Annotated in this window: 58 protein-coding genes and 1 tRNA gene (2 of these 59 cut by a window edge); 14 read left to right on the top strand and 45 right to left on the bottom strand. The window is 36.9% G+C overall.

Features of this window, described 5'->3' with window-relative positions; genetic code table 11:
• From ABH942_RS00540 to ABH942_RS00495, 10 genes are all read right to left on the bottom strand, one after another.
• Positions 1–921, bottom strand: the 5' portion of a protein-coding gene (locus ABH942_RS00540) for a translocation/assembly module TamB domain-containing protein (protein ID WP_370028929.1). It extends 4,161 nt beyond the left edge of the window; only the first 921 of its 5,082 coding nucleotides appear in the window; it begins with the start codon at positions 919–921; the stop codon falls past the left edge of the window.
• A gap of 277 nt (positions 922–1,198) precedes the next feature.
• A complete protein-coding gene (locus tag ABH942_RS00535) occupies positions 1,199–1,501 on the bottom strand; it encodes a hypothetical protein (protein ID WP_370028928.1) in 303 nt (100 codons plus the stop codon).
• Between the two features lie 94 nt (positions 1,502–1,595).
• Positions 1,596–2,360 carry a tryptophan synthase subunit alpha gene (gene trpA, locus ABH942_RS00530; protein ID WP_370028926.1) on the bottom strand — a complete coding sequence of 255 codons (765 nt, stop codon included), beginning with the start codon at positions 2,358–2,360 and terminating at the stop codon, positions 1,596–1,598.
• Between the two features lie 2 nt (positions 2,361–2,362).
• Positions 2,363–3,550, bottom strand: a complete 1,188-nt coding sequence (gene trpB, locus ABH942_RS00525; RefSeq protein WP_370028924.1) for a tryptophan synthase subunit beta — start codon at positions 3,548–3,550, stop codon at positions 2,363–2,365.
• Entirely contained in the window at positions 3,547–4,155 is a 609-nt protein-coding gene (locus ABH942_RS00520; protein ID WP_370028922.1) for a phosphoribosylanthranilate isomerase, read from the bottom strand. Before ABH942_RS00520 ends, trpB begins: the two co-directional genes overlap by 4 nt.
• Before the next feature lie 40 nt (positions 4,156–4,195).
• A complete protein-coding gene (gene trpC, locus ABH942_RS00515) occupies positions 4,196–4,987 on the bottom strand; it encodes an indole-3-glycerol phosphate synthase TrpC (RefSeq protein WP_370028920.1) in 792 nt (263 codons plus the stop codon).
• A 2-nt stretch (positions 4,988–4,989) separates the two neighbouring features.
• Positions 4,990–5,982 (bottom strand): anthranilate phosphoribosyltransferase, encoded by a 993-nt coding sequence (gene trpD, locus ABH942_RS00510; protein ID WP_370028918.1) that lies wholly within the window; start codon positions 5,980–5,982, stop codon positions 4,990–4,992.
• A 40-nt stretch (positions 5,983–6,022) separates the two neighbouring features.
• Positions 6,023–6,589: an aminodeoxychorismate/anthranilate synthase component II gene (locus ABH942_RS00505; RefSeq protein WP_370028917.1), complete on the bottom strand. Its 567-nt coding sequence runs from the start codon at positions 6,587–6,589 to the stop codon at positions 6,023–6,025.
• A 12-nt stretch (positions 6,590–6,601) separates the two neighbouring features.
• Entirely contained in the window at positions 6,602–8,002 is a 1,401-nt protein-coding gene (locus ABH942_RS00500) for an anthranilate synthase component I family protein (RefSeq protein ID WP_370028915.1), read from the bottom strand.
• Between the two features lie 248 nt (positions 8,003–8,250).
• On the bottom strand, positions 8,251–8,766 hold the full coding sequence (locus tag ABH942_RS00495) for a hypothetical protein (RefSeq protein ID WP_370028913.1): 516 nt from the start codon (positions 8,764–8,766) through the stop codon (positions 8,251–8,253).
• Between the two features lie 295 nt (positions 8,767–9,061).
• On the opposite strand from ABH942_RS00495, the gene ABH942_RS00490 reads away from it, so the two are divergent.
• Together ABH942_RS00490 and ABH942_RS00485 are read left to right on the top strand one after the other, a co-directional pair.
• The gene (locus tag ABH942_RS00490) at positions 9,062–9,736 is read left to right on the top strand and encodes an SRPBCC family protein (protein ID WP_370028912.1); all 675 of its coding nucleotides are present in this window, start codon (positions 9,062–9,064) and stop codon (positions 9,734–9,736) included.
• A gap of 292 nt (positions 9,737–10,028) precedes the next feature.
• Entirely contained in the window at positions 10,029–10,463 is a 435-nt protein-coding gene (locus tag ABH942_RS00485) for a hypothetical protein (protein ID WP_370028910.1), read from the top strand.
• Between the two features lie 124 nt (positions 10,464–10,587).
• Here the strand turns inward: ABH942_RS00485 and ABH942_RS00480 are convergent, their stop codons facing one another.
• From ABH942_RS00480 to ABH942_RS00465, 4 genes are read right to left on the bottom strand one after another with little or no spacing between them, the layout of a single operon-like run.
• A complete protein-coding gene (locus ABH942_RS00480) occupies positions 10,588–10,992 on the bottom strand; it encodes a VOC family protein (protein ID WP_370028908.1) in 405 nt (134 codons plus the stop codon).
• A 19-nt stretch (positions 10,993–11,011) separates the two neighbouring features.
• Positions 11,012–11,434: a VOC family protein gene (locus ABH942_RS00475; RefSeq protein ID WP_370028907.1), complete on the bottom strand. Its 423-nt coding sequence runs from the start codon at positions 11,432–11,434 to the stop codon at positions 11,012–11,014.
• A 42-nt stretch (positions 11,435–11,476) separates the two neighbouring features.
• On the bottom strand, positions 11,477–11,857 hold the full coding sequence (locus ABH942_RS00470) for a VOC family protein (protein ID WP_370028905.1): 381 nt from the start codon (positions 11,855–11,857) through the stop codon (positions 11,477–11,479).
• Positions 11,858–11,874: 17 nt separating this feature from the next.
• On the bottom strand, positions 11,875–12,378 hold the full coding sequence (locus ABH942_RS00465) for a DinB family protein (protein WP_370028904.1): 504 nt from the start codon (positions 12,376–12,378) through the stop codon (positions 11,875–11,877).
• A 160-nt stretch (positions 12,379–12,538) separates the two neighbouring features.
• Here ABH942_RS00465 and ABH942_RS00460 point away from each other — a divergent pair, with 160 nt between their 5' ends.
• Positions 12,539–13,501 carry a GlxA family transcriptional regulator gene (locus ABH942_RS00460; RefSeq protein WP_370028902.1) on the top strand — a complete coding sequence of 321 codons (963 nt, stop codon included), beginning with the start codon at positions 12,539–12,541 and terminating at the stop codon, positions 13,499–13,501.
• On the opposite strand, the gene ABH942_RS00455 is transcribed toward ABH942_RS00460, so the two are convergent.
• Positions 13,502–15,505, bottom strand: coding sequence for an ATP-binding protein (locus ABH942_RS00455; protein WP_370028900.1), 2,004 nt, complete (start codon positions 15,503–15,505; stop codon positions 13,502–13,504).
• Positions 15,506–15,646: 141 nt separating this feature from the next.
• Between ABH942_RS00455 and ABH942_RS00450 the strand changes: the two genes are divergently transcribed.
• Positions 15,647–16,549, top strand: a complete 903-nt coding sequence (locus ABH942_RS00450; RefSeq protein WP_370028899.1) for a CorA family divalent cation transporter — start codon at positions 15,647–15,649, stop codon at positions 16,547–16,549.
• A gap of 45 nt (positions 16,550–16,594) precedes the next feature.
• Here ABH942_RS00450 and ABH942_RS00445 read toward each other — a convergent pair whose 3' ends face one another.
• From ABH942_RS00445 to ABH942_RS00410, 8 genes are all read right to left on the bottom strand, one after another.
• Complete coding sequence (locus tag ABH942_RS00445; protein ID WP_370028897.1) at positions 16,595–16,786, bottom strand: hypothetical protein; 192 nt, start codon at positions 16,784–16,786, stop codon at positions 16,595–16,597.
• Between the two features lie 66 nt (positions 16,787–16,852).
• Entirely contained in the window at positions 16,853–17,347 is a 495-nt protein-coding gene (locus ABH942_RS00440) for a DinB family protein (protein WP_370028895.1), read from the bottom strand.
• A gap of 82 nt (positions 17,348–17,429) precedes the next feature.
• Complete coding sequence (locus ABH942_RS00435) at positions 17,430–19,259, bottom strand: T9SS type A sorting domain-containing protein (RefSeq protein WP_370028893.1); 1,830 nt, start codon at positions 19,257–19,259, stop codon at positions 17,430–17,432.
• 17 nt (positions 19,260–19,276) lie between these two features.
• On the bottom strand, positions 19,277–20,794 hold the full coding sequence (locus ABH942_RS00430) for a hypothetical protein (RefSeq protein ID WP_370028891.1): 1,518 nt from the start codon (positions 20,792–20,794) through the stop codon (positions 19,277–19,279).
• A gap of 225 nt (positions 20,795–21,019) precedes the next feature.
• Entirely contained in the window at positions 21,020–22,120 is a 1,101-nt protein-coding gene (locus tag ABH942_RS00425) for a DNA alkylation repair protein (RefSeq protein WP_370028889.1), read from the bottom strand.
• A gap of 13 nt (positions 22,121–22,133) precedes the next feature.
• Complete coding sequence (locus ABH942_RS00420) at positions 22,134–22,658, bottom strand: DUF1772 domain-containing protein (protein WP_370028887.1); 525 nt, start codon at positions 22,656–22,658, stop codon at positions 22,134–22,136.
• Positions 22,659–22,669: 11 nt separating this feature from the next.
• The gene (locus ABH942_RS00415; protein ID WP_370028886.1) at positions 22,670–22,966 is read right to left on the bottom strand and encodes a cytochrome c; all 297 of its coding nucleotides are present in this window, start codon (positions 22,964–22,966) and stop codon (positions 22,670–22,672) included.
• 46 nt (positions 22,967–23,012) lie between these two features.
• The gene (locus tag ABH942_RS00410) at positions 23,013–23,825 is read right to left on the bottom strand and encodes a DUF6597 domain-containing transcriptional factor (RefSeq protein WP_370028884.1); all 813 of its coding nucleotides are present in this window, start codon (positions 23,823–23,825) and stop codon (positions 23,013–23,015) included.
• A 229-nt stretch (positions 23,826–24,054) separates the two neighbouring features.
• On the opposite strand from ABH942_RS00410, the gene ABH942_RS00405 reads away from it, so the two are divergent.
• Positions 24,055–25,692, top strand: coding sequence for an NADP-dependent glyceraldehyde-3-phosphate dehydrogenase (locus ABH942_RS00405; RefSeq protein ID WP_370028882.1), 1,638 nt, complete (start codon positions 24,055–24,057; stop codon positions 25,690–25,692).
• A 74-nt stretch (positions 25,693–25,766) separates the two neighbouring features.
• Here ABH942_RS00405 and ABH942_RS00400 read toward each other — a convergent pair whose 3' ends face one another.
• Both ABH942_RS00400 and ABH942_RS00395 read right to left on the bottom strand, forming a co-directional pair.
• The gene (locus ABH942_RS00400) at positions 25,767–26,795 is read right to left on the bottom strand and encodes a cytochrome d ubiquinol oxidase subunit II (protein WP_370028880.1); all 1,029 of its coding nucleotides are present in this window, start codon (positions 26,793–26,795) and stop codon (positions 25,767–25,769) included.
• Positions 26,796–26,800: 5 nt separating this feature from the next.
• Complete coding sequence (locus ABH942_RS00395) at positions 26,801–28,102, bottom strand: cytochrome ubiquinol oxidase subunit I (protein WP_370028878.1); 1,302 nt, start codon at positions 28,100–28,102, stop codon at positions 26,801–26,803.
• 322 nt (positions 28,103–28,424) lie between these two features.
• On the opposite strand from ABH942_RS00395, the gene ABH942_RS00390 reads away from it, so the two are divergent.
• Complete coding sequence (locus ABH942_RS00390; protein WP_370028876.1) at positions 28,425–29,915, top strand: aminotransferase class V-fold PLP-dependent enzyme; 1,491 nt, start codon at positions 28,425–28,427, stop codon at positions 29,913–29,915.
• On the opposite strand, the gene ABH942_RS00385 is transcribed toward ABH942_RS00390, so the two are convergent.
• Positions 29,908–30,789: a lysophospholipid acyltransferase family protein gene (locus ABH942_RS00385; protein WP_370028874.1), complete on the bottom strand. Its 882-nt coding sequence runs from the start codon at positions 30,787–30,789 to the stop codon at positions 29,908–29,910. The genes ABH942_RS00390 and ABH942_RS00385 overlap by 8 nt on opposite strands.
• A 105-nt stretch (positions 30,790–30,894) precedes the next feature.
• Between ABH942_RS00385 and ABH942_RS00380 the strand changes: the two genes are divergently transcribed.
• On the top strand, positions 30,895–31,518 hold the full coding sequence (locus tag ABH942_RS00380) for a rhomboid family intramembrane serine protease (RefSeq protein WP_370028872.1): 624 nt from the start codon (positions 30,895–30,897) through the stop codon (positions 31,516–31,518).
• A gap of 196 nt (positions 31,519–31,714) precedes the next feature.
• On the opposite strand, the gene ABH942_RS00375 is transcribed toward ABH942_RS00380, so the two are convergent.
• Positions 31,715–32,119: a hypothetical protein gene (locus tag ABH942_RS00375; protein WP_370028871.1), complete on the bottom strand. Its 405-nt coding sequence runs from the start codon at positions 32,117–32,119 to the stop codon at positions 31,715–31,717.
• 633 nt (positions 32,120–32,752) lie between these two features.
• Between ABH942_RS00375 and ABH942_RS00370 the strand changes: the two genes are divergently transcribed.
• The gene (locus ABH942_RS00370) at positions 32,753–33,439 is read left to right on the top strand and encodes an SIMPL domain-containing protein (RefSeq protein WP_370028869.1); all 687 of its coding nucleotides are present in this window, start codon (positions 32,753–32,755) and stop codon (positions 33,437–33,439) included.
• 150 nt (positions 33,440–33,589) lie between these two features.
• Here ABH942_RS00370 and ABH942_RS00365 read toward each other — a convergent pair whose 3' ends face one another.
• The 7 genes from ABH942_RS00365 to ABH942_RS00335 all read right to left on the bottom strand — a co-directional run bounded on the left by ABH942_RS00365 (position 33,590) and on the right by ABH942_RS00335 (position 40,634).
• Complete coding sequence (locus tag ABH942_RS00365) at positions 33,590–36,148, bottom strand: hypothetical protein (RefSeq protein ID WP_370028867.1); 2,559 nt, start codon at positions 36,146–36,148, stop codon at positions 33,590–33,592.
• 305 nt (positions 36,149–36,453) lie between these two features.
• Entirely contained in the window at positions 36,454–36,753 is a 300-nt protein-coding gene (locus tag ABH942_RS00360; RefSeq protein ID WP_370028865.1) for a DUF1905 domain-containing protein, read from the bottom strand.
• A gap of 48 nt (positions 36,754–36,801) precedes the next feature.
• A complete protein-coding gene (locus ABH942_RS00355; RefSeq protein ID WP_370028863.1) occupies positions 36,802–37,272 on the bottom strand; it encodes a GNAT family N-acetyltransferase in 471 nt (156 codons plus the stop codon).
• Between the two features lie 136 nt (positions 37,273–37,408).
• Positions 37,409–37,489, bottom strand: a tRNA-Tyr gene (locus ABH942_RS00350).
• Between the two features lie 155 nt (positions 37,490–37,644).
• Complete coding sequence (locus ABH942_RS00345) at positions 37,645–38,793, bottom strand: redoxin domain-containing protein (protein WP_370028862.1); 1,149 nt, start codon at positions 38,791–38,793, stop codon at positions 37,645–37,647.
• An 82-nt stretch (positions 38,794–38,875) separates the two neighbouring features.
• The gene (locus tag ABH942_RS00340; protein ID WP_370028861.1) at positions 38,876–40,288 is read right to left on the bottom strand and encodes a rhodanese-like domain-containing protein; all 1,413 of its coding nucleotides are present in this window, start codon (positions 40,286–40,288) and stop codon (positions 38,876–38,878) included.
• Between the two features lie 19 nt (positions 40,289–40,307).
• Complete coding sequence (locus tag ABH942_RS00335) at positions 40,308–40,634, bottom strand: TSUP family transporter (RefSeq protein WP_370028859.1); 327 nt, start codon at positions 40,632–40,634, stop codon at positions 40,308–40,310.
• Positions 40,635–40,825: 191 nt separating this feature from the next.
• On the opposite strand from ABH942_RS00335, the gene ABH942_RS00330 reads away from it, so the two are divergent.
• On the top strand, positions 40,826–42,793 hold the full coding sequence (locus ABH942_RS00330; protein WP_370028857.1) for an endonuclease: 1,968 nt from the start codon (positions 40,826–40,828) through the stop codon (positions 42,791–42,793).
• Positions 42,794–42,832: 39 nt separating this feature from the next.
• Here ABH942_RS00330 and ABH942_RS00325 read toward each other — a convergent pair whose 3' ends face one another.
• From ABH942_RS00325 to ABH942_RS00300, 6 genes are all read right to left on the bottom strand, one after another.
• Positions 42,833–43,222 carry a response regulator transcription factor gene (locus ABH942_RS00325; RefSeq protein ID WP_370028856.1) on the bottom strand — a complete coding sequence of 130 codons (390 nt, stop codon included), beginning with the start codon at positions 43,220–43,222 and terminating at the stop codon, positions 42,833–42,835.
• Complete coding sequence (locus tag ABH942_RS00320) at positions 43,219–45,903, bottom strand: PAS domain S-box protein (RefSeq protein WP_370028854.1); 2,685 nt, start codon at positions 45,901–45,903, stop codon at positions 43,219–43,221. Before ABH942_RS00320 ends, ABH942_RS00325 begins: the two co-directional genes overlap by 4 nt.
• 308 nt (positions 45,904–46,211) lie before the next feature.
• Positions 46,212–46,595: a DUF3037 domain-containing protein gene (locus tag ABH942_RS00315; RefSeq protein ID WP_370028852.1), complete on the bottom strand. Its 384-nt coding sequence runs from the start codon at positions 46,593–46,595 to the stop codon at positions 46,212–46,214.
• Positions 46,573–47,367 (bottom strand): HipA family kinase, encoded by a 795-nt coding sequence (locus ABH942_RS00310; protein ID WP_370028850.1) that lies wholly within the window; start codon positions 47,365–47,367, stop codon positions 46,573–46,575. The genes ABH942_RS00315 and ABH942_RS00310 overlap by 23 nt, the downstream gene beginning before the upstream one ends.
• A gap of 101 nt (positions 47,368–47,468) precedes the next feature.
• On the bottom strand, positions 47,469–47,837 hold the full coding sequence (locus ABH942_RS00305) for a DoxX family protein (RefSeq protein WP_370028849.1): 369 nt from the start codon (positions 47,835–47,837) through the stop codon (positions 47,469–47,471).
• 23 nt (positions 47,838–47,860) lie between these two features.
• A complete protein-coding gene (locus ABH942_RS00300; RefSeq protein ID WP_370028847.1) occupies positions 47,861–48,382 on the bottom strand; it encodes a DinB family protein in 522 nt (173 codons plus the stop codon).
• Between the two features lie 149 nt (positions 48,383–48,531).
• Between ABH942_RS00300 and ABH942_RS00295 the strand changes: the two genes are divergently transcribed.
• Together ABH942_RS00295 and ABH942_RS00290 are read left to right on the top strand one after the other, a co-directional pair.
• Positions 48,532–48,903 (top strand): hypothetical protein, encoded by a 372-nt coding sequence (locus tag ABH942_RS00295; RefSeq protein WP_370028845.1) that lies wholly within the window; start codon positions 48,532–48,534, stop codon positions 48,901–48,903.
• 1 nt (position 48,904) lies between these two features.
• The gene (locus ABH942_RS00290) at positions 48,905–49,291 is read left to right on the top strand and encodes a YchJ family protein (RefSeq protein WP_370028844.1); all 387 of its coding nucleotides are present in this window, start codon (positions 48,905–48,907) and stop codon (positions 49,289–49,291) included.
• Positions 49,292–49,587: 296 nt separating this feature from the next.
• Here ABH942_RS00290 and ABH942_RS00285 read toward each other — a convergent pair whose 3' ends face one another.
• Complete coding sequence (locus ABH942_RS00285; RefSeq protein ID WP_370028842.1) at positions 49,588–50,019, bottom strand: hypothetical protein; 432 nt, start codon at positions 50,017–50,019, stop codon at positions 49,588–49,590.
• A gap of 167 nt (positions 50,020–50,186) precedes the next feature.
• Between ABH942_RS00285 and ABH942_RS00280 the strand changes: the two genes are divergently transcribed.
• Together ABH942_RS00280 and ABH942_RS00275 are read left to right on the top strand one after the other, a co-directional pair.
• Positions 50,187–52,190: a sensor histidine kinase gene (locus ABH942_RS00280; protein ID WP_370028840.1), complete on the top strand. Its 2,004-nt coding sequence runs from the start codon at positions 50,187–50,189 to the stop codon at positions 52,188–52,190.
• A gap of 12 nt (positions 52,191–52,202) precedes the next feature.
• Positions 52,203–52,832, top strand: coding sequence for a response regulator (locus ABH942_RS00275; protein ID WP_370028838.1), 630 nt, complete (start codon positions 52,203–52,205; stop codon positions 52,830–52,832).
• Here ABH942_RS00275 and ABH942_RS00270 read toward each other — a convergent pair whose 3' ends face one another.
• On the bottom strand, positions 52,833–54,254 hold the full coding sequence (locus tag ABH942_RS00270) for an MFS transporter (RefSeq protein WP_370028836.1): 1,422 nt from the start codon (positions 54,252–54,254) through the stop codon (positions 52,833–52,835). It abuts the gene before it with no gap.
• An 82-nt stretch (positions 54,255–54,336) separates the two neighbouring features.
• On the opposite strand from ABH942_RS00270, the gene ABH942_RS00265 reads away from it, so the two are divergent.
• Positions 54,337–54,714 (top strand): winged helix-turn-helix transcriptional regulator, encoded by a 378-nt coding sequence (locus ABH942_RS00265; protein ID WP_370028834.1) that lies wholly within the window; start codon positions 54,337–54,339, stop codon positions 54,712–54,714.
• Between the two features lie 105 nt (positions 54,715–54,819).
• On the opposite strand, the gene ABH942_RS00260 is transcribed toward ABH942_RS00265, so the two are convergent.
• The 3 genes from ABH942_RS00260 to ABH942_RS00250 form a co-directional block, all read right to left on the bottom strand.
• Positions 54,820–55,839 (bottom strand): hypothetical protein, encoded by a 1,020-nt coding sequence (locus ABH942_RS00260; RefSeq protein ID WP_370028832.1) that lies wholly within the window; start codon positions 55,837–55,839, stop codon positions 54,820–54,822.
• A 1-nt stretch (position 55,840) separates the two neighbouring features.
• A complete protein-coding gene (locus tag ABH942_RS00255) occupies positions 55,841–57,115 on the bottom strand; it encodes a glutamate decarboxylase (protein WP_370028830.1) in 1,275 nt (424 codons plus the stop codon).
• Positions 57,116–57,177: 62 nt separating this feature from the next.
• A protein-coding gene (locus ABH942_RS00250; protein WP_370028829.1) for a hypothetical protein crosses the window boundary here: on the bottom strand, positions 57,178–57,671 show its final stretch. 577 nt of this gene lie beyond the right edge of the window; the window shows 494 of its 1,071 coding nt (coding positions 578–1,071); its start codon lies beyond the right edge, outside the window; the stop codon is at positions 57,178–57,180.

The raw sequence follows: 57,671 nt of genomic DNA, 5'->3' as shown, positions 1-57,671 counted from the left end.
AGGTGCCTTGACTGTAATTTTCTTGTCGAGCTTCCCAAATGTTAGTCCGCCCTTTATGCCATCAATTTCAAAATTTTTAAGGTCGATGTATTGTTTTTTGAGATCTATCGAATTGAATTCAACAAGCAGTTTTTTCAAATTTACGCCAGTATTCAGGCGTGTTCCTGCATTATCAAATCCGATATTGATATTGGCCAGATTGATTTCTCCCAGTTTAAGATTGAGTTCGGGGCTTCGTACGGCTTCATCTGCAACTTCAACCGTATTTTGTGCCACTTCTTCAATGATTTCGCCTTGTTTCAGCATAAGGGTAAAGCCGTCAAGATTGATTTTTGGCACCTCAAAATCCATTTTTTCGAGATCGAACTTTGTAATTTTGGTATCGAAATGTTGCAAGTAGGCAGTCAGGTCGTTTTTTGAAATCTTATCATCAAAACGAACTTTTATTTTATCAAGGTTTACTTTTTTTATGGAGAACTGCATCGGTTCAGAATCTTCTTTTTTAGGTTCTTCGGATGCAAATGCTTTAATGATATAATCGAAATTAAATACAGAATCTTTGTCTCTTTTTATGGTTGTCGTGATTCCCTGAAGGTCAATCGAATTGACTTCTACTTTATTTCGCAATAATTTAAAAAGGCTGATATCTATTTTCAGCTTTTCGCCTGCCAAAAGAGTATCACCTTCCTGACTTTCGAAATAAATACCTTCGACAATTACTGTTTTAGGAAATCCGATTTCGATTCTTTTGATTTCAACCGGAGTTTTGATTTTTTCTTCGAGATAGGAAACAGCCTTGTCTTTAATAAGATTCTGGAAATAAGGAATTTGTATTAAAATTATGATGAGTAGAAGCAGACCTAGGATTGATCCTAGAGTCCAACCTATAATTTTAAGTCCTTTTTTGACGTACTTATTCAAGCGGATTTTGTTTTTATTCACTCTAAATTTAAGAATTTAAAAGTTTACTTTTACTAATTACTTCCCAAAATTGACAGAAAATAACTTACAAATTATGTTGGAATTATTGTATCATTTGATTGGTGAATGACTTTGTCAAATGATTATTGGTTTGATTTATAGATTGATACTGTTATATCATGTCCAAATTGAAATTGTTTTTTTCAAAAAAATACAACTTAGGAATTTCTAAAATAAAAACGGAGGCTTTTGCCTCCGTCATTAGTAGGAATTATGGTTATTTAGGGTTGGTGTTAGTTCCGGTGCGTTTCTGATTGCGCTTTGTTTTTTGAGGATCTTCATCGTAATCTTCATCATCGGTTAGAGAATCGTCGTCGTCATCAAAACCATCATCCAGAAAATCGTCGTTGTCCTCCTCATCGTCAAAGTTCCTGTCTTTGTCATGTGGATTGTTATTATCCCTGTTCAGGTTTGGATTGTCAATGTCTCTTTTGTCATATCCCATTCTCAGACTATTTGGATTTGGGCTGCCCTGATCGAGATATAAATTTTCTTCAAAGTTGTTGTATGTCGGTTCCATAAGATTAAATTTTAAATTGATTTATTCCAAAGTTCTAACATAAACAGGCGTTTTTAATTACATAATAGATTGAAAAAATTATATCATTTTTTAGTTATTGCCTAATATCATCAAAAAACGGCTTGATGTTATATGAACCATGCTTTTGAAGATAGTTTATAAAATGACTGCCTATTATAGCGCCTTTCTGAAACTTTGTTGCTTGCTTAAAAGTTGTTTTATTACTGATCCCGAAACCTATGATTTGTGGATTTTTTAGTTTCATGGAGGCTATTTTTTCAAAATAAGCCTGTTGCTTTTCGTCAAATTCTTTTTTGCTTCCGGTAACGCTGGAACTGCTGACCATATAAATAAACGTATCTGTATTGTCATCAATCTGCCTGATTTTCTCTTCTGATGTTTGTGGCGTAATCAGGAAAATAGTGGCCAATTGGTATTTTTTAAAAATAGGCTCGTATTCGGAAAGGTAGATTTCTAAAGGAAGATCGGGTATGATTAATCCGTCTATTCCTGTTTCATGACATTTTTTGCAGAAATTTTCAACGCCAAACTGTAGTATAGGATTGAAATATCCCATGATAAGCAATGGAATTTCTACCGTTTTGCGAATGTCTTTTAGTTGCTGGAAAAGCAAATCAGATGTCATGCCGTTTTCAAGAGCTTTGGTAGAGCTGGCCTGGATTGTAGGTCCATCAGCTAAAGGGTCGCTAAAAGGAAGTCCAATTTCTATCATATCAACACCTGAACTTTCCAAATTCTGAATAATGTTTTTTGTGTCTTCCAGTTTTGGAAAACCTGCCGTAAAGTAAATGGAAAGCAGCTTTTTGTCTTCTTTTAATTTGTTCTGGATACGTTTCATTCCTAAAGTTTAAAATAATTGATATAAGTGTTCAGGTCTTTGTCACCACGCCCGGAAAGGTTGACGACAACAATGTCATTTGGCTCAAATTTTTTCTGATCTAATGCAGCCAGAGCATGCGCACTTTCAATAGCAGGTATTATTCCTTCAGATTGCGCCAGTTTCATTCCTGCCTGCATGGCTTCGTCATCAGTTATGGATAAAAATTGGGCACGTTTTGTATCGAAAAGATGAGCATGCAATGGGCCGATCCCCGGATAGTCTAATCCTGCCGAAATAGAGTAAGGTTCTGTAATCTGCCCATCTTTTGTTTGCATGAGAAGTGTTTTGCTGCCATGAATGATACCCGTTTTTCCTAATACAGAAGTGGCAGCACTTTCACCGGAATGAATTCCTTTTCCTGCAGCTTCTACGGCTAAAAGTTTTACATTTTCCCGATCCAGAAAATGATAGAAAGCACCAGCGGCATTGCTGCCACCGCCTACACAAGCAATGACATAATCAGGATCTTCCCGGTTTTCATGTTCTAAAAGCTGCATTTTTATTTCTTCAGAAATAACACTTTGGAAACGGGCAACCATATCAGGATAAGGATGCGGCCCCACGACAGAACCAATTATGTAAAAAGTATCTTCCGGGTTATTGATCCAATCTCTGATAGCTTCATTTGTAGCATCTTTTAATGTTTTTGAGCCTGAAGTGGCAGGACGAACTTCGGCGCCGAGCATTTTCATTCGGGCTACGTTTGGAGCTTGACGTTCAATGTCTATTTCGCCCATATAAACAATGCATTCAAGTCCCATTAAGGCGCAAACTGTTGCGGTTGCAACTCCATGTTGTCCGGCACCGGTTTCTGCAATAATTCGCTGTTTTCCTAATCGTTTTGCCAATAGAATCTGTCCAATTGTATTGTTGATTTTATGAGCTCCGGTGTGGCAGAGGTCTTCTCTTTTAAGGTAGATTTTCGCATTGTATCTGTCTGACAGTCTTTTGGCAAAATATAAAGGAGTTGGGCGTCCCACATATTCCTTGAGCAGTGACATGAATTCTTTTTTGAATTCGGGTTCCTGTGAAATTTCAAGATATTTTAATCGTAATTCTTCTACATTTGGGTAGAGCATTTCAGGAATATAGGCACCTCCAAATTGACCGTAAAAGCCTTTTTCGTCAACATTGTATTTTGAGTTCATAATTTTTGTTTTAGTAATTGCATAAATTCTTTGAGTTTACTGCTGTTTTTTAAACCGGGACTGTCTTCAAATTTGCTGTTCAGGTCGAGTGCAAAGCATTTTTCGGAATAGTCATTTTTTAAAAAGGCAGAGAGCTTTTCAGCTGCTTCCAGACTGACACCGCCACTTAAAAAGTATTCTTTAGGCAGTGTGTATTTTTTTAGAATACTCCAGTCGAAAGCTGTTCCGTTGCCACCAAAATACTGTCCTTTGGTATCAAATAAGAAATAAGAACAGCTGTTTCGGTAAGGTTCTAAAATGTTGAAATCAAAATTAGAATCCAGTGCAAAGGCTTTGATTACTTTGGCAGTAGTGTTGTTTTCAACCGCAGTACAGAATTCAGGAGTTTCATCTCCATGCAACTGTATGCAATCAAGAGCATATTGTTTGGATTTTTCCCGGATTTCTTCAAGAGAAGCGTTTACAAAAACACCAACTCTTTTTATATCGGGATTGATTTCAGGGATTGTTTCTTCAAAATACCGTGGTGATTTTTTATAGAAAATAAAACCTAAAAAATCAGGAGACAGTTGGATGATTTCTTTAGTGTTTTCTGAAAATTTCATACCGCAGATTTTAATCTGTATTTTTCGCATCGTCATAAGTTTAGAATGTATTCGGATTGATGGCAGCAATAAAATTTATCAGCGATAGTCCCGGATTATCCGTTTTCATAAAACTTTCGCCTATAAGAAAACCTTCGAAACCATACTTTTTAAGCTCATGAACATCTTTCGGGTCTTGGATACCGCTTTCAGAAATTTTGACAAAATCATCAGGAATGGTTTCGGATAGACCAAAACTGTTGGCTAAATCGACTTCAAAGGTTTTAAGATTCCTGTTGTTTACTCCAATAAGGTCAAGGCTCGACATTAATGATTTGTCCAGTTCTTCCTGATTGTGGATTTCCAGCAGGACTTCTAAAGAAAGTGATTGCGCAAAGTTTGAAAGTTCCCTGATTTCTTCCCTGGTTAGTACGGCGGCAATCAAAAGAATGGCATCTGCGCCATGAGATTTGGCCTCTAAAATTTGGTAAGGATCAACGATAAATTCTTTTCTTAAAACAGGAATTGAAACACTGGCCCTGGCGAATTGTAAATCTTCGATGGAACCGCCAAAGTATTTCGAGTCGGTTAAGATTGAAACCGCCGCCGCACCTCCAATTTCATAGCTTTTTGTTACTTCCTCAACAGTAAAGGTGTCGTTTATGATTTTTTTTGAAGGCGAACGCCGTTTGTGTTCCGCAATGATTCCAGCAGAATTTCTGATACTTTTTGAAAGAGAAATCACAGGTCGTTCAAACAGATCAGAACGTTCCAGTTGCTTGGTAGAAATAATACTTTTCTTTAATCTGATTTCACGTTTCTTATTTGCTATTATTTTGTCTAAAATTGTCATGGCTATCGGCTTAATTGTTGCAGTTTTTTTAATTTTTCCAAAGATTTTCCACTTTTTAAGCTGTATTCTGCTTTGCCGTATGCTTCTAAAAACGAATCTCCATTGACTGTTGCAATTGCCACAGCAGCATTGGCACATACTACTTGATTTTGTGCTTCCGTTCCTTGTCCGGAAATAATATCTAGAAAAAGTCGGGCTGCGGCTTCTGTGGTATTGCCGCCTTTTATCTCATCAGGACTTACTATGGGTAAGAGGAAGTCTTTAGGACTGATTATACTTTCGGAAGTTTTGGCGATTATTTTGGTTTCTCCTGTCAATGAAATTTCGTCATAACCTTCTAAGGAATGCAGGATAGTATAGTTGACTTTTGTGTTTTGGTAGAGATAGGCATACATTCTTGCCAGTTCCAGACTGAAAACACCGACAGTTTGATTTTTAGGAAATGATGGATTAACCATAGGGCCGAGCATGTTAAAGAAGGTTTTTACTCCCAGTTCTTTACGGATAGGGCCAACGTTTTTCATAGCGGGATGGAATAGAGGAGCGTGGAGTATTGAAATGTTCGCTTCATCAAGGCATCGTTTTAAGAAATCGGCATTATTGCTAAATTTTATACCGAGATTTTCCATTACATTACTGGAGCCGGAAATAGAGGAAACGCCATAATTCCCATGCTTTGCAACTTTGATTCCGGTTCCGGCTACTATGAAGGAAGCCAGAGTAGAAATATTGAAAGTGTCTTTACCGTCACCACCAGTGCCACATAAATCGACAGTGTTGTAATCTGAAAAATCGATGGGTATGCAAAGCTCCAGCAAGGCTTCCCTAAATCCGGACAATTCATCGATTGTTATGCTTCGCATCATAAATACGGTTAGGAAGGCCGAAATCTGGCTCGGATTGTATTGGCCGGAAGAGATGTTTACCAAAACTGATCTGGCTTCTTCCTGTGATAATGTTTCTTGGGCAATGAGCCTATTGAGTATGTTTTTCATTGTGATATTATTTTTTAAATTGACATGAAATGCTTTTAGTCTAGCTTTCGAGCCAATTTTTTAAAATGGTTTTACCATAAGGAGTGAGTATGCTTTCCGGATGGAATTGTACGCCTCTTATATCAAAAAAATGATGTCTGAGTGACATAATTTGCCCGTTTTCATCTACCGATGTTATTTCAAGATTTTCGGGGAAATTTTCTGTCGCCACTACCCAGGAATGGTACCTGCCAACTTCAAATTCTTCCGGCAAATTTTTAAACAGAGGCTCTTCTTTTGTTACAATTTTTACTTTAGATGAAATACCATGGAAAACCTTGTCCAGATTGATAAGGCTTCCACCATATACTTCGCCAATAGCTTGCTGTCCGAGACAAATTCCTAATATGCTTTTTGTTGGAGCATAGTGTTTTATGACTTCTTTTAAAAGTCCCGCTTCATCCGGAATTCCAGGACCGGGAGATAATAGAATCTTATCAAAAGCGGCCAGCTCTCCAATTACAAATTCATCATTACGGAATACGGTTACTTCACCTGATAATTCTTCCAGATAATGCACGAGGTTATAGGTAAAGCTATCGTAATTGTCAATAATTACTATTTTCATTTTTGTTGAGTTTTAGATGTTTTCAGCCAAGTCCAATGCTTTGGTCAAGGCTCCTAATTTGTTATATACTTCTTGCATTTCGCTTTCTTCGTCTGAGCTTTCTACAATTCCAGCACCGGCCTGATAATGGAGCTGATGATTCTTGCTTAAAAAAGTACGGATCATAATAGCGTGATTAAAATTGCCTGAGAAATCCATAAATCCGATAGCTCCGCCATAAAATCCGCGGTTTGTTTTTTCTATTGTTTCAATTAGCTGTAATGCTTTATGTTTTGGCGCGCCGCTTAAAGTACCTGCGGGAAAAGTACTGGCAACTACATTCATGGTAGTGGAGTTTTCTTTTAGATTTCCAGTTACTTTTGAAACCAAATGGATTACATGCGAAAAGAACTGTACTTCTTTATAAGTATCTACCTGAACACTGTTACAGTTTCGGCTGAGATCATTTCGGGCCAGATCAACCAGCATGACATGTTCGCTATTTTCTTTTTTGTCTTCAGAAAGCTTTTTGGCAAGAATGGTATCTTGTTCATCGTTTCCTGTTCGTTTGAAAGTCCCTGCAATTGGATGGATTTCTGCCTTGTTATTTTTGACAACTAATTGCGCTTCAGGCGAAGAGCCAAAGATTTTAAAATTGCCATAATCAAAGAAGAACAGGTAGGGAGAAGGGTTGATACTTCGCAAGGCTCTATACACGTTAAACTCATCACCCTTAAAGTCTTGTGTGAAACGTCTTGATAGAACGAGTTGGAACACATCGCCACGATGGCAGTGTTTTTTTGCAAGATTTACGTTTTCCATAAATTCAACATCTGTCAGGTTAGAAGAAGATGTTCCTTGTTTGGAGAAAGTATAGGAGGCAAAGTTTTTAGATAATAACAGCTGTTCAATTTGGGCTATATTGTCTTTGTTGTCTATGCTATGGCAAAAGATATAGGCCTCATTTTTGAAATGGTTGATCGCTATTATGTTTTGATAAACGGCATAATACAGATCAGGGATTTTCTGGCTGTCTTGTTTTTGCGAAATGGACGTCTTTTCAAAATAGCGTACTGCATCATAGGCAATATATCCAAACAGGCCATTGTTTATGAATTTGAAATTGTTTTTTTCTTCTTCGAACTGAGAAGCAAATTTTTGGATTGCCCCAATAACATCCGTTTCGTTTTGAATTTTGGTCTCTTGTGAATTTCCATCAGGATAAACGGTAATGATGGTTTCGTTTTCTATTTTGATTGAGGCAATAGGATTACAGCAAATGTAAGAGAAGCTGTTATCGCTTGCATGATAATCGCTGCTTTCAAGCAAAAGGCTGTTGGGAAATTTATCTCTTATTTTCAGATAGACACTTACTGGCGTTATCGTATCAGCCAGGATTTGTTTGTATTTTGAATGTAATTTATACGTTTTCATAAGTTCAGTTTTGGGAATAAAAAAAGGCTTGTCGTGATGACAAGCCTTATATATTTGGATTTAAAAAATACAGATAGCAGGATTCGCTCACGAAGTTCGACGTAAGTAATTCCACCACCAAGTATTGTTTAAAATGCAGTTCATGTAGATAATTATTGGGACAAATGTATAAATGTTTTTTTAATACAGCCCAATTTTAATATAAATTTAAAAAAAACTGCTTTCGTTTAGAAAGCAGTTTTTTAAGATTATTGTTTAGAAAATACTAGCGTGACACCACCAATTCTATTGTATGCAACTCCGTCGGCATTTCTGTCAGGATACGTTGTTAAGGCTGTGGTTTGGGTTAATGTCCTTCCATTGTTTGACCTCACAAAATTTAAGGTTACGTTCGTTCCACCTTCTTGTTGGTAAGTAGCGGTTATGGTATTATTTGTAGCCGTCCACGTACCAGTTACTGTATTTTCTGCACAAACAGCAACGCCGGTACTGGTATCAATCAGGATATAATCCATATCATAAGTGAAAGTATTATCAGAATTGAAATCGATTTTTCTTCCGTTATAACAACTACTTTCATTCATTTGATTTGTAGAGGCCGTTCCGTTTTGATCAAAATCCGTTGGTGTTCCTGTATTGAATTCTGTAAGATCATACACTCCTTCAATAGTTCCTGTGTTGTTGTTTGATGAATCGTCATCACTCGAACAAGCTCCGAAGCCGATGGCTAAAATTGCCAAGACTAAAATTTTTCCTTTTTTCATAACATTGTTTTTTAGGTTAGTGATTTGTACTAGTTTACTAGCGGTTTTTACAAATTTCAAAAGTAAAACCTGTTAATTCTTTATACTATTTTCAATGATGGTTATATAATTCTTTGTAAAAGTTAAAAACAGTTAATTTTTTAAGATATAATTATGAATAATTTAAAAAAGAAAAAAAATAATTGAGTTTTTGGTGAATGAAAATATAGGCGTTAAAACTTGGTTAAATGGCGACTGCCCATAAAATAAAACTGAATTTTTAGTCCTATATTTAATAGGAATTAAATTGTTGAAAATGAAAGTACAAGAAGCAATTTCCCGATTATCTGACCTGGAGGTCAATATTGGGAGTACGGAAAGATTACTTTCTGTTTTATCAGGTTCGGTACTGCTATATGATGCCTTAGCTAAAAAGCCGAAAAACCTACCGGGCGCATTGTTAGCCGGTTTTATGATTTTTAGAGGAACTAGCGGTCACTGTTTTGGTTATGCTTTATTAAAAGACAAACCAAAAGTCGAGAAAGCCCAAAACATTCTGGTTAAGGTACAGATGATAATCGACCAGCCGATTTCAACTGTATATCGTTTCTGGCGCAATTTTGAAAACCTGCCTTTGTTTATGAAACATTTGGAAAGTGTAGATGTTCTCGATGAAGAAACATCAGAATGGAGGATGAAAATTCCGGGAAATCTTGGAACTATTCCATGGAAAGCAGCCATTATTAAAGATGAAAAGGAAAAAGAAATTAGTTGGCGTTCCTACTCAGATTCTTTGATTCACAATATTGGAACTGTACAATTTTATGATAACGGTAAAGGCGGAACAAAGTTAAGTGTTATCATTGCTTACCATTTTCCTTTTGGAAATATTGGAGGAACAGTTGGAAAAGTATTGGCTCCGATTATGGAAAATACTGTTGAAGAAGATATTAGAAGATGCAAGTTGCATTTTGAAAGTGGATTATTATAAAATAAAAATCCCCATCGTTAGATGGGGATTTCAAACAAATAATAAACCTCAAAAATAAATACAAACTCAAGAGATCTTGAAATTGAAATTTTAGTTGTGATTTTTATTATCAGCTATTCTAATAGATTCTTCAATTTTACATATCAAAGTTACGACGGCAGATTCCAAGTCGATTATATAATTATGTTTAATTTTTATATTATTCGGGAAGCAGGAAGATTATAATTTTTCCTGTAAATTGTATAAGAGCAAAACCGATTTTAATTACAAACTTTAATACAAATCAATAGGTATGGAACTTGTAAAAATTTTTGTAGCTGCTTTTGTTGCAACCTATGTCATGACGGTTTTTAGCCGTTATGTATCAGAACGGTTTCAGCATATTTTTAAAGAACCGGTAGTATTGGGTTTGGTTTTATCAAAACTGGCCCATAACAAATCTCTCAATCATATATCAAGATGGGAGCAGGGTGTGCGTTATCTAGCCGGATTGTTTGTAGTTCTTTGCTATCACTATATCTGGACACATACCGATATTGATCCGACCTGGTTCTGTGGTCTTATTTTTGGTATTATTACCGGACTGGGAGCTATTTTTTACTGGTTTTTTCTTTTCAACTATTCTACAGCATCAAAAGCGCGTTTTAAGGATTATTATCTTCCTTTAATTGCTGCCTATGTTTTATTTGCACTGACAGTAATTGTAGTATACCGCCTTTTTAGTTGATAGTTTTTAGTTGATAGTTGGTAGTGGTAAGTGACTATTTCAATAACTTACTCTTTTATATATGAAAGTACACAACCTTAGCGCCTTAAAATAATAAAAAACACGACCGAAGTCGTGTTTTTTATTATTTAGGCATTGTGCTTATATCCATGTAAGCGACTTCCCAAAGATGTCCGTCCAGATCCTGGAAGCCATGTCCGTACATCCAGCCATGATCTTGCTTGTCAACTGGTGTAGTTGCGCCGGCGGCAACAGCTTTCTTGACCATTTCATCTACGGCATCGCGGCTTTCGGCAGAAAGACAAACGATACATTCTGTATATTTGGTTGTATCACAGAGTTCGTTTTTGGTGAAATTCAGGAATAAAGGTTCAACTACCAGCATCACGAAAATAGTATCGCTAATAATCATGCACGTTGCATTTTCATCTGTAAACTGAGGATTGAAGGTATATCCTAATTTTGTAAAAAATTCAATTGACCGGTTCAGGTTTTTTACGGGAAGATTTACAAAAATTTGTGTTGCCATAGTCGATTATTTTATTGTTTTATTTTTTTTCGTATTCGTAATTAAGCATCCATTGGATACCGAATTTGTCAGTGAACATGCCATATAAAGCCCCCCAGAACATAGTGTCTAATGGCATTTTAATGTTGCCTCCTTCCGAAAGTTTTGCAAACAGGTCTCTGGTTTGCTGTTCCGAATCGGTATTGACAGAAATGGATATGCTGGTTCCGTTTTTAACCTGTTCCATAGTTTCAGGAACATCGGTTCCCATTAGCATATTGCCACCAATTGGTAATGCGATATGCATGATTTTATTTTTTTCGGTTGCAGGCATTTCTTCGCATCCTGGAGTATCACCATATCGCATTATGACTGCAAATTCGCCGCCAAAAGCAGCTTTGTAAAAATTAAAAACTTCTTCAGTGTTACCATTAAAATTTAGGTAAGTGTTGATTGTTGCCATTTTGATTTAATTTAATTAATTGTCCGTATTTGAATTGATTTATTATTCTTGAAGTATAGAGAGAATGTTTCCTGCCGGATCTTTGAACCAGGCTATAAGCGGACCACCACCTCTAAAAATTCCTTTTTTGTCGGTTTTTATATTTCCACCATATTGTTCGAAAGTGATACCTCGTTTTGTAAGTTCGTCTACTGCCTGCTCAATATCCCTGACTGGAAAATTAAGGATAGTGAAAGTAGCAGGCTCATGGTTTTCTTTGGTATAGATGATTATTGAGTTTCCTCCGGCTAGTTTCAAGGTTAGTATACCTTCCATTTTCGGATCTTCTTCTATGTTTAGGCCCAATAGTTCTCCATAGAATTTTTTGGCTTTTTTGCTATCATTTGTAGAAAATCCGCTAAATGCTTTGCTATTGCTTAACATGGTTGTTTTTTTTTGATTTACATATCGTCATATCGTAAGGCTTCATAACCTAAAAGTCGTCTCCATAATGCTATTTGCCCGATGCAGTTCGCCTCTCGGTAAATAATAAATGTAATTAGCTCATAATAAGAAAGTGACATGCCAGGCATCATTTCAAATTTTTCATCCAGTTTTTGGTCGGTTATCTTTGCTAAAAGATCTTTTACTATTGGGCTGACCTTTTTCCAATCGTCCAAAAATTGCGATAAAGGCGGATATTTTACATTGTCTTGTATGCCTTTGCCTTCTTTAAACAATTCGACTGCTTTTTGTTCTTCAGTGTATCCAAGCAGGTTTGCGATTTCATAGCGCTGCTGAACCAAACTTCCGGAAAGCCATGCGACATGGTTGGCCTTTGTGTCTAATCTTTTATGGGCATCTTCATCAGAAATTTTATCCAAGGCTCTTTCAAAATAGAGCGTCTGCATATCGTATAAAACAAGCAGGGAAAACATTCTGTTACTTGCGGTTGTGATTTCCATATCTTTAAATTTTAGTATTAAAAATTGAATTAAATATTGTATTTTGTATTGTTTTGTAAAATTAATTCAAAAAATATGCATAAAGGGTGTGAGTTAAAGTCATTATAAGGGGGGATTTAAGACAAAATATTTTATATTTGTTTCTCCTAAAAAACTAGCTATGAAATTAGGTATTTTGCTTACACAAGAACACAGGCTTTTAAGCGTTGCAGCGATGCTCGACGTATTTGAAACCGTCAATAAGTTTTATATTGAAGAAGGGCAGGTTCCTTTTTTTGACATTACGCTTTTACACATGGATGAAGTGTCACAGACTTATTCCGAATACAATCTGATGCGGCCTGACTCGGAAAGAACTTATGATATTTTACTGATTCCTGCCTTTAAGCATGATATTGTGCCAAAAGCAATTTCGCTCAATATGCAATGGATTCAATGGCTACGACAGCAATATGAAAAAGGAGCTTCAGTTGCGAGTTTTTGTACGGGAGCTTTTCTTTTAGCTTCTACCGGGCTGCTTGACAACAAGCCGGCAACGACGCATATTAATGCAGAATATGCCTTTGCACATGCTTTTCCTGCCGTAAATTTAAAAGTTGATGCAGTGGTTACAGAAGAAGAGAGAGTATACACGAGCGGCGGAGCGACAAATAGTTTTCATTTGATGTTGCGCCTTATTGAAAATTTTTGCAGCAGGAGAATGGCTGTGAGAACGGCAAAAGTATTTTCTGTCGATTTGGATCGCAACCAGCAAACCTATTTTGGAACATTTGCTCCGGCCGAAGATCATGGTGATGATTTGGTCAAACAGACACAAGAAGTCATCAGGAAAAATTTCCGTGAAGCCAATACTATTGAAGAGATTATTACGGATGTTCCGGCAAGCAGAAGAAATCTGGTAAGACGCTTTAAACAGGTAACCGGAATTACACCGATAGAATATTTACAGAAAACCAGAATCGAAGCTGCGAAACAAATGCTTGAACACTCAAGACAGAGCGTAATGGAAGTGATGTTTGAGTCGGGTTATAATGACCTGAAATCTTTTCGAAGCCTATTCAAGAAAAATGTAGGGATGACTCCAACGGCTTACAGGGAAAAGTTCAATAATCTTGTTGCCTGATTATATTACAGGAAAATATACTGAAAATACAGAACCTACACCCGGAATGCCATACGCACGTATGAATCCGTCATGTTTCTGCACGATTTTTTTGCAGATGGCAAGACCAATACCCGTGCCTTCATAGTCGGATTTGCCATGAAGTCTTTTGAATAATTCAAAGATTTGCTGTTCGTATTCTTGCGGGAAACCAATTCCGTTATCGGCTATATCTAGTTTCCAGAACTTTTTTCCTACAAACTCTTCCGATGAAACGAGTTCGGCATTTATTTTTATAACCGGAGAAACATCTGCCTTGCTGTATTTTATGCCATTCGAAATCAGATTGGTAAGCAGCTGTTGGAATTGTATCGGAATAACCGAAAGGACAGGCAGTTTACCAACTTCAACACGGGCGTTCTTTTTTTCGAGAATATCCGTCATATTATTTTTTATGTCGTCGATTGCGGCATTGAGGTCAGTAGGCACAAAATAGATTTCTGAAGCATCCATACTGGAATAGTTGAGTAAGGATTCGATCAGATTCTGCATACGATTGGCAGCATTTGTAATGCTTTGGAAATAGGCAAGGGAAGAGTCGCTAAAGTTTGCTTTTTCTCTAAAAAGAATACGGCTGGCAAAGAGTTGTATTTTGCGAAGCGGCTCTTGCAGATCATGAGATGAAATATAGGCAAATGAAGCCAGTTCGACATTCTGTCTTTCAAGTTCCTTATTTTTCATTTCTAAAAGCTTTTCATTCTGCAAACGTTCAAACTCCATTTCACTTCTTTTTGCAGCGATTTTCAGTAAGGATTCTATATAAGCGATGTCATATATTTCGCTCTGGTGCAGTACGGCAATAAGCCCAATTACTTTTCCGGAAGAACCAATAAGCGGATAGGCAATATAACCTTCTATATCAAGGTCAGCAAGTGTCTTGCTCTCGGGAAAAAGTTTTTGACTGTCGCGTGGATGGCAGGTATAATTTCCTTTGATAACTTCATCGCACGGCCCGTCTTTTATCTGATATTTAAAATTGTCAGCAATCTTTCCAAAGGCTATTACAGAGATACTTTTGATGATTTCTTCTCCTAATTCATTTAACTGTACTTCACCTAAAAGCACATAATCCATTTTTGTTTTTTGTGCTATTTCGAGTAATAAAGAATTGAAAAAGGCTTCGCCACTGTCATATGAATAAAAGCTTTCAGAAAATTCCTCAAGCAGTTGTTGCTCCAGTTCTTTGTTTTTGTTTGATAATAATATATTAATGGCTTCAATTTCTAAGGCCGCTGTCTTTTCAGCCGTAATGTTTTTTGAAGTTACTGCCACGGCATTGCCCACTTTTTCTATTGTTGCGCTTAGCCACATTGTCTTATCGTTATGACTTACGGCAATTTCATAGCCATCTGGCCGGCCGGTTTCCATACATTTTACCATTTTTTCGAAAATCCCGTTTTTGAAAATTCCCAGATATACTTCACGGCAGGTTTTTCCAATAACATCTTTTGGTTCAAGTCCGAAATTTCTGGGAACTTCAGGATTGGTATAGGTAATCCTAAAATCGTTAATCACATCATTGTTGTTGTATATTGCCTCATAGCTGGCAATTCCGTAATTTGTAGAGTTCAAAACCGATTGCAAAAAAGATTGCAGCTGTTCTGTTTCTTTATAATCGTTAAAAGCTAAAAGCAAAAAAGTTTCGCCATTTATATCAATAGCTTCAATATTGAATGTAGTTTTATTGTTATGCGAATTTTTGGAATGGATTTCATAATCTTTTATGGTCTCTTTCATTTTCAAAACATTCAAAAAAAGATGTTTTAACGAAATCGTATCAAAAGATGAGTCTAAAATTTCAAGGAAATTCTGTTTTTTAGAAGAGGCAAACTCAGGCAGGCTGAATTTTGTTTGGAACGGGACATTTGCAGTTATAATAGTAAAAGATTTGTCTAACAGTGCCATAGGTTCGTTAGTCAAGGCAATAATCCTTTCAATAGCTGGGGGTGTCTTTGATGCGGACATGTTGGATGTGGTATTTAGGGTACTAACAAAGTTAATGAAATCTTAAAATATTGCTACCGGAATTGTAAAAATTTTACTATTCATTCAGAATATCTTGTCAAATATTCCCTTAAATTTGATAGAAATGTAAAGAATGATTCTATGGCTATAGAAACCTGCAAATTTTCAGATAGTGCTATCGTTTGGACTGATATAACAAATCCGACAAAAGAAGAACTCGAGCAAGTCAGCAAAATATATGATCTAAATCCGTATACATTGATTGATAGCCTGGATCCGGATCATCTTCCCAAATATGAAGAGCATAATAAAACACATTTTTTTATTGCCAGGATTTTGCAACATTCCCATGAACATGAACAGACCATCAGGGAATTGAGCAGTAAGATAGCCGTTTTTTTTAATTCTGATTTTATCATTACAATCCATCGGGCTGCACAGCCAATTATGCAGGAAATACGTGAAACCTGTATGCAAAACGGAAAATTGACAACAACAGGAGGGATGGCAATAAAAATTATCTGGGAAATGCTACATTCTTATGAGCATCCGGCCATCAAACTTTCCGAAGAGATAGATTATTATGAATCGAAAGTTTTTCTAAAAAAGAATATTCCTGCCGACATGATTGAAGGAATGTATTATCTGAAAAGGAAAGCGGGACTTTGTAAAAAACTGCTGTTGCTCACCAATGAAGTTGTTAATTCGGTTAAAGTAGAAGAAAAGGACATGCCGGCATTGCAGGATGTACGGGATCTTCATTTGAAATTGCTTACGTTATATGGACAGGTTCAGGATGATGCCAATAACTTGCTGAATATTTATTTGTCACTATCGGCCAGAAAAACAAACGATGTAATGAAGATCCTTACCATTTTTTCTGTCTTTTTTATGCCACTGACTTTCATTGCGGGTATTTATGGGATGAACTTTAAGTTTATGCCTGAATTAGATCAAGAATTAGGCTATCCGCTTGCCTTGTTGGCTATGGTAATCGTATCGGTTATTATTTTTATCTGGTTCCGAAGAAAAAAATGGCTATAAAAAAGGCGGAAGTATACTTCCGCCCCTAACTAAACTCAAATTTGTTTATGGTATCCCCATGGTTTCATTGTTTTCTGCTTTCGGCTGTTTTGCTTCTTTTAGGCTAGGATTAGTTACTTGGTTATTTTTATCGTCCTTAAAGTCTGGATCTTTATCCAACTTTTGGATTGGGATTTCTGAAACGTGAATGTATTTTTCGCCAGTTGTGTCCTTTTGATTTTTTTCATGATTTTCCATGGCGTTCTCTTTTTTCAAAGGTAATTCTGACCCTCGTTTTTTCTGTTATATCTTTCATGTAAAAGATTATATAATTGAAATCTTAGGATTTATCTCTCCTGATAGAAGTAATTTTCTCAGTAGTGTGATCTGTCCGAGATGGTAATGGTTGTGCTCAATGATTCCATGAAAATTTCTATAATAATTACCATAGTCATCACTTATAAAGGTTTCCAAAAGTTTCTCTTCAGGAAATTGTTCAATGAGTTTTGCAAAATTTTCCGCATCGTCCCATGTTTTTTCCAAGAGCCTGTTCCAATCTTCTTCTGATTGTATAGGCGGATGATCGAAGCTGTAAATGTCTTTAGCTTCCAAAGGGTCTCCCTGCAACACTTTCAGTACGGCACTTACATAATAATTCATATGAAAAACCAAAGCTGCAATAGTGTTGAATGAAGATATTTTGGTTGTGGCTTGCTGCCAGGTAATATCCTTCATATTGTCTTTGAGATTGGAACAAGTCCAGTTTCCTCCAAAATGGACATCTCTGAAATGTTTTGCTATTTGTTGGGTCAGGTTCATAGAGTGTTATTTTTTAATGATGATTTTCCTGAGTCCTAAGCTATAAAAAATACCAGAAAAAAAGAAAAGCCTTTAAAAAGACTTATTCTTTGTGATTATTGATGATTATTTTCTGGCTGAATTTCTGATTGTCGGAAGTTATAAGATCCACAATATATACGCCTTTACTCAGGCCACCGGTTGAAAATGGATACCTGTCATGAATGCCCAGATTGTTTTTTTTGAAAATGCTTTTTCCAGTAATATCAAACAAGGTGACTGAACTAATGTCTGCCAGATTTGGATTTTGTAACGTAAAAGTTTGTGCCGCATTATCTTGAGTGATTCCAAAATTGCTTTTGACCACTTCGCCTACACCTAAAACAGCATTTACGAAAGTCACAAAGAAACGGTCGTTATAAATTCCGGTTGGCAGGGTTACTTGATAACTGCCGTTTTTTATATCATGATAAGAACCATCCGCAGCATCAAAAAGATAGATCATTTGATCCGGATCAAAACTTGTCACCTCTGGTACATAAAATTTGATGGTTGCATTATTGGTTGCTTTTACTCCCACAGGAATTCTTTTGCCAATATCGAAGTTTGTTCCCTGAATTACATATTTGTTGTTGTCCAGAAAGAAATAAGCGTCATTTGGAAGTTCATCAGGAGCAATGCTTAAGGCGTCAATGCCAATATCGACACCGTCTGTAGCTTCGGGAAGGAATACCAAAGCGATTTGTCGGGTAAATTCGTTATTCAGGATGATGTTGAGTTTAAATTGTGCTTCGGTAATTATTGTTTCGCTTTCTGTTGAATTTGTTTGATTCAAATTTGTCGTTTGACTAAGGTCTTTGGATTTAGGTTTGTCCGGGCGTTCAAACTGTGATAGCGGTCCGCTTTCTTTATAATAAGAACGATGCGAATTTTTTAGGTTTACCGTACCATTCGAAGCACCTTTTATCATAAATCCTTGTCCTATAGGAGCATATTTTCTTTCAATAACCAAACCGGAAGATGTTCCTACACCATTCAATGAGCCATCAGAATTATAGGAGTTAAAAGTAGCAGGTACATAGATACCATTAGAACCAAGACTGATAGGCGAATAAGCACCATAACCGCCTTTATAAAGCCCTACGTTGTGTGAATTGACGGTTTTGTCCTGTTCCCAATAATAGGCAATTCCTGTAGCTGCATTATTCGTCGGATCAAGAAGAAAAGCATTGACATGTAGTGCAGACGGGTATGGATTTCCAGTAAGCGTCAGGTTGTTGGTAGCAACGGTTACCGGAATATTCCCGTCATTAGGTTTGCCTCTGAAATCATAACGTTGTGCACCTGTTCCGCCAGGATTGTTTTGTATACCATTCGCTTCAACTATAATTGGATCGGTTCCTGAAGTTCCTTTCATAGAAAATCCTTCTCCGGGAGCCAGGGTAGAAGCGCCTCCAACATATATCCATTGCGAATAGGAAATGGAAGACAGGAATTTATAGATCCATCTGGAAGATATAGCCAGTGGATTGGCCGTACCGTTAGAATTGCTTGATGGAAGTATGGTTGCCGGAGTACTGGCCGTTGAGGTTGTTGGTCGGAAAATCATTGAAATTCCAAAACTTTCATTTCCTGTAATAGCCGAAGCATTGCCAACGGGAGCACACCAATAGTTATAGTCGAAATTATCTGAGGTTCCTTCCTGGAAAACAGAAACTTTTCCAAGTCCTTTGTTTGCAGAAGCGGTTGTTGTTCCCTGCAGCAATTGTGACTCACTTCTTAGATAAATATTTCCGTTGTTCTGTAGATTAATGTCTTGTTTTACATACAAAACCTGATCTTTTGCATACATATAACTGTTAGTACTGACATATAGCTGTGCCTGTGCTACAGGTGATAGCAGTAATGGTAGTAGGTATAAGAGTTTTTTCATGATTTTTAAGATTTGGGTTATTTGACACTCATATTGAATGATCTGACGAGAAAGCTTTGTGCCGTAGTTCCGGTACCTTGATTAAGTCTTCTAATCCATAGTTCTACTGAATCGCCCGTGTTAAGATAAACGGAGCCTTGTACAGGGAATGATTGTATGTATCCCGCATTAGTATCAATTATGGTTTCTGTGGCTACTTGTGGATCGGTTCCACCGGCAGCCGGAATTCTCATAATAAAAAATGCATATTCGGTATTGGTCAATCCTGTGGAATTTCCGAAAGATATAGAGCAGGTTACCTGAAACACTCTGCCTTTTTTTCCGGAGTAGGTTATCCGGTTGGTTTGTGAGGATGTTGCTCTATAAAGATTAGAACTCAATCCTGCTGCAATGGTAAGTTTTACATTGACTGCCAATGTTCCTATCGGAGTCTGGCTTTGGGCAGTCCCATTTTTGTCGAGGTATACTGTTCCGCTAGCTTGGGAATCTCCTTCATTAGGAATACCGGTACATCGTACCGACCAGTTGTTATTGAAATTAAAACCGGTAAAGGTTCCTACGGTATAAGGATTGATATATTTTCCGGTGGTCACCGTTCCTGTAAATACGACGGTTTCCATTACTGCATCACCAGTGATGGTTGGATTGGCAGAAACATCAAATCCTATTTTTGTTCCGGTTACTTCACTAAAACCACCTTGTTTTTCTACTAATCCAAAAGTTCCCTGCAAGGTTTCATAAGTTCCGGAATTATTCGAAAACCATCCGGCATTGCTTATCAGCAAACGGCTGATGTCTTTATAAACAATTCCGGTTGTATTGTTGATATATTGTACAATACTGGTGAATACCAGTGCGAAATTTTCCAACTTACCGACGTTAGCAGATGCACTTATGATACAATCCCTGACAATCATGCTTTGGGTTTGTGTTCCGCCCACAATCGATCCGGTTCCGGTAATATTAAATACGTTTCCGGCTGTTGCCTGCAAGGTCATCACGCGCATTGAACCTCCAGTGGTTCCTACAAACAGGTCACCTGTAGCTTTAACAAGTTTGTCGTCAGACGAATCCTGCCCAATGACATAGGCATTGTTCAGTTCTATGGGAAGGTCAACGTTAATTGTTCCGTTGATTTCATATAATGTTGTAGCATCCAGCAGGTATTTTGTACTTCCGCCGGCTGTTTTTTCAGCTGCTAGCACAGTAGCCAGCACATCTGTTGACCTGATGAGTTTGTATTTCAACCTGCCGTCTTTACCATTGGTAATTCTTATCCACGAAGTAGTAGGAGTATCATAGAAATAAAACGATCCTAATGTGGTATCATATACCATCATTCCATTAGCAGGAGTTGTAATTGCAGTTCTTTGAACTGTTGTCATTCTTGGAGTAATGAATCCTTGTGTGGTAGATTCTACGTGAAGAGCGGCTGTGGGATCTGGTGTGGTAGTTCCAATCCCAATTTGCGAATATCCGGTCATGCTAAGCAATAGCAAAAGCACCATCGGAATGGTTTTAGTAGTTGTGGTCATAGCAATAGATTTGTAGGTATCTCAAATTTAAATAAAAATTATTGAAGAATTATTATAAAATAAATAATTAACAAATGAATATTGCTATTTATGTTGATTTTGATAATGAAAATATCTATTCTCATTTAGTGATTTTTATAAGGCATATAATCTTTTAATGCGAAAATCAGTATAAATAAAAAAGACCCATGATGGGTCTTTAAAAAAAATAAATAAGATTGTTTTTTAGTCAAGTAGATGGAATATTTCTGGGCTGCTTTCTTTTCCATTCACGATGAGAGAGAGCTTATGAAGGCCGGGATAAAATTTACGTGTTGTAATGGGTTTGAACGGCTGTTTTCTTTTAATGATTTCTTTTTGTCCGGAAAGATAAGTCCTTTCACTTATTTTAAAGACTTTTTTAGATAATTGGCCGTTGGCTTTATTGTAATAAACGGCATATTCCAGACGAATGTGTTTGGATTCGGCATTGGTGTTTGTGACAGAAAATTCAAACTCAAGGCTTTCCGGCAATCTTACGTTTGGCGTGGTGATCTTAAAATTGAAAATTTCAAGGCCTTTGCTATCCAGTCCGTAATGTCCTAGTATTTCGGGATGTCCTTGTTTGAGCAGCGTACGGCTACCGTGTTTTATGATGGCATCGGTTTCTTTGCTGTGGCCTTTCCATTTTTGAGCTATAACCAGTACTATATTCGGATGATCCTTGGCAATATCATTGAGGTTATTAGCCACACTGCGGCGTACATATTCTGACGGGTCGTTTTTGAGGTTTTCTAAAAGAGGCAATATGGCTTCCGGATTCTTTTTTAGTTCTGGCAAAGCCATAGCCCAAGGAAGCCTCGGTCGACTTCCTTCGCTGGCCAATCTCCGTACTTTATGGCTTTCATGTAACGACCATTTTTCCATCTGGTTAATCATTTCACTGCCATATTTAATGATAAAAGGCCTTACTGCAAACTCACAGGTTATAAACTGTGTTACAAATTCGATGGATTTTACGGCACTTTTATAATCGTCCAGTCCGTAGGTTTCGATATAATCCGGAAGAAATATATAAGCCAGGCTGTCTTCTCCATGGTGATTTTTACGAAGCAGATGAATGGTTTTCTCTAAGATATCAGTAGCTTTTCCAAAATCATCGGGCATAAAATTATGCAGTACTTTTGTTGTGTGACGCATGCGGTCTTTCAGTTCTTTTTGCGAAAATGAATCATCAAAAATTTGTGTAATAAAGCGCTGTTTTTCAAAAGAAGGAACGGTTTGTACTAAAACGTCGGCAAGCCTGTCATAGAAAATAGGAGAATAAATGTCTTTTAGGGCACTCATAGGAGTCGGTTATTTATGGAGTAATTAATTCTGTAGTTTTTGATTGTATCGTAAGACTTATGATTACCAAAAGTAAAGAAATTACTGAAGCAATGGTTCGGATGGTATGGAGATTATTCCAGGGAATTTCGAAATTTTTACGAGCCAAGCTAATTTCTTCTATTGATGAATTTTTTAAAGGAAATGCAGCGAGCGCATCGTTCAATGGTACATTCCCGAAAATCGTGACACCAAAAGTACCGCAGGCATATAATATAAAAGCGGCAAGCAAAAGCAGAAATTTTGGAGAATCCCAAGCTGTAAAATTAAAAAACAGACTGACGGGAAGAAATAATAGCGTTCCCATAAAACTCAAAAAGAACAAAGGGTTTAAGATAGCCCTGTTAATGGATTGCATTGCTGCAATATATTCAGAATCTCCTAACTGGTTCAATCCTGGATTTACGGAACAGGAGTAGCTGTAAAATAATCCTGCTATCAGGGCGAGCATCATAGTTGAAATGATTAAAGTAAGGTCTGCCATAGTCGTTTTTTTCATGATTTTCGTTTTTATTTTCGTAGTGTTTTTATGTAGGTTGCAACAGATTCTATTTCTGTTGGTGATAATCTTTTCTCCCAACGAGGCATACCTCTTCTGCCTTTGGAAATTATTGAAATAATCTCCATGTTTTCCAACCGGCTAGTCTGAAGGTTTTTTGCTCCAAAAAGACCTTTTGTGCCATCACTTCCGTGACATCTCTGGCATTTGTGTTCAAAAATATCTTTGCCGTTTTCTGCTGTGTTGTTTTGAGCTTTAGCCAGACAGGTGCTTACGATTAAGAGGCCAATGTGTATGACTGTTTTCATGTTTTTTTTTAGCAAAGTTGCCGAGAATCACATAAAGAAAATAGAATCAAACCGACACGACTGGCTGTATAGCAAAATTATTTTCAAATTCCGACAGGTATAATTTGGGAGTTACACCAGTAAATTCCTTAAAAGTGCGTATGAAATGCGATTGGTCTGAAAAACCGTTTTCATAAGCAATGTCAGAAAGTTTGGTGAAATCATACGAATGAAGTTGTGTTAACGCTGAGCGAAATTGACAAACTCTTGCAAAGAGGCGGGGAGATACACCAATAGAGTTTTCAAATTTTCTTTCGAATGTGCGCTCAGACAGATCGAATTTTTTATGTAAATCAGTTAAAAGGACTTTGCCGTTGTAGCGGATAATTGTTTCTGTAGCGTGTTGCAATATCAGGTTGGAATTGTCTTTTGATGCTATAGAAGTAAGGAAATCTGAGATAAGCCTGATTTGGTTTTCAATGGAAGCAGTTTCTGATAATTTTTCCAACAGAATAGGAGTCGCCTTTGGCTGTAACAGAGAAATATCCAGACAGGTATCAGTAATTTCACTGGCATTGATTTTAAAAAGCGCACTCAGTACATGTGGCTTTAGGTAAAAGATAATCTTAGTGAATTGCCCGAAAGAAAAAAGATTGATTGGTTTTATCGTCTGTCCGTAAAGGTAAAAACTGGAAAGCTTTTCATTACAGGCGTTTGTAAAAAAGCCTCCATCAGATTGGCTGAAAATAATACCGGGACAACCATCAGCAAAAAAACGCAAGTAGCTTTCAGATTGTAAAGAAGCGCCCGAGGTGATTACCTCGATATGTTTTACAAATGCCGATAGCTGTAATGTTGGAGCTATGGAATTAAAATTCATGGCTGCTTCCGTCTTATTGATTAACACAAATATACTAAATGTGTATTGTGTTTCGGATAAAATAAATAGGTGAATTGTGGCAGTCTGTAAAAAATAAAAATGCCTTTCTAATGGAAATTGTTATGATGTTATAGCAAATTATAATACTGGGTTAATCATACTTCTCATGAAATCTGAGTATATTTACGTAAAGAAAATGGTATCATTAATTCCTTTAAAATTAGAATTTATGGATAATAACAAAAGGTCTTTTGAGGAATCTCTGGAAAGTCTGTTTATTGAAGAAAGCGCTATTCCGGAACAGTTCCGAATAGAAGAAATCCACCAAAAAGAATACCTGAGCAATGGAGAAATGAAGAAGTGGACGGGAGAAGTTCATGAAGTCTATTCGCCAATCTATACAAAAACTGCCAATGGACTGCAACCCAAATTAATAGGAAGCTATCCGATAGGAACGGAAAAAGAAGCTCAGGCTTCGCTAGATGCTGCTGTAGCGGCTTATAATGATGGGCGTGGTGAATGGCCAACAATGAGCGTATCAGAAAGGATTCATCATGTTGAGCAGTTTACGGGCAGGATGATAGCCAAAAAGGAAATGGTTGTCAGGCTCATTATGTGGGAAATTGGAAAATCGTATGCCGATTCAATAAAAGAATTTGACAGGACAGTAGAATATATTTATGCGACAATAGATTCGCTAAAAAACCTTGATAGGGATTCTTCACGCTTTGAAATTGCGGAAGGTATAGCCGCACAAATTCGTCGTTCTCCACTTGGAGTAGTACTTTGTATGGGACCATTTAATTATCCGTTAAATGAAACTTTTACAACCCTGATTCCGGCGTTGATTATGGGGAATACCATACTGTTTAAACCGCCTAAGTTTGGAACCCTGCTGCACTATCCTTTACAGGAAGCTTTTCAGGAAAGTTTTCCAAAAGGCGTTATCAATGTTATTTATGGAAGAGGTAGCGATATTATTCCGGGATTAATGCATTCTGGAAAAATTAATGTATTGACACTCATAGGTTCCAGCAAGGTAGCCAATGAATTGAAAAAGCAGCATCCAAAAGTAAATCGTCTTCGTGCGGTGTTAGGTCTTGATGCAAAAAATGCTTCAATCATTACTTCAAAAGCAGATATCGGCTTGGCTGTTAAAGAAACTATTACAGGTTCATTATCATTTAACGGGCAGCGTTGTACGGCTTTAAAAATTGTATGGGTTCATCGAAGTGTAGCCGACCAGTTTTTGAGCGAATTTAGTAAGGCTGTAAGTAATTTGAAATTCGGACTTCCATGGGAAGATGGAGTATCTTTAACGCCACTTCCTGAGCCTTATAAAATAGATTATTTAAATAATTGCATTAAGGATGCAGAAGAGCATGGTGCTAAAGTCGTAAATGAAAACGGAGGTGTTTCAAAGGCTTCTTTTTTCTATCCGGCAGTGGTTTATCCTGTAAATGAAAAAATGAAACTCTATCATGAAGAGCAATTCGGACCTATTATTCCGGTTGTTCCTTTTGATGATGTTGAAGAAGTAATTCAGTATTTGATTGATGCCCAATACGGACAGCAGGTGAGTATTTTTAGCATGGATGCTTCTGAAGTAGGTTCGCTTATCGATCCATTAGTCAATCAGGTTAGCCGTGTCAATATTAACAGTCAGTCGCAACGCGGACCGGATATTTTTCCTTTTACGGGAAGAAAAGACAGTGCCGAAGGTACATTGTCTATTCCGGATGCTATCCGTTCTTTTTCTATTCGTTCGTTAGTAGCTTTTAAAATGAATGATGCCAATAAGGAATTGATTAATGAGATTGTGAATTCTGACAAATCTAATTTCCTAAGCACTAAGTTTATTTTTTAGTGAATAGTCTTTTTAGTTGATAGTTGATAGAGGAAAGTCTATAGTTTAAAAGGTCTGCACAAAGGCAGACCTTTTTAATTTTCCTCATTTTCAAGAATCTTAATCATCTTGAATGATTTTAGTAAATGAAAAAGACCGGGAAGGATTATCAGTCCGCCAATTATCAGTGAGATGCCCAAAATAGTTATAGTGCTTTCGGGTGCCATATTATCCAATAGGTTGATTTGCCCTGTTTCGGTAATGATGAGGTTTGGAAAATGGGCTCCTACTGCAGCGGTAAGAATCAACAAAACCTGTAATCCTGCTAAAAACCTGCACCATACAATCTTTCCTTTACGGATGCTTTTCCATAACGGAATGAGCAGTAATCCGGATAATATTACCGCACCAACTGCATAATAATTTTTAAGTACATCGAGAACAAATTTGTTTTCTTCAAAATAAGCCACGGCAAGAGTAATAAAGCCTAAAATAACAACGACCCAAGTGGCTATTCCGGCTTTACGGATGTACATCCTTCTTTCGTATTCTGTAGCTTCGCCAATTAGGAAAGTGGCGGAAAGGAAAACGCACAAAGCGCTGAAAAAGAAACCTGTTAGTATAGGAAACGGCTGTAACCAGGGTTTTATGTAGACCGAAGCAAAATCAGCATCGGGATGGTTTTCAAGGAGAATGATTTTACCACTGATTAAGGCTCCAAACGTCATACCCAGGAAAATAGGAGTAACGAGACATGAAAATTCAAACATGCGGTCATATAGCAACTGCGACTTGTCTTTTACGGCATCATAATGGCGAAAGACAAAGGCGACACCGCGAAGCGTAATTCCCAGCAAAATTAATGTTAGCGGAATATGAAGGTAAATGATGATGATATTGTAAAACCCGGGAAAGGCAATCCAAAGGATTACGATTAGGATAATAATCCAGATATGGTTGGCTTCCCATACAGGACCCATGACGCTATATACTCTTTTTTTGATGGAATCCTGATGGTCTTTTGACGAAAACAGTTCCAATATTCCGGCACCAAAATCTGCCCCGCCCAGCAAAGCATAGAGGAAAAACGAAAACAATGTAAAAAATAAGACAACGTATAACATGATCTTTAGTTTTCAGAGTTATTAAGTACTTTAATTTGGCGTATCATCAGCCAGGTCACCGCGACGGAAAGGATAGCATATAATATCACATACAGATAAAAGCTATAGATCATTCCCGGCATAGGCGTTACGGCATCTTTTGTACGCATCACATTGTGGATTATCCAGGGCTGTCGACCTACTTCCGTAACAATCCATCCGGCTTCCAGTGCTAAAAAGCCAACTGGCGCCAAGCAGGCAAAATACAGCCAGTATTTTTTAGAAGCCTGCCATTTTTTCTTTTTAAGGCTGATAAAATAAAGCAGACCGGAAAACATAAGCAGCGTTCCCAAACCAACCATAATCTGGAAAGCATAATGGGTGATAGCAACCGGCGGATGGTCTTCTTTTGGAAAATCATTCAGGCCTTTTACTTCAGCATTAAAATCTCCAAAAGATAAAAATGAAAGCGCTTTCGGAATTTCGATCTTATAACTTACGGTTTGTGTTTCTTCGTCTACAATTCCGCCAATATACAGAGGTGCACCTTTTTCGGTTTCATAATGGGCTTCTAAGGCTGCCAGTTTCACCGGTTGTCTCTTGGCAATGTCTTTGGCAGAAAGGTCGCCGCTCAAAGGCTGAAGCAAGGCTGCGACAGCTCCAAAAACAATGGCTATCTTAAAGGCTTCAAGATGAAGTTCTGTATTTCTGTTTTTATAAATCTGCCAGGCATGAATTCCTGCTACCGCAAAAGAAGTGGCAACAAAAGCAGCCAGGGTCATGTGTAATGCCTGAGTAAACCAGGCCGGATTAAGGAAAGCTTTTAGCGGATCGATATTGAGGAATTCACCATTTATGTAGTCAAAACCGGATGGAGCGTTCATCCAGCTGTTAGCTGAAACTACTAAAATTCCAGAAGCAACACCGGAAAGTCCCACGATAATTCCTGTTAGCCAATGGAATTTTTCAGGGAGTTTGTTCCAACCATATAGATAAAAACCTAAGGCCAGCGCTTCAACAAAAAAGGCAGCTCCTTCGAGAGAAAAAGGCATCCCGATAATAGGGCCGGCATGTTTCATGAATTCAGGCCATAACAATCCCAGCTCAAAGGATAAGGCTGTGCCTGAAACAGCACCAGTCACAAAGAAAATAGCGACGCCTTTTTGCCAGGATTTTGTCAGTTTTAGAAAGACAGGCTTTCTTGTCTTTAACCATTTGTAATGTGAAATTACCATAAAGAAGGGCATCACCATTCCAATACAAGCAAAGACGATATGGAAAATAAGGGTGAATGCCATCTGCATTCTAGCAGCATCTAAATTATCCATAAGAGTTTCAATTTAGCCTAACAAAGATAGTTCAGAAAAGGCAGGAATCCTTGTTTTTTCCAGCTTAAATTGCTTTAAAATGAAGATTTTATATAAAAAACAGGAAGCAAAATGAAATCAAATTTTTAACAAAAAAATAGCTTTGGGATAGAATAGGGGAGAAAAAAATAGTTCGTATCAAAAAAATCATAAAAGAGCCAATTTTATGAAAGGTTTTAGCGTTTTTATGTTACGGGAAAAATAACAAATTTTGATATTTCTGTTTTTTGACATGATTTGGAATCGGCAAAAAATAGTATCTTTGGAGCAAATAAATAGCATAATGACCACAACCGAAATGTCAACCGAACTTGAACAGTATTTTCAACAATTCCGAAACAATATTATAGGAATTGACCAGGAATTTATTTCTCCTTTTGGAAAAAAAAAAATCATTTATACGGATTGGACGGCGAGTGGCCGCCTTTATCGCCCGATAGAGGAAAAGCTTATGAATGATTTTGGGCCGTTTGTAGCAAATACCCATACCGAAACGACTGTTTCCGGAACGGCTATGACAATGGCCTATCATGAAGCACGACATATTATCAAAAAGCACGTCAATGCAAATGAAGATGATATACTAATTGCTGATGGAACCGGTATGACCGGCGTTATTAATAAATTTCAAAGAATTCTGGGATTGAAAATTCCTGAAAACCTTCGTGAGTTTACAGCTATTCCAGACGAGAAGCGACCAGTTGTTTTTGTTTCGCATATGGAGCATCATTCCAATCAGACTTCATGGCTGGAAACCATTGCTAAAGTAGAAGTTATTCCGGCTTGCGAAAAAGGCTTGCTGTGTATGGACAGTTTTAAGGCGCTTTTAGATAAATATAAAAACCATACGCTAAAAATTGCTTCCATTACTTCGTGTTCGAACGTAACAGGCATCAGGACGCCTTATCATGAAGTGGCAAAATTAATGCACCAGAACAACGGTGTTTGTTTTGTAGATTTTGCCTGCTCAGCTCCTTATGTTGATATCAATATGCATCCGGAAGATAAAGAAGCCTATTTGGATGCTATTTTCTTTTCTCCTCATAAATTTCTTGGCGGACCTGGTACTTCAGGAATTCTGATTTTTAATAAGAAACTATATAAGAACATGATTCCGGATCATCCGGGTGGAGGAACGGTTTCATGGACAAATCCTTGGGGCGAGCATAAATATCTTGATAATATTGAAGAGCGTGAAGATGGCGGAACTCCGGGTTTCCTTCAGGCCATCAAGACAGCCTTGGCAGTTAAGCTCAAAGAAAAAATGGGCGTGAAGAATATATTAAAAAGAGAGCATGAAATAATTGACTATGTTTTTTCTGAACTGGGCGCTGTTCCCAATATAAATATTTTGGCAGACCAGCATAAGGACAGGCTAGGCGTAATTTCTTTTTATATAGACGGATTGCATTTCAACTTGGGAGTTAAGCTGTTAAATGACAAATTCGGAATACAGACCCGAGGCGGTTGCAGTTGTGCAGGAACTTACGGCCATTATTTACTTCATGTTGATGAAGAAACATCACACGACCTTACGAATTTGATTACGGCCGGAGATTTAATCAGAAAGCCGGGATGGATTAGAATGTCCATTCACCCTACAACTACAAATGCTGAAATTCAATTTGTGTGCGAAAGTATCAAAGCTGTAGCCGAAAACCACGAGGAATGGGCTAGAGAGTATGAATACCATAAAAATTCAAACGAGTTTACTCATAAGAACGCTTCAAACCCTGAAAAGGATTTGGTGAAACAGTGGTTTGGCGCTATTTAGGAGATTTGTCGCGGAATTTCCAGCGTTTGTGCGTCCACAAATAATATTCAGGAGCTTTTAAGATTTGCTGTTCTACCATACGAAGAAACATATCGGAAATCTGGTAGTTTGGAACTTCTTTCGGGTTATCAACCATTTCTGAAAAAGTGGCTTCATAGTAACCGCGTTTGGTTTTGACCACATCCACAAAAATTACATTCAAGTCCATTCGTTTGGCAATCATTTCGGCTCCCGTATGCATTGGTACGCTTACGCCAAAAAATTCTCCCCAATGAAAAGCTTTGGATGCTTTAGGAGACTGGTCACTAGCAAAGCCATACACGCCTTTTATATCATTTTTTTGATTTTCATGGATGACATTGATGGTTTCCTTTGTATCAATAAGATGTGCATGGAATTTTGCACGTATGTTTCTTACCAGCTTATCAAAATATTTGTTGCGTATTGTTTTATAGATGGCATAACCTTTAAAAGTAATTTTTCGGTTCATCGAAATCAGCCATTCATAACTTCCGTAATGGGAACAAAATAGGGCGATGCTTTTTCCTCTTTGTTCCATATTAAGATATACTTCGAGATTGGTGAACTTGAAACGTTTTTCAATTTCTGAATCTGAAATAGTCATTGTCTTTATCATCTCGACAAAATTATCGCAGAAATGATGATAGAATTTTTTTTCTATTATGCGTTTTTCTTCTTTAGAAAGATGAGGAAGGGCAATATCGAGATTTTCGCGAACTGTTTTTTTTCTATAGCCGATAATGTAATATACCAAAACATAGACACAGTCAGAGAAAAAATAAAGCACTCTGAAAGGCAATATAGACATCAGCCACAAGAACGGGTAGAGGAAAATAAAAAGTAGTAATTGCATTCGAGGAATATTTTATGCAAATATAAGGCTAAAGCTGTTAAATAGTATAGTGCTTTTACAATTGATAAAGAAAGGGTTTGTATTTTTACGCTCAAATCACCACTTATGAATATTTTTCTTATCGTTATCATTGCCCTTAATTTGATTGTTAGTTTCAAAGGATTCAACGATTTGTCTTTTTTTAGGAAATATGAATTTCACGTAGGCAGTATACGAGCCGGTGAGCAAGTCCGTATGTTTTCGTCAGGATTTCTTCATGTAGATATTGCCCATTTGGCTTTTAATATGCTAACGCTTTACCTTTTTGCTCCTTATGTGATTTCAGGATTGGGTTCGTTTACTTTTCTTATGATTTATGCCGGTAGTCTTATCTTAGGTAACTTATTGACTATGGCCTTGCATAAAAATGATTACAGCTACAGAGCTGTTGGAGCTTCAGGAGCGGTAATAGGAGTGGTTTATGCAGCTATTTTAGTACAGCCTGCTTTGGAAATTTATTTTATGCCGGGTTATATTTTTGGTATTATCTATCTTTTGTATTCCATTTACGGAATGAAATCCAAAAGCGATAATATTGGGCATACGGCACATTTTGGAGGTGCTATTGGCGGTTATATCATTACTTTGTCAAGAGCGCCTGTTATTATTTCCGAAAATACTTCTACGGTAATTATACTGGCAATTCCAATTGTCATATTATTTATTATGGCAAAAATGGGGAAATTGTAATTTTTTTCTAAAATTTTGTTTTGTGCTTTCTGGATTTTATAGCGCTTAACTTTCAGAGCTTTAAGGTTAAAAATAATTAGTTATTTATTTTAAAGTTTTCAAGCAAAAGCTGTATCGGTTGAATACTAAGTTTTTATAAAGATTGTCAAAAAAGTCAGGTAACGATTTTTGTAAATCTTTGCTATACGTTCGCTTTCTATTCACTTTCGTTTAGCCATTCGTTAGTTCGTCTATTTTGTCCAAGTCCAACTGTGTCAAACTCGTCTTTTCCATCTTTTGCAATTATGCCAAAGTCTTTTAAAACTTTGTTTATTTCCCAATCTCCCCATTCAGATAAATAAATCCTTTTTTGGTTTTCCCAAATTACAGCTATTTGTCCTCCTTCTCCACCAAAATAATCTGCTTCAATATATGCAAATTTAATGTCTCCAACCTGCTTTAATAATTCGACTTCAACATTTTCGGTCAGGTAATCAAATTTTCCAATTGGCTTTGATTCTGTTAGTTTATTTATTTCATCGAATAACTCTGTCGTAAAAGGAATTAATGACAATTCGTGTCCGATATCAACCGCAGTTGCGTTCTTATAAGAATTTGTCAAAATTTTATGATTAGATTTTTTTGTTATAAATGCTTGTAAAATGTAAGTCATAAGTCATTGTTAGCTGTAGCCTGATTGCTTTCAGTTTATTTGTTATTCAGTTTTTCGGCAAATGCAATTATATGTCAGTCAATGTCGGCTTGTTGGTTATTTACGTAAAGAATAGTTTCTATTTGTTAAATGTGTTTCATTTTGTCCATTTTATTTTTACGGCTGGCTTAATCTCAAGTCAAGTCGTGTTTCCCCGTGTTGCTCAATGTCTCCCGACTTTGTGCAAACTATTCATTCGTAGTTTACCTTTTGTTAGCCAAATGTTTTGAAAACAAAAGTATGAAAATATACTGCCAAGCTACAAGAGCAAAACTTGTGAAATATAATTATTTGCACACGAAAGGATTGACTTTGTCGAATTTCATTTTATGCAAAAAAAGGCGGAACTTCAATTTGAAGTTCCGCTTTAAATTATTTATTTAAGTAAATTTAATAGAGAAAGCTCTTAACTTTTTATTCTTTTTATTTTAAAAACTTGTATTTTTATAGTGGTATTGCAAAAATTATTTTCAAAAATCAGAAAGTAATTTTGATATTGGCACGTAATTTGAAAATACTCAGAAAAAATAAACACAAAACACTATGAAAAAAACAATTTTAATCTTGATGACCATTTTTGCAACAGCCGCACAGGCACAGGAAATTAAACAAGTTCCACAGATCAATGTATCTGGAGAAGGAAAAATCAAAGTAACGCCGGATTATGCCATCATCTCTATTGGTGTTGAAAACACAGGAGCTGATGCAGCAGAAGTCAAAAAGAAAAATGATGTGACTGTTGATGCAGTAATCAAATACTTAAAAGGTTTTAAATTGCCTGCATCTGACTACCAGACAAAACAGGTGTACTTGCAAAAAAGCTACGATTACAACAAAAAGAAAAACACTTATGTAGCATCTCAGCAAATTACAGTAACACTTAAGGATCTGTCTAAGTATGATACTTTGATGATGGGGTTGGTTGATACAGGAATCAACAACATTAATGGAGTAGAGTTCAAGTCTACTAAAGTAGCACAGTATGAATCTGAAGCCAGAAGAGCTGCCGTAGCCGATGCAAAAAACAAAGCTATGGATTATGCTTCTGCACTAAACCAAAAAGTAGGTAAGGCTATAATGGTTTCTGATAATTCTCAAACACACTATCCAGTTCCGGTAATGTATGCTATGAAGGCTGGTGCTGCTGAGGATTCTATGCCAAGAGAAACGTTAGCAATTGGAGAAATTGATATTACGGCAAACGTAACAATAAGCTTCTCTTTGGACTAATAATCAAATAGAATAATAAAAAAGCCTGAGGATTTCCTCGGGCTTTTTTGTTGGTATAATTTTAGTCAGCTTCTATTTGTTTTTAGCCAACCGTTTTCAGCATTTAAAATAGATAATGCCTTACAGTCAATATTGCATATTATATTCAAACTATAATTGCTTATTCTTATTTTCAATAGCAAGATTGCTTATCTGTTCCAATAGAGGTGTAGGACTTCCGGCGACTGTAAGTATAGTTGCAGGAAGAATAGTAACCGCCGTTTCGAAGTTATTTAATCCTCCAAACTGGTCACACCACAAATCGTGAAAAAATGCCATATCGTTCATGTAAGGAATTGTGGCTAACAGCCTCATAGGAATAGCTGTTTCAGAAAAGATCTGGAATCCATTATCTGTAGCTGAGGCTAACCCGACAACCGATACGCTTCTTCCAAGCTCTTTCAAGGAAAGGGTTTCGTATCCATCGTTTAAATCAAAATACATAAAGCCTCCAGGCCCTTGCACTGTTTTGAGTATACTTCTGTCTGCCGAATCTCTTAGTATAAAGTATTTGTCGTCAGTGTAGTCTAATTTTAGCTTTAATACCGGGTCTTGCGTTGGAGCCCTTCCTTCAATATCAGCTTCGGTCAGTTTCTTGTAATGGTTGCTTGCAAGGGAAAGTGCCATGCCTTTTAAAAAACCTTCAATTATCGCTTTTTCATCTCCTCCGCTCGCGGCAATAGACACAGCTCCAATAGCAGAAGTTGCTATAGTGCGCTTAAGTAGTTCGTCTGGTTCTAATATTGTTCCGCCTGTTGCGTTTAATGCTTTTGTAGAATAGGATGTAAGTCCTGTAATGATGCCCGTTCTTAAAGCCAATTCCAAATCGTTGGTTAGCTTATAGGTGTACCAGGCTGCATAGGCTGCTGCTCCGCCCGGACCTCCATATATGGAGGCAGCAGATGAGGCTATTGCATTGAGTAGAGAAGATTTTTGTACCGCTTTTGCCAGATTTTCATCCTGATATTTTAGAGAATCTGTATAACAGTGCCAGATAGCATCGATTATTTTGCCTTCTCGTATTCTTTTCTCTGCATTTGATAGTATTTTTCCATAAACCATAATCTGGTCACCTACAAAATTTACGGAGGCCTCAACCAGCATGCCTAAATTCTGTGTATCTCTTTCTAATTGTTTTCCAATGTCTTGTATTCCCTTTTCAAGATTTTTTCCAAGATTCTGTCCAAATTGTTCCGCTTCATTTCCAATATTTTGTATTCCTATTTCGATTTCTTTGCCTAGAGAGTCAATGGCAGCTATAATTTCTTCAAAGAGAGGCTTTGGTAGGTTTTTTTTGAATTCTGCCTGTGCAATGGCATATTCCTCCAGGATATTCTTTGTGGAATCTTTTAATTCTTGCATCTGTTTGTTAATCGCAGCAATTTTTTCTTTTTCCTCTGCATCAGCCAGCTGGTCGAGATATTCGCTTACTTTTGACTGCCAGATTTCAACTCGTTTGGAATTGAGATTGGCAAGTTGGTTGTATTCTAAGTAGAAAGATGTAGCGGTATTTATATTAGGATATTTCTTTTCTTGCAGTATTCTTTCAATTACATTTATGGCATCTGTAGCGCCTTTTATGTATGCGGCATACATAATGAGCTTTTCTCCCTGTTTATTGTATTGGCTGGCCTCTTCATTCCATCCATCAGGTATTGTAGGCTTATTATTGTTGGGTGTTTCGTTTTTACTATCCATTGCCTCTATTAAGTCGGTATGACTTTCTTCAACGATGAACCCTTCATTAATTTTAATGGGTTTGATTTTAGCATCCTTATCTTTGGGTTTTATGCTATATTGATAAGTTTTATAATTAGTATCAATGGTTAGCTTTTGAAAAATCTGCTGTTCTGTCAGATAGTTTTCTTTTAGAAGCACAGAAACCGAAGGTGATTTATCAAGTTCTGACTGGTCGATCTCCGGTTTTAAAAGAAATTTTTTGAAGTGTATTTCGTAGCTTTGCGTTGCAATCGGAGCATATTTTCCTGCTCCATCTTCTTCCGCCGCTTTTATAATTGTCCTGGTTTTGGTATAAACATATTTTGATGACAGCGCATTAAATAAATCATTTTGTATAGCTGACAGTTGTTTGAAGTACAACATTAGTTCAGAACCCTTCTCTTCTCCATTTTCTTCAGTTTTTACATATTCCAAGTTTGAGGCAAACCATTTCTTATAGGATTGAAGCACGACTGTCATGTAAGAATAGGGTTGTGTTGCAAAAACCATACAGAGGATTTCAAAATTGAGGCATACGGCAATTAAGGGGATATTGATAAAACTATTGGCAGACATAATCTTTCCTCTTGCCAATTGTAGTTCCCGCAGTACTTCATCAAAAATCAAACTTATTTTTTGGTCTGTTAATGTTCCGTTGTCCCTTTCAATAATAAATGCTTCCATCTTTTCACGTAAGATCAAAAAGAGGCCTTGCACGTTATTTTCATAGAGGGCTTGTACTGTTTTAGATGGTGTGGCACGTAATTCCTGCTCGATCTGTTTCTGCTTCTTAATAATAGTGTCAAGAGAGTTTTTTATGAGATCTATTTTTGAAGACATATTTTCCAGCATTTTCATCTGTATATTAAGGAGATTGCCGAGGGAAGCATAGCTTTGGTCGCCGAATATATCGCCTATACCGCTAGTTAGTAAGGTTAGTGTGTTGAACATAATTATTGACTTTTAGGTTTTTGTTTTGTTACAATCGTCAATGAGGGTTTTTGTAGTTGCTGTATCAAGTCTGTCTTTTTCTATAAATTGCATTGATGACTGTTCATTATTTAAATTTATAGAATATGAGATTGCGAAAAAATAGCTAGATATAGCTATTTTTACTGATGCCTTAAGTTGTTTGGATGCCAGGGAGTATAGTAGATTTGGAGGACTGCTAATTATTCCGAAAGTGTTGAGAAAATCAATACATGGGTTACATTATAAGCAAAGATTTTTTACAGGACATTTTATTGTCTATTGCTTTATACCCAAACAGTAATTTTAATTTCTTTGTTTGTTTCGAGTTTTTCTTTTTTGCGGATTTCTGCTTTTAACGGAAGTAAATATGTTTTGTGTTTTGTGTCAAACCAAATAGCGGTTTCCCATTGGCTGTTTTCTATTTTTGCAGTTGCCTTTAATCGTCCCCAACCTTGTTCCTCAGATTTTAGGTTATCTCTTATTTCCTTTGCAATCTCCTTTGGAAGCGAAATGAAATGCCAGCCACCTTGACCAGAGTGTAGCCAAATTTTTGCTGAAAACTCATGTTTTATTCTAGCATTCATTTTTAGGTATTAGGTAGTATGGTTTATCTTATGCAGCCGTTTTTAAAGTTATAATTGTTTTGTCATTTTATAATTTATGATTTCTACTCCTTGTCTTATGTTTGTCTGCTCTTGAAGTATTTTAAATCCATTTCTTTCAAAAAAAGGTTTTGCGGTTTTACTAACATCAGAGTCCAAAGAGTATTGTTTTAGCTGTCTTGCTTTGGCTTCAATGGTATCGAATAATCGTTGTGCAATTCCTTGTCGCTGATGATCTTTGTGTACGTATAAAAAGTCAAGATAATTGCCGTTGTTGAGTGTTGCAAAGCCAACTATTTTGCTTTCCTCTTGGGCTACCATAACAAATTGCTTTGTCATAATTTCCTGCCAGCGTTGTTTGTTTTTAACGCTTGAAGTCCATGCTTTGATTTGCTCAGTGCCATAGTCGGCGGTGCAAATTGTTGTTATAGTATCCACAAACAGTTTTTGCAATTCTGTCAAGTCGGTTATTTGTCCTTCTCTAATTACAAAATTTTGCATTCTATTCCTTCAGGGTTTTGATAATTTATATCATTTCTCTTAGAAAACCAAGTTAAGTACTTTTTTTTAAATCGTTACGATTTGATATAAAACAAAAAAACCTGTAAATCTAAATTTACAGGTTTTGCATTTGTTGTGGGGGGAGCAGGATTCGAACCTGCGAAGGTTTCCCAACGGATTTACAGTCCGTCCTCGTTGGCCGCTTGAGTATCCCCCCGCCTTGCTTATTGCGGTTGCAAATATAGCACTGTTTTTAGTTTATGCAAGTCTTTTTAGTAGATATTTTACAACAAAATTTTAATGTATTGGTAATGAATAAAATAAAAAAATCTCCACAAGGGAGATTTTTATGATTTGATTCGAGATAGGGAATTAAGCGCCCAAAAGCTCTTTTACTTTTGCTTTCAATTCTTCTCCACGTAGGTCTTTTGCAACAATTTTTCCTGATGCATCAAGGATGAAAGTCGCAGGAATTGAAGTAATGTTGTATTTTTTAGCAATAGGATCTTGCCAGAATTTCAAATTTGAAACATGTGTCCAAGTTAATTTATCAGCTTCAATTGCCTTTTTCCAGCTTTCTGCTTCACCTTCTCTGTCTAATGATACTCCGATAATGTTTAGCCCTTTATCGTGGAATTCATTGTATAATGCCACAACGTTTGGATTTTCCTGACGGCAAGGTCCGCACCATGAAGCCCAGAAATCAATAATTGTTACTTTTCCTAAAGATTCTTTTAGTGAAACTGTTTTACCTTCTGGATTTTTAGCTGAAAAATCAGGAGCTTTTTTACCAATTTCAACTGCTAAACGATTATCTAGCTTTTCTTTAATCGCTTTTCCTGGCTTAGTATTTTTTAGTTCAGAAGTAAGGGCATCATATATTTTCTGAATTCTTGCGAAATCTGGTTCAGGCGTATTGAAAAGGCTTTGTGTGATTAATGCACTAACGAATGATTTTGGATTTTGCTCTGAATAGCTGTAATACTTTTGTATAATCGGATCTTGAATTTTTGCATATTCCTTCATCAGCTGATTGATTACGGCAGTATCTTTAGCCTGTTGTGCCATCGTCATTCTCTCCATGTTAGCTTCTTGGAAAGCCATAGCTTTTTTCTGCATATCTTTTTGGATAGCTTGAGTATCCAGTTTGAATTTGCTCAATTCTTCGTTGTTATACGTTCCGGTAACTTTTGATTTTGCAAGAGTGTCTTTATCGACAGCAATTTTAATATCACCGTTTTCAAGAACGAAATCAATTTGTCCTTGTTTTGATTCAATTTTTAGAAAGTGGATCGATGGTTCTGTAGCTATACCTTTAATCTCAAATTTTCCATTTTCGACTTTTACAGTATCAACAGGAATCATTTTTCCCATGATTTCTTCATCCTGCTTTTGAAGGATTACAGTTTTTCCATTTTCGACACCGGTTACAGTACCTGTAATAGTATATTCACCATCACCTGTTTTTTTGCAGGAAACCATTAATGCCGTAACAGAAAGCAATAAAAGGATTTTTTTCATTTTTAATTTCATTTTTGAATTTAGTTAGCAAAAGTATTTAAAATTATAATCTGATTGTGGCAAACTGCCTAAATTTTAAGAATTATTTATTGGTTGAAGGACAAACAAATGCAGTCAGTTTAGCGCTGGTTTTTCGGATACCCGCCATTCCTTTTTCTACATTAATCATATTATGGTAGCCTCTCGATTTTAATATCGATGCCATGATAACTGAACGATAACCACCGGCACAATGCAAGTAGAAGTTTTCTTCTTTTGGAACTTCGGATAATTGCTCGTTGACAAAATCTAATGGGATATTTAATGCATTTTCAATATGTTCTGCATTAAATTCGCCTGGTTTTCGGGCATCGACAATAATGCTATTCTCATTTGCTTCCGATTCGAATTGTTCCGGAGAAATCGATTCGATGCTGTCCGTTTCAAAACCGGCTTCTTTCCACGCCGCAATGCCGCCTTTTAGGTAACCTAATGAGTTATCAAAACCAACCCTGGAAAGTCGGGTAATAGTTTCTTCTTCTCTTCCTTCCGGAGTTACTAACAGCAGCGGTTGTTTTACATCTCGGATCAAAGCGCCAACCCATGGTGCAAATCCTCCTTGAATGCCAATGAATATAGAGCCTGGGATATGGCTTTTTACAAAATCGTCTTCGTGACGAACGTCCAATATCAGAGCTTCGGATTGGTTAGCAATAGCTTCAAATTCTCTTGGAGTTAATGGCTTAAATGATTTTTCCAATATGTTGTCAAGACTTTCGTAACCTTGAATATTCATCATCACATTTTGTGGGAAATAAGCAGGCGGTATTCCTAAACCATCAAGAAGCTCTGCCGTAAATTCTTCACGGCTCATGTCGGCTCTTAAGGCATAATTTGTTTTTTTCTGGTTGCCCAATGTGTCGGTAGTTTCCTTGCTCATGTTTTTTCCGCAGGCGCTACCGGCACCATGGCTAGGATACACAATCAATTCATCAGGGAGTACCATGATTTTGTTTCTGAGCGAATCGTATAAATACGACGCTAGTTTTTCCTGTGTCAGGTCGCTTGACATTTTTTGTGCCAAATCAGGACGTCCAACATCACCTATAAACAAAGTATCGCCGGTAATGATTCCGTGTTGTTTTCCGTTTTCATCTGTTAGGAGGTAACACGTACTTTCCATTGTATGCCCTGGCGTATGGATTGCTTTTATGATATAAGCACCCACTTTGAATTCCTGCCCGTCTTCAGCTATAATAGCTTCAAAATTAGGGTTAGCCGTTGGGCCATACACAATCTGTCCTCCTGATTTTTTAGCAAGATCCAGATGCCCTGAAACAAAATCAGCATGGAAATGTGTTTCAAAAATGTATTTTATTTTCGCATTGTCTTTTGCCGCGCGGTCAATATACGGCTGCACTTCGCGTAAAGGATCAAAAATAGCCGCTTCACCATTGCTTTCCAGATAATAGGCCGCTTGAGCAATACAGCCAGTATAAATTTGTTCTAATTTCATAATTTTTATATTTCAGAATCTAAAGGAGCAACTCTTTGGCTGGTATTACTATTGACATGGCCAATACAAACCAACCAAAACCTTTTTTTAGATTTTTTTCATTGATGAACTTATTGAGGTATATCCCTGCAAAGATACCTAAAATAGAAATAAAAGAGAAAATAAATAGGATGCTCGAATCAATATCAATATTGCCTATATCGCCCGTAAATCCGATAAGTGAATTGATAGCGATGATAAATATAGAATTTCCTATTGCTTTTTCACAGGCAACTGGGAAGATAGAACAAAACAGGAATGATTTAAAAGCCTCCATCGGTACTGGCAAGACCTGGAACCAATCCAATAATGAGTGCTCCAGAATAATCAAAAATAACTTGAAACTATCCAGTAAATGTATTAAAACTATTTTATCCTTCTTTTGCTGATCATAGATTTTAAGTTGGTTTGCTTAGCTTCGATCTGCTCCTTGATAATGTTAAATAGGAGCTTCACTAATATTAAATGCTTAATTTTGAAGCTTAATCAAAATTACACATGATAAAAAATTATTTTTCTGTTTTACTTATACTTTGTTCTGTTTATTTTTCTCATGGACAGGTAGTTATAAACGAACTGGATTCTGATACGCCTAGTATTGACGATAAAGAATTTGTTGAACTTAAATCAACTACACCTAATTTTTCACTCGACGGATATGTACTTGTCTTTTTTAATGGAAATGCTGAATCAGCGAGTACCGGAAATAAAAGTTATCTGACGATTTCGTTAAATGGCCTTACGACAGATGCAAACGGATTAGTGCTGATTGGAAGTAACGGAGTTTCTCCTGTTCCTCAAAGAATTATTGCCGATAACGTGATCCAGAACGGAGCAGATGCCGTTGCAGTATATCTGGGTTCTGCAGCAGATTTCCCTGATGGTACTTTGGCGACTACAACAAATCTTATTGATGCTTTGGCCTATGATACTAGCGATCCGGATGCAACTCAACTCATGGCATTACTCGGACTGACAATACAGATTAATGAAGATGAAAACGGACAAGGGGCAACTCAATCTATACAAAGAAAACCTGATGGTACTTATGAGGTTAAGGCACCTACTCCGGGAGCAAATAATGATGGGAGTGGTATTGTTTTTAACGGAATATCTATCAGCATTCCATCGCTGGTATATACAGAAGGCGAAAGTTTTCCAATTACATTTTCAACACGGACAGCTGTAACCAGCGATTTGGCTTTTACTTATACATTGGCAAATGGAAGTTTTACTACTGCTGATTTTATAGCCAATACTAATGTGCTGATTCCAGCAGGATCGACCACATTTACAACTACCGTCCAGCTCGTTGACGATGCGATAGATGAAGGAGATGAGATTATGAAAATCAAGCTGGGAACGATACCGGCTGGTTACATAAGACTTAATGACAATATTGAAGTCAGAATAATAGATAACGATTTTTCGGTTTCGCCTTGGGGAACGCCATTGAATCCAACACATGGAGTGGTAGCAAGTACTGCCCCGGCTGGATATTATGATTCTCTTGAAGGAAAATCGGGGGCTGTATTAAAGCAGGCGGTTCAGGATATTATTGCCAATCCGGCTGTAGTAAGAGCTCATAATTATGGTGATATTATCGCCATTTTGAAAACAGCCGACCAAAATCCGTTAAACAGCAATGAGGTTTGGTTGATGTATAAAGAAGTAAGCCGTTCTAAATTTTTGTTTCAGGATAGCGGAAGCGGAGTGGGAAAATGGAACAGGGAACATATTTATCCGCAATCAAGAGGCGGATTTACGAATGGAACATCTGATACTCCTGATGGGATCAATGTTTGGGTGCCGTCTAATGCCAATATGTTAAGCCACGGACACGCAGATGCCCATCATTTAAGAGCAGAAGATGGTCCGGAAAACAGTTCCCGAAACAATAAAGATTATGGGTTGACAGATTATAACGGATTCTCAGGAAATGCAGGAAGCTGGAAAGGCGACGTTGCCCGCGCGGTATTTTATATGTGTGTTCGTTATAACGGACTAAATGTTGTAAATGGAAACCCACCTGATTCGACTGTCGGACAGTTGGGAGATCTTGCCACATTGCTTCAATGGAATGTAAATGATCCTTCTGATGATTTTGAAATGAACAGAAATAATTATATCTATACCTGGCAGCAAAACAGAAATCCGTTTATCGATTATCCTTATCTGGCGGATTATATCTGGGGAAGTAGGGCAGGTGAGGCTTTCTCTCTTTCCGCTCCTGATTTTTCAGATCTTAAGGTATCCCTATATCCTAATCCGGCAAAAAATCATATTACGGTTGCAGGCTTAAATAATCCGGCAACTTTGGAGCTGTTTTCTATTTCAGGACAAAAACTGTTTTCGGCAGATTTTTCTGGAACGTCAACCTTACAGATTAATCTTGCCTCAGGATTGTATATTGCCAAAATCCTTTCAGAAGGAAAAACGGCTATCCGAAAAATAGTAATCCAGTAAGTGAGAAAAAAGTTTACAAAGAGCTAATGGAATCAATCATTAGCTCTTTGCTATTTCTAAAACATTCTGAAGCGTAACAGGTTTTGTAAAATAACCAAGAATTCCGTTGAAGGATTTGGATTTTTCCTTATCTGAACAAGCAATAGAGGAACTCACAATATAAATAGATATTTCTTTCGGAAACAGGTTTTTTACTTTATGAAACTGTTCCATAAAATTCCATCCGTCCATGACAGGCATTTCAATATCGAGCATAATAATGTCTGGAAATTCTTCGGGATGATGTGCTAATCTTGTTAATCCGTCTATGGCTTCAGCACCATTTGGAAAAGACAGGATTTTACTTGCAGTTTCTGATTTGTGGATGATTTTTTTGGTTATTGTCTGATAAATAGGATCATCATCAATAAGGCAAATTATTTGATTCATTTAAAGTAGATTTTGAAGGTAGTTCCTATGTTGGGCTCGCTTTCAACGGTTACAGTTCCGCCCATAGCATCGATTTGGTTTTTGGTAATAAAAAGTCCAATTCCTTTAGAATCAGGGTTTTCGTGAAATGTTTTGTACATCCCAAATAGTTTGTCGCCATATTTTTTCAGGTCAATTCCAAGTCCGTTGTCAGAAATCTCTAAAACGGTTCTGTCGTTTTCTGTATAGCTATTTAGGATGACAACAGGATTTCGCATAGGATGACAATAGCGAATGGCGTTGGATATAAAATTTAGTAGTATGCTTTCAAGATAAGCCGGATTGTAGTTCACAAAGATTTCAGGCGATACATTATTTTTTACAATCGCTTTTTTAAACGCGATCTGTTCAGAAACAATATTGATTATCCTGTCAATATTGTCTTTTATATTCAGGTTCTCGATAATCAGGTTGATATTGGTTTGAATGTTAATGACTTCATTCAAATTGAGCATGGTCTCGTTTAGCGTATTGGAAACATTTTGCAGCATTTTGACAAGCTCATTGCGTTCTTCTTCAGTTTCTGCCGTTTCAATCAAAGTTGAAATGGATTGGATGTTGCTGGTATGCGAGCGAAGATTGTGCGAAACAATATAAGAAAAGTTCAACAGCCTTTTATTTTGCTCTGTAACCAGATCCAGAGAGTTGTTCAAATCTTTTTCGGCTTCCTTACTTTTCGTAATGTCGAGCATGATGCCTTTTAGTGAAACCGGATTGCCATTTTCGTAAATTACATTCACAATATCCCGAATCCAGAGTATAGCGCCATTTTTGGCAATCATCCGATATTCAAAGTCATATTGCAGTTTTTTTTGAGATTCTGTTGCACAATAATGTATTGCCCAATGCTTATCATCCGGATGTATCGTATTGGCCCAGAAATTGCCATCGCTGCACCATTCTTCTTGGGTATAACCGGTAATCTCTTCGGCTTTTTTATTGACATAGCTGAAGACATAGGTATTGTAATCGCATTCCCATACAATTCCGTCAATTGTATTGATTAGCGCTTCCATTTTTTTCTGCGATTGTATTACGATTTCTTCAGAGATCTTTCGTGCAGTGATATCTTCCGTTGATATAATTATACGTTCGAGCGTTTCCTCATAGCCCGGCATAACGCTCCAGCGAAGGCTGATGTCGCGGTATTCACCATCGGTTTTTTTGACTTTTGAATCGATAGTAAGCCGCGTTTCGCCTTGAGTGATGGCAAGCAGCTGTGCCTTGAAAGAAACCATGGCATCGCTGTTCAGCACGTCTTCCAATCGTTGCATCAGGTCTTCCTTTGTTTTAGGATAATGCAATGTCAGGCACTCGTTGTTTACATTGATTATTTTTACTAGCGAGATGCATTTTTGGATTACTTCCGGATGTGCGTCAAAAAAGGCTTTTATTTCTTCTCTGCTTTTTCCAATCAGTCCTAATTCTTCCAGATAATTTTTCAGATAAGAGAAGTCTTCTTCCCACAAAGCAATAGGTGAATCTTCAAAAAGGCTTTTGAAACGTATTTCACTTTTTCGGATAGCATTTTCCGCCTCTTTTTTTGAGGTAATATCCTCTACAATTGAAATATGTGAACTTGGTCTTTCCCCTTCTTGCCAAAGAGGGGAATAGGTAATATTCACCCAAATAAGATTGCCATTTTTGTGGATGTATCTTTTTTCTAAATTAAGCTCGCGTATTTCCCCATTTTTAAGCCTTTCGAGCTGTTTCAGGTTGTCTTCGAGATCGTCTTTATAGGTAATGTCCTTAAAACTCATGTTTCTCATTTCCTCAAACGTATATCCGAGCATCTTCGAATATTGGTCATTTACTTCAATAAGGCATCCGGTTACGGAGTCAACATGTGCTATCCCGATTGCTGCCTGGTCAAAAATGGATTTGAATTTTATTTCGTCATTAAGAATTTTGTTTTTCTGTTCGCGCACCAGAAGTTGTAACTCTGCTGGTTTTTTTAAAACATTGGTTAAAAAAAGAGAAAAGATAAAACAGCACAATATTGCCAATACCAATGCAGGACGTATTTCGGTAAAAAGTCCATATCTGTTTTTGCTGATAAGGTATACTTTCCAATTTCCGTCTGGAATTGAGAGTACCTGGAAATATTTATCGCTAAAGTCTTCTTTGTTGGGAAGGAAAAATTCAGTTTCGCCTGTTTTTGGATTTTCTTTTGAAAACTGGAAGTAATATTGAGAATCTTTGATGGAATTTATTCCGGAAGATTTAAGCAATGTTTCGAGTTTTACCATTACGGCTGAAAATCCCCAGAATTTACCTTTTCTGTATATTGGAAAGCGGCCTATTACTCCGAGTCCGCCCTGTTTTAATTCTAATGGTCCTGCAAAATGGATTTTTCCTTTTTGAATAGTTTCTATTGCTTCTTCTTTAACCGATTTTGAATTTAATATGTCAAAATTAATCAGGTCAGGATTGTCAGGATAAGTATATTTTATTACTCCGTTAGGAACTAATTGTACGGCATCAATATTTGGATTGGAATCGACCAGTACTTTTGCCAAAGCATCAAAATTTTCAGGTTTGCCATCATCATTGACGATCATAGCCAAAGAAATTGTCGTAGTGTAGCAGTTTTTAAGCGAATGATTCAGATTTTGTTGTACGACATGGAGAATATTTGACATTTCTCTGTGTCTGTTTTCCTTGACAACTTCAAAGCGTTTTAGAATAAGAGGACTAATTAGGGCAAGCAGTATAAGAAAAACTATTAGGGTGCTTAACCTGGGCTTTGATATAAACCAGCCGGTTATTTTTGACCATTTGTTCTCTATTTTCATCTGGGCTGGAATCTGTTTATTCTGGTGACTAAAATATAAATTAATATTTAATTTTGAAGCGATTAGCAGGAATTCCGTTAAATGAAAAGACAATAAAAAAATAGCCCTAAGGCTATTTTTTTGTAGTTATTTGTTAATAAGTAGATTAGCATTTTTTATAAAACCAGCTCAGAAAACAAGTGTTCAGAAATTTCTTCCAAATTATTGCATAGGCCGGGGTGTGGTCTTGAAGTTTGGATTACGGAACTTCTTACAGCAGTCATCCATCGGAAGCGAGAAGGCACATCAAACGCCGCAATTGGGCCTCCATCTTTGGCGCCTTTTGCAATTTTTACAAATGCCTGTAGGTTTTGTTCGAGCTGTTCATAATCGAGTTCATCTGAAAAAAGTCCGAGTTTAACGGTGTCTATCTTATAAAGAACTTTGATGTATTGCTCTTTTTTACAGAAGACGATGATTCCCGTATTGACAAATTCTTCGCGCTCAACTTTTGGCACGATACGAATCACGGCATATTCATATAAGTGTTTGTCTTGCATCTTGAGCAGCTTTTATAAAAATTTCTGAATTGGCTAAACGTGTAATCAAAAAATTGGAGTAAGTATTTCGTATCTGTTCCGGCGTTTCTTCTGAACCTTCCCATTGCAGCCATTCTTCAGGAATCAGACCTACAATTGAACGAATCTTATTTTCTGTAAGCAGGGATTTAAATTCTTTATTCGTTTCTTCTAATTGGGAGGCTTTTGGTAGTAAAACATGGTCCTTAATCAAAGTAAACGGACTCTTGGCACTATTTTCCCAATTGTTCCATGAATGATGAAAATACAGACAAGCGCCATGATCGATTAGCCATAGCTCTTTATGCCAGATAAGCATATTCGTATTTCTGAATGTGCGGTCTACATTAGTTATAAAAGCATCCAGCCATACAATTTTTGACGCAAGTACAGCATCAGTTTCTGTAACAACAGGATCAAAAGTGATGGCTCCGGAAAGAAAGTGGAGGGCAAGATTTAGTCCCTGGCTTCCTTGTAATAAGTCCTGAATTTCTTCATCGCCTTCAGTCCTTCCAAAAGCTTCGTCAAGATTTGCGAATACTAATTCCGGTACAGCTAATCCTAGTGCCCGGGCAATTTCACCTCCAATTAATTCAGCTATCAGTGCTTTTACGCCATGACCGGCACCTTTGAACTTTAATACATATTTAAAACCGTCATCAGCATCGGCAAGGGCAGGAAGCGAGCCTCCTTCTCTCAAGGGAGAAATGTATCGGGTAACATTGACCGTTCTTAACGAAAATGGGTTATCCATAAGTTTTTTCTTTGATACAAAAATAGCGCATCGAAACGGATGCGCCATTTTTTTTGAAAATATATTTATAAAACCGCCCAATAACGAGTGGGCGATATGTTTTATGCTCCCGGATTTAGCTTGTGATAGCTTGCATAAGAAAGCATGAGTATTCCTAAAACAATAAGCGGAAAAATAGCTTGGAAATCAAAGCCATCTACAGCGGCATGACTTACAGAAGCACTAAGGAAATTGAAAGTAAATCCGGCATAGGCCCATTCTTTTAGTCGTTTTGGTGCAGCCGGAATTATTAAGACAAGCGCGCCTAATACTTTGAAAACGGTAATCAACATGCCAAAATAAGGAGGATAGCCTAAATGACGGATACCTTCTTTGGCTAATTCGGTTTGTGATGTCAGAGCTGGCATCACGCCTTCAAATAAAAAGATTAGGATGGTGGTAATCCAAAAGATAATTCGATGTTTTTTCATGGTAGTTTTAATTGGTGTTAGTTTTATTTATTGATAGCAGAAATAATTCTCTTAACTTGTTCCGTATGTCTTTGCGCATGATATAGCGAGAAGTTGATCCATTCGAGACGAGTTAGGTGGCCAAAAACTGGCAATTCAAAACCCATACAGGTTTTTGACAGATCTAATGAGTCAATTAGCTGTAAGGTATCATTTTTCAAGGCTTTCACTTTGTCGAGCTGCTGTTGCTTGTCGTGTATAGTTTCCGTCGGGATAATGAACCCTGGCGCATCCAATTTGGTGCTGAAATCTAAAAAGACCGATTTTATAATAGGTACTTTTTCGTCTATCGGTCTATCCGTTTCGCTTACATTTTCTGGAAGTAGGTTTTTGAGTCCCGAATTTGCTTTCAGAATATGTTCCATTGTCTGGCCAACAGACCAGCTATTTTCTGCAGGATTCTTATCCCATAAGCTGTTATCGATAGATAGCAGCAGTTTTTCTAAACCGTCATAAGTTGTATTGGTTTCTCCAATAAGTGCGGCAGTATCAAAGTTGTTATTCATAGGTTTTCTTGTTTGTTATTTTTATCCAAAATTAGGTGGGCCGTAGCAATTTTATACTGTGTAAAAAAGACAATAGGGAGGGGAGATTGCGACAAGCTGTCATTTTCCTGAATTCGTTATCTTTGCACGGTTACAGAAAACCTTTAGGTATGGGACGACGCAATGAAGCCAATAGGCTGGAGCATAAAAAGAAAACAGACCAGAAAAAGAAGCGGGAACAGGATGCTGAGAAGCAGAGAAAGAACAAGCTGAAAGAAATTATCAAAAAGAATAATGCTTCCAATGAAGCGAAACAGAATAAAATGGACAATAAAGCCTTTGAGGAATTAAAGAAAGATGTGCAGGAAATTATCGACCTGATAGCAAGCAAACAAAATAAAGAAGCCAATAACAAACTGGTTGAAGTAAGCGAAAATTTAGATGAATTATTAGACCATGCCGAAGAAGATGAAGAGCTTGTAGAACTAGGCCGTTATATGGTATTGTTGAATCAGCTGCATCAAAAAATTAATGCCGGATAATATGGCTCAGCAATTAATCTGTCCTTGCGGTTCAGGAGTGTTATTAGCCCAATGTTGCGAACCTTTTATCAAAGGAATTCATAATCCTCTAACCGCAGAAAAACTGATGCGATCCCGTTACACTGCTTATGTTGTCCAGGCAGCAGATTACCTTATTGCAACGACACATAGCTCAACAAGAAAAAATCATTCAAAGTCGGATATATTGGAATGGTCCAAATCCAACCAATGGCTGAAACTGCAAGTATTGGAAGCAACAGAAAATACAGTAGAATTTAGAGCTTATTTTTTAGACAGTCGCCTCAAAGCGCAAATGCACCATGAAAAATCATTTTTCAAGAAAGAAAAAGATAGTTGGTTTTATGTAGATGGTGAATTTTTTGAATAAAGTTTTATTAAGCTAGAATATAGCGGCTCTGCGCCTTTGCGAGCAATTATTTTCACGCGAAGGCGCAGAGCCGCAAGAGATTAAATATTGCTATTTAGACAAAACTTCTTGACATTTATTTAAACCTTTTTATTAAAAAAGTAATGCCCTTCAAAAGCTGAAGGGCATTTACCAATTCTCAAAATAACCTCTTTTATTTTAAGGTTTTAGGGCATTTTTTTTGGAAAAAATTGGCTCCTGATATTATAACCCAATAATAATTCAGGAGCCGGTGTATAAACTAGTAAAAATATGAACTAATCTTTAGCGCCATCAAATATATAAGTGACATCTGAAGCAGCCTGTTGTAGTGTAAAAACCTGTAACGCTTTGCTACTGTTCTTATAAATGAAACGTCCTTCTGGAATATTTCCATCGCCCATAATATCGCCCGTGTTATTATAGACTTTCATTGTTTTTGCAGTCACATTAGAATAAGCTTCTCCGCTTTTTGCTTCTACTTTTAATTGTGTATTACTGACTTTAGTAACAATTAATTTAGCATTAAAAAACTCTTGTCCAGCATTAGGACCTTCTTCAATTGTAATTTTACCGGTAAAAGTACCAACAGCTGCATCAATACTTCCACCACGACCTGGTCCATTATTACTGTCATCGCTACTACATGATACTAAACCAAATAATGCGATCGCAATAATTCCTGCTGTTTTTAAAATTGACTTTTTCATTTGTTTAAAATTTTTTTTAGGATTTGTGCTACAAAGTTATTGGGGTGATATTTGGTATCCTATACCTTAAAACGAGTATATTTTTCTACCTGATTTCAGGTATTTTTTCATCAAAAATTGAAAAATTTAACAGAAGATGTTGTTTAAGTTAATATTTTTGTGAGGCTATGAAAAACAAATTATTACTCCCGCTTATCTTCTTGATATCGCAGGCATTATATTCTCAAAGAATCTATACGCTTGATGATGATCAGGCCTATACCGATAGTCTGATACAACTTATTAAAACAACACAAATTGACAGTATTAAGGGCATTACCAGTTTTAGGCTTGCTGATTTGTACAGAAGAAGCAAAAAAAATGAACTGGCAGACGAGTATCTGGCTGTAGCCAATAAAATTGCTCCCAAATATCCTTTTTTAAAAGATGTAAGTGTTTATTATAATTCGACCACTTATCTAAGTAAGGGAGATATCGAAAATTTTGGAAAACAATTAAGTCTTGCCAATACGACACTCAAAAAATATAAGACAAAAGAGGCGTATGCCTTGCGAGCCTACATTTTAAGAAATCTGTCAATAATCCAACAGATTCAAAACAACGAAAAGGAGGCGATGCGAATGCTCATAGAAGAAGCTATGCCATTAGCCAAAAAAAGTGGAGACTATGAGGTGTTAAGTGGGCTATATAAGTCGGTTGGTATCATTTTTATGAATAATGAAGAAAGAGAGAAAGCAGAAGATTACCTTAAATTAGCAAAAGAATATATAGAAAAGGCAGCCCAATCCTCTTATACTTATAAAGAGACAAAGGCAGAAATTTACATAATCGATAGTGAAAATCTGGCACATCTCGAAAATCTGGCAGAATCAAAAAAATCATTAGATAAGGCTTATACCATATTAAAAGATTATCCAAAGTCCAATATGAATGGCGGTTATTATTTTTCAGAAGGCTATTACTTTTATAAAGTAAAACAATACGATAATGCATTAAAAAGTTATGACAAGGGTATAGCCAACACCACGCTCTTTCAGGATATATATTCGGCAAATCGTCTGAAATTTGCCAAGTACCCTGTGCTAAAAGCAATGAACAGGTATGAAGATGTCAAAAATATATTGTTGAACTTGATTGAGGATAACAGCTCTTTTGCGATAGATGAAAAAAGATATAGCCTGGAACTGGCAAATGCATATGAAAAATTGGGTGACATTAAAAATGCGTATAAATACAAATCAAGATATATTGTTCTTAGTGATAGCCTAAATGAAGAATCTTCCAAAGATAAAATAACAGCACTGGAAGCAAAATTCAACAAGGCTGAAAATGAGGCAAAAATTGCCCAACTTGAAGCCCAGAGGGAACGTGATAAGCTCATAGCAGAAAATAATAAATTGTATTATGGCTTACTGGTTGTTATCTCGGTTTTATTACTGTTGTTGGTAATCTTCTTTTGGAACAATTCAAAAAATCAGAAAAAAATAGCGGTTGAACACGCCAAAAATTATGCACAAAACTTAAAAAGTCTCAAAGACCAAAAAGAGATTGAAGTTATGCAGGCCATGATTAAAGGCGAAGAAGAAGAACGAAAAAGGATTGCCAGAGATCTTCATGATGGAATAGGAAGTATGCTTTCTTCATTAAAAATGAGATTTATGAAAGTAAACAGTGCATCTGAAACAGTCGATCTTAATGAAATAGAAAACATGAATACGCTGCTTAACAATTCGATTACTGAATTGCGACAAGTTTCGTATAATCTTATTCCGGAATCACTTCTTAAATTAGGACTTGAACACGCGCTAAACGATTTGTGCCATATGCTAAAAACTGACGATGTTCATATTGACTTTCATGCCAACAACATTAGAGAGGATATTCCGGAAAGTATTCAGATTACTATTTACAGAATCGTGCAGGAGCTTCTTAACAATGCCCTGAAACATTCTAAAGCCAACGAGATTTTAGTTGATTGCAGCCAGAACCAATCTGTGTTTTTTATCACAATTGAGGATAACGGCATTGGGTTTGATCTTGAAAAAATGAATGAGTTTAACGGACAAGGTCTTAAGAATTTAAAGAATAGGGTAGAGCTGCTTAACGGAAAGATGGAAATTGATTCTGCGCACGAAAAAGGAACGGCATTCAATATTGAGTTATCTATTTAATCAGACATGACAATGACAAAACCTTATAAAACAGTAATCGTTGACGATCATCCTATAGTCAGTGAAGGACTGCAGGTGCTTTTTTCGCAGTCTAAAGAAGTAGAAATAATCAGGAGCTTTAAGACTGGAGCTGCATTGCTTGAGTATGGAGGTCTGGGAAAAGTCGATATTATTCTATTGGATATTTTCCTGCCGGATATCAACGGAATCGATTTGTGTCTGAAAATCAAAAAAAGCCATCCAAAAATTATCATTCTGGCTATGAGCAGTCAATCGGAAAGAAGCATCGTTCTTCAAATGATTAAGAATGGTGCCAATGGCTATTTGCTTAAAAGTGCTTCACTGGAAGAATTCAAGAACTGTATCCATAAAGCTATTGAAGGCGAATTGGCCTTTAGTAATGAAGTGAAGGGAATTGTACAGAAAACCAATATCCATGACCTTAAAGCCATTCCAAGACTGACACGCAGAGAGAAGGAAATACTGCTGCTTTTAGCAGATGGCAAATCTACCCAGGAAATATCAGATGCTTTGTTTTTGAGCTACCTGACCGTACAGACACACAGAAGGAATCTGCTAAGCAAGTGTCAGGTTAAAAATGTCGCTGAACTTTTGAAGTTTGCAAAAGAAAACGCCTTGTAGTTAGTTAGCTTTTGGAGAAAGTTTTTCGTTTCTATGCGAAATAAAAAATAAAAAGAAAATAACAATTAGCAACAACACAATATTCACAATTGTAGCCGTCCTATATGCTTCCAGATAGGTTTCGATTTTTCTGTGTGGATCTTTCAGACTATAAAAAAATATACCGCCAACAATGCCCACTCCTAAAGCAATTGCTGTTTGCTGGAATGTTGAATAGGTTCCAGATGCCATTCCCGCAAAAGAAAAAGGAAGGCTTCGCAAAGAAACGGTCAGTAAAGAAGGAAGTACCGTGCCACATCCTATTCCATAAATAAAAAAAATAAGAGGCCAGAAAGGACGCATGGTTTCTGAACCGTCCAGAAGCAATAGGTGAAAGAACAGCGATACAATCATGAGCATAACGCCAAAAATAAGAACGAACTTTCCATACAATGGAATTAATCGTATCGATACTAACGAGGCAATGACATATCCAACTCCCTGGAATACAAAATACAGTCCGGTGTCAAAGGAACTGATTCCAAATCCGGTTTGTAACAGTACTACGTTAATCAGGAAATAGGAATCCTGAACCATAAAATAAAAGATGGAGGCAAAAAGCCCGATGGTAAAATCCCGATGCCTGAATACCCGCATATCAATAAGAGTAAGTTTTCCTTTGTTCTGTCTGATGCGTTGTTGCCAGAAAAACAAAAATGATGTTAGGATTGACAGTGTAAAAAGAACAAATATCCATAGCGGCCAACCGAGTTCTCTTCCCTGTACTATGGGATAAATAAAACAAGCCAAAGTCAAAACGAGCAATGCAGCTCCCAGGCTGTCAAATTTTTGAACCCGGACTATGGCTGTGTTTTCCAGATATCTGATGGACAAAAAGATGGCAACAATGCCAATTGGTACATTGATCAAAAACAACAAACGCCAACCATCAATAAAGCTATGGATTTCAGGAAGCACACCACCTAAGAATTGACCTATAACCGAAGCAGCTCCAGCTATGCTGCCATAAATGCCCAGTGCTTTTGTTCGCGATTTCTGGTCCTGGAAAAGAACCTGGATATAGGAAATGCCTTGTGGCACCATAAAAGCAGCGCTTATTCCCTGAATTGTCCGTCCTATATTCAGCTGAATCGTATTTTGAGCCAGTCCGCACAAAAAAGAAGAAAGTGTAAAAGCAACCATACCAATTATAAAAACAGGTTTTTTTCCGAAATAATCGCCGGCCCTTCCGCCAGCAATTAAAAACGAAGCATAACCCAGAACATACAGCACGATAATCCATTGCATATCTGTATCTGTTCCTTTAATTCCGATTTTTATTGAAGGTATTGCCACATTTACCACAAAAATATCAATCACTGATAAAAACACAGCCGTAGATACCAAAACAAGAAGTGACCACTTCGAAATACTCCTGCCCATAACACAATTTTTAGTACATTTATGGGTTAAAATTAGGGTGCATTACTAGCACCCACAAGTAGTTTCTAAAATGATACCTAGTATGGAAAATAATACTAATGCTGATTCTCAGTCGGTTGAAAACAAAGAAAATTTTGATTTTTCTGAAAATAATTGTCCTATCAAAAATGTATTCAAAGTTATTGGCGGAAAATGGAAAGTTCCACTCATAAATGCCATTAGTCAGGAGTGCCCTAAACGCTTTGGAGAACTGAAGCGAAAAATGGAAGATGTGACACAGACGACATTAACCTTACAATTAAGAGAATTAGAGCGTGACGGAATCATCTGCCGGAAAGTCTATGCCGAATCGCCACCTCGGGTTGAATATAAACTATCAGAACATGGAATCAAGCTGGTTCCTATTCTTAAAGTTTTGAACGAATGGTGGGAAGACTACTGTAAAGAAAAAGAGGATTGATTATAAACAGATATGTTCCAATATGTTTTTGCGTTTTATACTTTGCGGCTCTGCGCCTTTGCGTGGAATAGTTGCTCGCAAAGGCGCAGAGCCGCTAAAACTAATCTAAACAAAGATGATAATTATACATAATACAATAAACAGGATATAAAGCAACGGAAAGAATACCTGAAAAAAGCTGTTGATCTTTACCGTAGTCTTTTTGTTTTTTGAATAGGCATACGTAAAAATAATGGCAATCAATGTCATGAAAATAGAGATATATCCTGAAATGATGACAATTTCAATAAAAGTATTGTAGGGCAATGTGGGTAGTAACGATGAGGTGAAAAAATTAAAAGTCACCATCGTTAGCATCAGCGTGAAAGAAATATTCAACTGGTTGGCAAAATCTTTTACCCAGAAAACAAGCCACGAAGCGACAACAAGTAAACCTATTGGAAGAAAAACCTTCCACAAATAATATTCGATCTTGCGCTGTGCAAAAATTTCAAAATTGCAACGCGAAAACGATTCTCCTTTTTTGTTAGCACTAAGGTGGTTGTACATCATTTCGTTTACATAATCTTTTTTCTCCAGAATATTCCATTCTTCCATATAGGACGGGGCCAAAACTTTTGGAAAAAGCTGCGGATTAACAAATACCAGGTCTTCCTTTTCCATAGAAAAAGATTCCAACTGGATTGTAAAACATTGTTTGTCATTAGGATATTTATGGAAATCCATAGGAGTTGTAAATCGGCCATGGAAACGTTCATTATAAATAAGATTGTTATCGGAATTGACAATCAGGCGCTTGTTGATAATTTCCCGATCACCTAAAATGTTGATGAATTCAAAAGAAGGAACCAGAATATCTATAGGAAATTCTTTATTTTCATACACTAGCTTGCTACCATTCTTCTGGCAATATTTTTTTGCCAGATTAGGATCATGCCATGCCAGGACAAGATAGCCGTCAATCATATACGTCTGGTTGACTGAATTGATATCGTATATTTTGTTCAGGTGTATGGATACCGCAGCTTCAATTGGGGCAGTATTCTTTTTGTTTGTTTCAGACGCCTCCGTATTTTTTGGAATCAGAACAAACAATAAGAAGAAGAGAGATAGTATAGGTTTCATTTCAATCTTTTTTTAAGGTTTCATAACTACAAATCAGGTCATCGCAAAACAATTGAGCGAATGAAAGGCTAATATTTTCTTTTACGACAACGCGCATAAGTGTTTCCTGTTCCGGAATTCCCGGAATGAAATAGGCAGGAAGCATCCAGTTTTTAGATCGGAGAGAAAGCAATAAGGAGGTTGTGTCTACTTCTTTTTTATCTTTTAGCTTAAATACAACCACAGGAAGTATTCCTTCGTCTATAATTTCAAAATATCCAGACTGTTGCAGTCGTTTTCGTATCGTATCGGCTATTTTACAGTAGCCACGGATTGTTTTTTTATAACCTTCCTGTCCTTGTTGGAGGATGGAAAAGTATTGTGCCAGAATCATGGAGGCTCCTTTTGAAAAATTAAGAGCATAGGTTTCTATAGGCTTTTCGAGATAATGGGACGAAAAAATCAATTCTTTTGGCAATACGGAGTTATCCCTGAAAATCAGCCATCCAATCCCCGGATATACAAGCCCGTATTTATGCCCGGACAAATTGATACTCCGCACTAAAGGCAGGCGAAAATCCCAAGGACGTACTTCTTTTTTAATAAAAGGCAATACAAAACCTCCAATAGCCGCATCTACATGGATACCCACATTCCAATTGTGTTTTTTGTTTAATCGGGCGATTTCATCATTGAGTTTTTCAATATGATCAATGCTGCCGGTATAGGTATTTCCTGCTATTGTACCTACGCATATTGTATTTTGGTCGATATTTTTCAGGATTTCTTCAATAGGATAGGAATCAAGAGAAGATTGCGGTATTTTTCTGGGTTCCACATCAAAATACAATGCAAATTTATCCCAGCAAACATGGGCATTTCCACTGTAAACTATATTGGGTTTTGAAGTAGAAAGACCAAAAGATTCCCGTCTTTTTTTCCAATTCCATTTATGCGACAGCAGCGCCAGATGAATAGCTTCGGAAGAACCTAATGTTGAAGTTCCTGTTGGATGAATTGCTTCAGGAGCATATAATAGCCCGGAAAGCATTCGGACTATTCGATCATGAATTTTTTTGCTTTGTCCATATTCATTGTAATCGATAAAATTCTTGCCAAGCTGTTCTGTGATGAGCTTATCGGCAAATGGGTCCATAGAGGTTGTGCTAAAGCTTCCCAAATCGAGATGTACATTACCGTCTAATGCCAACTCGCTGCTAATTTTTTGATAAGCGTGAAAAGCTCCTTCTCCCTTTTTAGGAAACTGATATAATTTAGAAGTAGGTTTTTCTTTCATGGAGGTGAAGATTTGGTTTGAAAAAAAATATCCCTAAATGATATAGGGATATTTCAAAATGGCTAAAGAGTCAGGTATCTATTATTGATAAGATTTGGCTTATTGAGTTCTGATTTTTTTGTGCCGTTAACCGTTATTTCTTTGACGATTTCCTGAAGTGATTTTCCGGTAAAAACAACGCTGGCAGAACCATAGCTGCTCTTATTTGTGCGGCTTATTAAAGTAGCGTTGCCGGCATTATTGGCGAGATTTGTTATAGCGGTCACTTCTGTTGCCGTCAGGCTATTATATAAGGTTGTAATATTGGCGAATACTAATCCCAGTTCGCGTTTGACAAGTTCTTTCATCAAAGCCGTTGGGCGCGCATTGCCAGTATATAGGGAACTGATTTCATCGTCTTCAAAAACCATCGCTGAGTGCCTGAATCCGCCAATGTAGAATTCCGTGTCAATCTGCTTGTTCAATAGCTGGCTTTTGTAGAAATTAAGCCAATAATCGTCTGCTTTGAATTCGTTTCTTGCATCAAAACGCGCAGCATAATAGATTACCTTAAATA

The organism is Flavobacterium sp. 28YEA47A, from assembly GCF_041262125.1.
Classification (GTDB): Bacteria; Bacteroidota; Bacteroidia; order Flavobacteriales; family Flavobacteriaceae; genus Flavobacterium.
Note: the sequence above shows the minus strand (reverse complement) of the source record. Positions and strands in the feature narration are given on the sequence as shown.

Bases quoted from the DNA above. Each gene is read 5' to 3' on its own strand.
- ABH942_RS00535 (WP_370028928.1), bottom strand. From the start codon at position 1,501: ATGGAACCGACATACAACAACTTTGAAGAAAATTTATATCTCGATCAG.
- trpA (WP_370028926.1), bottom strand. From the start codon at position 2,360: ATGAAACGTATCCAGAACAAATTAAAAGAAGACAAAAAGCTGCTTTCC.
- trpB (WP_370028924.1), bottom strand. From the start codon at position 3,550: ATGAACTCAAAATACAATGTTGACGAAAAAGGCTTTTACGGTCAATTT.
- ABH942_RS00520 (WP_370028922.1), bottom strand. From the start codon at position 4,155: ATGAAATTTTCAGAAAACACTAAAGAAATCATCCAACTGTCTCCTGAT.
- trpC (WP_370028920.1), bottom strand. From the start codon at position 4,987: ATGACAATTTTAGACAAAATAATAGCAAATAAGAAACGTGAAATCAGA.
- trpD (WP_370028918.1), bottom strand. From the start codon at position 5,982: ATGAAAAACATACTCAATAGGCTCATTGCCCAAGAAACATTATCACAG.
- ABH942_RS00505 (WP_370028917.1), bottom strand. From the start codon at position 6,589: ATGAAAATAGTAATTATTGACAATTACGATAGCTTTACCTATAACCTC.
- ABH942_RS00500 (WP_370028915.1), bottom strand. From the start codon at position 8,002: ATGAAAACGTATAAATTACATTCAAAATACAAACAAATCCTGGCTGAT.
- ABH942_RS00495 (WP_370028913.1), bottom strand. From the start codon at position 8,766: ATGAAAAAAGGAAAAATTTTAGTCTTGGCAATTTTAGCCATCGGCTTC.
- ABH942_RS00490 (WP_370028912.1), top strand. From the start codon at position 9,062: ATGAAAGTACAAGAAGCAATTTCCCGATTATCTGACCTGGAGGTCAAT.
- ABH942_RS00485 (WP_370028910.1), top strand. From the start codon at position 10,029: ATGGAACTTGTAAAAATTTTTGTAGCTGCTTTTGTTGCAACCTATGTC.
- ABH942_RS00480 (WP_370028908.1), bottom strand. From the start codon at position 10,992: ATGGCAACACAAATTTTTGTAAATCTTCCCGTAAAAAACCTGAACCGG.
- ABH942_RS00475 (WP_370028907.1), bottom strand. From the start codon at position 11,434: ATGGCAACAATCAACACTTACCTAAATTTTAATGGTAACACTGAAGAA.
- ABH942_RS00470 (WP_370028905.1), bottom strand. From the start codon at position 11,857: ATGTTAAGCAATAGCAAAGCATTTAGCGGATTTTCTACAAATGATAGC.
- ABH942_RS00465 (WP_370028904.1), bottom strand. From the start codon at position 12,378: ATGGAAATCACAACCGCAAGTAACAGAATGTTTTCCCTGCTTGTTTTA.
- ABH942_RS00460 (WP_370028902.1), top strand. From the start codon at position 12,539: ATGAAATTAGGTATTTTGCTTACACAAGAACACAGGCTTTTAAGCGTT.
- ABH942_RS00455 (WP_370028900.1), bottom strand. From the start codon at position 15,505: ATGTCCGCATCAAAGACACCCCCAGCTATTGAAAGGATTATTGCCTTG.
- ABH942_RS00450 (WP_370028899.1), top strand. From the start codon at position 15,647: ATGGCTATAGAAACCTGCAAATTTTCAGATAGTGCTATCGTTTGGACT.
- ABH942_RS00445 (WP_370028897.1), bottom strand. From the start codon at position 16,786: ATGGAAAATCATGAAAAAAATCAAAAGGACACAACTGGCGAAAAATAC.
- ABH942_RS00440 (WP_370028895.1), bottom strand. From the start codon at position 17,347: ATGAACCTGACCCAACAAATAGCAAAACATTTCAGAGATGTCCATTTT.
- ABH942_RS00435 (WP_370028893.1), bottom strand. From the start codon at position 19,259: ATGAAAAAACTCTTATACCTACTACCATTACTGCTATCACCTGTAGCA.
- ABH942_RS00430 (WP_370028891.1), bottom strand. From the start codon at position 20,794: ATGACCACAACTACTAAAACCATTCCGATGGTGCTTTTGCTATTGCTT.
- ABH942_RS00425 (WP_370028889.1), bottom strand. From the start codon at position 22,120: ATGAGTGCCCTAAAAGACATTTATTCTCCTATTTTCTATGACAGGCTT.
- ABH942_RS00420 (WP_370028887.1), bottom strand. From the start codon at position 22,658: ATGAAAAAAACGACTATGGCAGACCTTACTTTAATCATTTCAACTATG.
- ABH942_RS00415 (WP_370028886.1), bottom strand. From the start codon at position 22,966: ATGAAAACAGTCATACACATTGGCCTCTTAATCGTAAGCACCTGTCTG.
- ABH942_RS00410 (WP_370028884.1), bottom strand. From the start codon at position 23,825: ATGAATTTTAATTCCATAGCTCCAACATTACAGCTATCGGCATTTGTA.
- ABH942_RS00405 (WP_370028882.1), top strand. From the start codon at position 24,055: ATGGATAATAACAAAAGGTCTTTTGAGGAATCTCTGGAAAGTCTGTTT.
- ABH942_RS00400 (WP_370028880.1), bottom strand. From the start codon at position 26,795: ATGTTATACGTTGTCTTATTTTTTACATTGTTTTCGTTTTTCCTCTAT.
- ABH942_RS00395 (WP_370028878.1), bottom strand. From the start codon at position 28,102: ATGGATAATTTAGATGCTGCTAGAATGCAGATGGCATTCACCCTTATT.
- ABH942_RS00390 (WP_370028876.1), top strand. From the start codon at position 28,425: ATGACCACAACCGAAATGTCAACCGAACTTGAACAGTATTTTCAACAA.
- ABH942_RS00385 (WP_370028874.1), bottom strand. From the start codon at position 30,789: ATGCAATTACTACTTTTTATTTTCCTCTACCCGTTCTTGTGGCTGATG.
- ABH942_RS00380 (WP_370028872.1), top strand. From the start codon at position 30,895: ATGAATATTTTTCTTATCGTTATCATTGCCCTTAATTTGATTGTTAGT.
- ABH942_RS00370 (WP_370028869.1), top strand. From the start codon at position 32,753: ATGAAAAAAACAATTTTAATCTTGATGACCATTTTTGCAACAGCCGCA.
- ABH942_RS00365 (WP_370028867.1), bottom strand. From the start codon at position 36,148: ATGTTCAACACACTAACCTTACTAACTAGCGGTATAGGCGATATATTC.
- ABH942_RS00360 (WP_370028865.1), bottom strand. From the start codon at position 36,753: ATGAATGCTAGAATAAAACATGAGTTTTCAGCAAAAATTTGGCTACAC.
- ABH942_RS00355 (WP_370028863.1), bottom strand. From the start codon at position 37,272: ATGCAAAATTTTGTAATTAGAGAAGGACAAATAACCGACTTGACAGAA.
- ABH942_RS00345 (WP_370028862.1), bottom strand. From the start codon at position 38,793: ATGAAAAAAATCCTTTTATTGCTTTCTGTTACGGCATTAATGGTTTCC.
- ABH942_RS00340 (WP_370028861.1), bottom strand. From the start codon at position 40,288: ATGAAATTAGAACAAATTTATACTGGCTGTATTGCTCAAGCGGCCTAT.
- ABH942_RS00330 (WP_370028857.1), top strand. From the start codon at position 40,826: ATGATAAAAAATTATTTTTCTGTTTTACTTATACTTTGTTCTGTTTAT.
- ABH942_RS00325 (WP_370028856.1), bottom strand. From the start codon at position 43,222: ATGAATCAAATAATTTGCCTTATTGATGATGATCCTATTTATCAGACA.
- ABH942_RS00320 (WP_370028854.1), bottom strand. From the start codon at position 45,903: ATGTCAAATATTCTCCATGTCGTACAACAAAATCTGAATCATTCGCTT.
- ABH942_RS00315 (WP_370028852.1), bottom strand. From the start codon at position 46,595: ATGCAAGACAAACACTTATATGAATATGCCGTGATTCGTATCGTGCCA.
- ABH942_RS00310 (WP_370028850.1), bottom strand. From the start codon at position 47,367: ATGGATAACCCATTTTCGTTAAGAACGGTCAATGTTACCCGATACATT.
- ABH942_RS00305 (WP_370028849.1), bottom strand. From the start codon at position 47,837: ATGAAAAAACATCGAATTATCTTTTGGATTACCACCATCCTAATCTTT.
- ABH942_RS00300 (WP_370028847.1), bottom strand. From the start codon at position 48,382: ATGAATAACAACTTTGATACTGCCGCACTTATTGGAGAAACCAATACA.
- ABH942_RS00295 (WP_370028845.1), top strand. From the start codon at position 48,532: ATGGGACGACGCAATGAAGCCAATAGGCTGGAGCATAAAAAGAAAACA.
- ABH942_RS00290 (WP_370028844.1), top strand. From the start codon at position 48,905: ATGGCTCAGCAATTAATCTGTCCTTGCGGTTCAGGAGTGTTATTAGCC.
- ABH942_RS00285 (WP_370028842.1), bottom strand. From the start codon at position 50,019: ATGAAAAAGTCAATTTTAAAAACAGCAGGAATTATTGCGATCGCATTA.
- ABH942_RS00280 (WP_370028840.1), top strand. From the start codon at position 50,187: ATGAAAAACAAATTATTACTCCCGCTTATCTTCTTGATATCGCAGGCA.
- ABH942_RS00275 (WP_370028838.1), top strand. From the start codon at position 52,203: ATGACAAAACCTTATAAAACAGTAATCGTTGACGATCATCCTATAGTC.
- ABH942_RS00270 (WP_370028836.1), bottom strand. From the start codon at position 54,254: ATGGGCAGGAGTATTTCGAAGTGGTCACTTCTTGTTTTGGTATCTACG.
- ABH942_RS00265 (WP_370028834.1), top strand. From the start codon at position 54,337: ATGGAAAATAATACTAATGCTGATTCTCAGTCGGTTGAAAACAAAGAA.
- ABH942_RS00260 (WP_370028832.1), bottom strand. From the start codon at position 55,839: ATGAAACCTATACTATCTCTCTTCTTCTTATTGTTTGTTCTGATTCCA.
- ABH942_RS00255 (WP_370028830.1), bottom strand. From the start codon at position 57,115: ATGAAAGAAAAACCTACTTCTAAATTATATCAGTTTCCTAAAAAGGGA.